This is a genomic window from Bacillus sp. 3255 (assembly GCF_031456485.1).
Classification (GTDB): Bacteria; Bacillota; Bacilli; order Paenibacillales; family NBRC-103111; genus Paenibacillus_E.
In genome coordinates this window covers 1-57671 of sequence record NZ_JAVDUS010000033.1, presented here as the reverse complement: position 1 = coordinate 57671, position 57671 = coordinate 1, and the positions used below count along the sequence as shown (strand labels likewise).

Sequence of the window (57671 nt, the reverse complement as noted above, 5' to 3'; positions counted from 1 at the left end):
CGATAGAATCGATTAAGGAAATGTCCCAAGGGCTGCGGTAAGGAATATGAACCGACCAAATGTCGATTCCGCTTTCCCTTATGGCCTGCACGACTTTGTCGCAATGGGCTTTTGTAGCGGGATCGTGCGGCACATCCATAAATTTCGCCTGCCACGTTACTTCGACGCATGCGATTCCGGATTGTTTGAGCTGATGTAAGTCCGGTGGTGATATCAGGCTGATGGATAAGCCGACGGGCCATATTTTGGGGTCTGATGAGCCGATTTGCATCTGTGAGTCTCCATTCTTTGCTGATTTGATCTACAATTCGCCCTTATAATCCGTAACCGAACATATAATCTTCATTCACATCGACGGGCAGCTTGCCTCTCGCCTTCTTAGCTCCAAACAAGGCATCTACGGCCGCATCAATCGAATAATCACAGTCGTCATATGTACAAATGACGTTGCGCTGCCGCTCTATTTTCCGCAAAATATAGGGGCTGCCCAAGACAAGCAAAACAAAATCGGGATGACCCTCGCGGATACGTTCGATCATCTGGAGCTGACCTGGCGGCAACATGCCGCTTCCTTCCTTATAGCTGATGACGCGTATGAAAGCGGCATAAATCACATGATCGTATGCTGCGGAGCCGATCGCTTCGGTAACGGCTGCAAAATCCCGTTCGTCGGGAAGCTCATCGATCACGAGAAGATCGGTCTCAGCTCCATATCGTAAGCAGCTGCGGTGCAAGTATGCCGCTTTACCGGAGATTCGCGTTCCCATATCTTCAACTTCCTTCCCCTCGTCCTTGCTTCGGGAGGCGATAACCAACACTTTTGAACATGCATCCGGCTGAATAGGAAGATTTGCACTCTCTAATGCAGTGATGGAACGCGACGCGATTTCCTTAGCCAGCTCGATATGTTCATCGGATCCTAGCAGCTGTTCCGCTTCTTCCAGCTGAATCGGCTTATTCTCGAGCAATCCGAAACGTTCCTTCACATCCAAGATCCGCTTTACTGCCGTATCGATCAGCTCCAAACTCAGCTCTCCGGAACGGACAGCATTCATAATCGCATGGAAGGTGATCTCAGGATCTGACTGGTAATCCTGCAGAATGATATCATTCCCCGCTTGAACCGCCATGACGGCGGCCTTCTCAATGCCGTACTGCATCTTGATCGATTTCATCGTCAGACTATCCGAAACGATCAGCCCCGTGAAACCGAACTGCTCTCGAAGCAGCCCGGTCATCACGGATCTGGATAACGTCGCCGGCACAAGCGGCTCTCCCTCTGCCAGCAAAGCGGGATATAGAATATGAGCTGTCATGATACCCATCATCCCACGCTTAATCAATTCACGAAACGGACGCAGCTCTACGTTCATCAAATGATCGAAATCACGCTCCACGATTGGCATAGAGACGTGCGAATCGATCTTCGTATCCCCGTGACCCGGAAAATGTTTGCCGTTCGGAATGACGCCCGCCTCTTGCATTCCCTGCACATAAGCAGCGCCCAGCTCGATGACGACGTCGGTTCGGTCGCTGATCGCCCGCGTGCTAATAATCGGGTTATCCGGATTGGAATTGACGTCAAGCACCGGATTGCTGATCATACCGAAGCCGACGGCTCTCGCTTCCTTGCCGATCGCTAATCCCATCCGATAAGCAAGCTCGCTTGAACCTGAGGCTCCAAGAGCCATCATGCTCGGAAACGAAGTGCCGACCTTCAAGTTATGCCGCAGCCCTCTCTCCGCATCGGAGAACAACAACAGCGGGATTTGTGACTGTCCCAAATAGTCGTTCACCGTATCCACGAGGCCGTTCAACTGTTCAAATTTGTGAAGCAGGAGGACTGAGCCTACCGTTCCGATCCGGCCGGATGAAAGTGAACTGCGAACCGAATCTTCGAACCGTGAAGCCCGGACACATATCATTTGCCCGATTTTTTGCTCCAAATTCATATGCTGAAACCATTGTTCGGATGTTTGCATGACCCAATCTCCCATCATTGACCGCAAAATCGGTTACTTGATCGCGTTATAACGGTTATACGCATCTTGGTATACTTTGACCAATTTGTCCAGATTCATTTCTTTTAGCTTCTTCACATAGCTGTCCCACTCTTCGTCAATGCCTCCCTGCACGAGCCATTTGGCTTGCATTTTCTTGACATAAGCATCGATATCGGTAAAGTAGCGGCTGCGTGCTTCCGTTTCTTCCTCGCTGAAATACAGGTTAGGGAAAATATTTTTATCCAAATAAGGCTGCAATAATTTATCCATATCGCCTTTTTCATACGGCTTGCCGACGACTTTAGGCGAGTCGTTCGTTTTGGCAAACACGGAGGTCGAGCCTGGGGAAACCGTATGTCTGAATTCGTTCGCATTCACGCCGCTTGGCGGATCGATTGTTGTGAGCGTACCGTCTCCGTTATCCTTAATCACGGTGCCAATCGTTCCATTCACCGCTTCCAAACTTACTCGAGGATCATACATATAATCGATCCAGCGCATCGTTATTTCCGGATTCTTGTTGTTGGAAGTAATGGCAAATGCGCCTTTGCTCAAAATTCCCGCTGAGTAGCTGTTCCAAATCTGCTTGCCGTCCGGACCTTTCAACGGCATGACCGGAACGAAGTTAGCGGCCTGATCGGGGTCCATATACGTCGAAGCCGTCCAGGCTACATAGGAACCGACATTGCTATCCTTGCTTCTGAGCTTGGAACCGTATACCTTCTCGTCATGCGTTAGCGATTCCGGATCAACCAAGCCTTCGGCGAACAATTTATGGAAGAATTTCGTTGCTTCCTTGTACTCGGGCTGTACCGCCGTGTAAACGACTTGGTCGCCCTTCATAATGATGTGATCCTGTTTGTCGAGCAAACCGAATGAACCATACAGCGAATAGATGCCTTGAATCGCATGTACCCTGTAGGAGAACGGTACTTCATCCTTTTTGCCGTTGCCGTTCATATCGTTGTCCTTGAATGCTTTGAGCGTTTTGTAAAATTCATCCGGCGTCGTAGGAATCGGCAGCTTGAGCTGATCCAACCACTTCTTATTGACGAATAGCATATCTTTGGATGTAGGATAGGTGCCGTCAATCGTTGGTAACGAATAAATATGACCGTTCGGCGCCGTCATATCTTTTTTGTAGCCTGGATTCGCATCCAGTATTTTCTTCAAATTGGGCGCATATTTGTTAATGAGCTCTTCCAACGGAATGAACAAGCCTTGATAACCGTATTTCACCACTTCATCGTTATCAAGAATGTAATGACCGTAGAAGGCATCGGGCAGGTCGCCGCTGGCGAACATCAGGTTTTTCTTCTCTTTGAAACCGTTCGCATCATTCATTTGCCAGTCTACATGGACGTTTGTTTTCTCTTCCAGGCTCTTAAAGAACGGCAGCTCGCCAAATGGCTTCTGTCCGGCAATACCGTAAAGACCGGCAATCTTGAGAGTGACTTTGTCCTTGACGATCGGTAATCCGGTTGCGCTCATATTCGACGATGCCTTAGGCGGCTGTTTCGTATCCGTCTGGCCGCCGCTGTCGCTGCTGTTGTTGGCGCTTTCGCTGGAGCAGCCGCTAAGCAGCACTCCCAACGCCACAGCCAGCGTCACACTTCCATGTGCCCATTTATTCATCTTCATATTGACCCATCCCTCCAAATAATTGAAAGTTCTTACCCCTTCAGTGAGCCTATCATGACGCCTTTAATGAAATACTTTTGCAGAAAAGGATAAAGGACCAATACCGGCAGACTCGATACGATAATGACACCGTATTTCATCGTTTCAGCCATCCTGACCACATCCGCCTGATTGACCAGTCCGTCCACCATGTTCTCAGAGGCTTCGTTGCTGATCAGAATTTTGCGGAGAATGATTTGAAGGGGCTGAAGCGAGTCCTCCTTCAAGTAAATCAACGCCTGGAAATACGAGTTCCAATGACCTACGGCGCTGAACAGCACCATGACTGCGACGATAGGCAGTGAGACGGGAATCACAATTTGCAGAAAAAACCTGGTATTGGAACAGCCGTCCACTTTGGCCGCTTCCAGCAGCTCCGCCGGCATCGTGCTCTGGAAGAAGGTTCTCGCGATGATAATGTTATAGGCCGAGACCGCATTCGGGAGAATCATGACCCAGATTGTGTTGAGCATTCCCAAGCTTTTGATGAGCAAATACGAAGGAATGAGACCGCCGCTGAAAAACATCGTAAACACGATGACTAACATGAAGATCCCGCGGCCCGCAAGATCCGATCTGGAGAGCGCGTAACCCGCAGTCAAGGTAAGTATGACGTTCAGACAAGTACCGAGAACGGTATATATCAAGGAATTACGGTAACCAAGCCAGATACTTGCATCGCCAAATATTCTGCGGTATCCTTCCAAGGTTATCCCTTTGGGGAACAAGGCAACATCGCCCACATTCACAAGATCCGGGTTGCTGATGGAGGCGATCACTACGAAATACAGCGGGTATAACACAGCCAGCAGAAGAAGAGACAGAATCACGTACATACATGCGTCAAACCATTTGTCGGCTGCCGTGCGGCTGATAACCATCGGAGCTCTCCTCCCTTACCATAGGCTGGCCTGCTTTGTTTTTCTCGCTATTTGATTGACTGAGATCAGCAGAATAAAGTTGACGACAGAATTGAATAAACCAATGGCGGCCGAATAACTGAACTGGGCGTTCAACAAACCCGCTCTGTACACGTACGTTTGAATGATTTCTGATGCGTCAATATTCAGCTGATTTTGCATGAGATATACTTTTTCGAAACCGACACTCATCAGATGCCCGACGTTCAAGATCAGTAGAATCACAATCGTAGGCAGGATGGCAGGCAAATCAATGTGGCGTATCCGCTGCATCTTGTTCGCTCCGTCTACAACGGCAGCCTCGTGGAGATCGGGATTCACGCCGGACAATGCCGCCAAATAGATGATGGCCGACCATCCGAGATTTTGCCAGATGCCGGAGAATACATAAATCGTTTTAAACCATTCCGGCTTAGCCATAAAGAAGGTAGGCTCCATGCCCAGACCCGCTAAGGCATGATTGACTAATCCGTGCTTCGGAGACAGGAACAAATACAACATTCCGACCACGACAACGACGGAAATAAAATGCGGCGCATAAGTTACTGTTTGCACAATTTTCTTGAATCGTTCGTTGGCCACCTGATTAAGCAATAGCGCGAGCAGGATCGGGGCCGGAAAAGCGACCGCCAGCTCAAATAAGTTGATTCCCAGCGTATTCCTCAAAACGGTAATAAATTGATACGATTCAAAAAAACGCTGAAAATGCTCAATACCGACCCAGGGGCTTCCCGTGACTCCCTTAACTGCAATGAAATTTTTGAAAGCGATCTGAACACCATACATCGGCACATAATGAAACAAGATAAAGTAAACCATGGTGGGAAGCAAAAAAAGATACAGCTCATAGTTTTGCAATACTTTGAACAGATTTGATTTCTTCTTTCGAACAACCTGGATGGTCGGTTCTGCATTCGCTGGATTTGAATTTGTAACAAGTCTCACCGACACTCTCTGTATCCCCCCTCACTGTTTATCCGTGCTTGCCTTTTTATTGTAAGTACATCCCAAGTCGAGGTATATAAGCGCTTTCAATTCGGATGTGCAATAGATGACAAATAGGCAAAACCCTTGATTTATCAAGGCATTTCGTGCTATCCCTCGGCGTAAATATGCGATTCATGTGTGAATATGCGAAAAAAGAACCGGTTGTCTCAACCGGTTCCCGATCCGCTTTCCTGCTTCCGCAGCATCTTGCGATATTCACCCGGCGTGACGCCGACCTCTGCTTTGAACTTGCGGATAAAGCTTGACGTATCGAAATAGCCGACCTGCTGCACGATGTCTTTGATTGAGGCATTACTTTCCCTGAGCAGCCGTTTGGCGTTATTGATGCGGATTAAATTCATATAATCGGTAATCGTTTGACCGGTGTGCTCTTTAAACAAACGGCTCACATAAGAGGCTGAAAGTGAAAAATGATCGGCCATCATTTGCACGGAAAAGCCGGAATAGTCGTAACGCTGCTGCATGTAATCTGTCATAGCGTAGATGTGACGCTCCGCAGGATCTCGATGATGCTGCTCCATAGCGTGGCAAACGTCGATACAAGCCTTCGAGACAAGCTCGACCAGCTCTTCGACGGTATGGAATTCCATCAACGTCAACACATCGGGAAGCTTCTCGGTGATGCCGGGAAATTCGCTTTTCATCTCATTCAATGTTTTCATAACCGTATGGATAATATCAAAGCATAAACATCTGACGACAAACAGCGTCGTACCGCCTTGCTTAATCTGATGGACAAAATGCGTAAGCGCATCGACGATTTGCCGGGTTTGTCCCTCCCGCAGCCAATAGCTTAAATTTTCCAAATTGTAATTTGCGTCGTACAGCGTTGAGAAATGATCGGATGTCAGGTCGCGGAACGATATGATTTGGCCCATCCCTTTGATCAGTTTGTAATCGATCGCAGTCGAAGCCTCAATAAATGATCGACCGATCTGCTTCAATTCCTCGTACAGTTGGCCCACACCGCAAGTTAGCTTGATTCCGAGATCTCGGTACACGGCATTGTGCCACTCTTGCAGCCAAACGGAGAGCTGCTGAGGCGTGTGGTCGGTTGATACAAGGAAAGTTATCCGGTTGTTATCAATGGATTCCTTGTAATAAACGGTCATCCCGCTACTTGAGCAGTCCGCGACGGATTCCGCAAGCAGCTGCTTCGTATCGGGATTTGCTCCTGCACCTTCCACGACAAAGACACAGTAAGCCGCATGCCCGAATTCGAAACCGACTTCTTTGCACCGCTCGTCCAGCTGCTCCCTCGTCTCCACTTCCCCTTTCAGCAGGCTGAGCAGCATATGGTCGACAATGGCTGAACGGTTGTTCTCCCACTTTTCCCCAAGCTCCCGATTGGAGCGCATCGTCCTGTCGATTAACGTACGGACCGCTTCCAGCTCGTTCATGATCATAAGCGACTTCCCCAAATGGCTTTCCGCCAGCTGTGCGAGCTTTTTGATCGGATGATAATTGTAGCGCAGTGCGAAGTAAATCGCTACACTGCCAATTATCAAAATGATGAACAGCGTGCGCATCCATTGGGAGACGACGATGTCGATCGGCTTCATGACGTCGGAAACCGGCATGATATTCACATATGTCCACCCAGTCTGTTCAGACTTCATGCGGGAGACGAAATAGTTCACTTTGTCCAGCTTTTCCACGGAAAACATGCCGTTGGCCGACACGAGGAGCGGGTACAAGTCCTCGTCTTTGACATGTGAGTCGCCCTTATAGGAGGTGACGATGCGATTTCTCTCATCCATAATAACCGTATTTCCCGTTCTGGGATATTCATCGGCTTTCAAATAAAGAAGCAGCGAACTCTCTTTAATCAAAAACAACACGGTTCCGTAAGGGTGAAGGCTCCCCAGCGGGATCGGCAGCGCATAGCTAATGAACCGCTCGTTGGAAGCACCCATGAAGTTGACGTCCTCCGCGGGACGGAGCATCGGTTTCGTCAAAGTGTCCATTTCTTCCCGAAACTGCGCCTCCGTCCAAAAACGGTAATGATAAATATCGTTAATGAAGGTTGGAATACGGTAAGTGCTTACGGAGGAATATAGCAACGGTTCTCCCCTTACGTAAAAAAGCACTTCGTGAATAAAATCGTTCGATACGCGATAATCGAGCAGCGTCTTCGCCTGGTATGCGCCGTAGAAATCTTTGGTTACCGCATAAGGGGTCAGATCGGGATTCGTCTCGATCCTTGCCGCGATTTTATTCATTTCGATGATTTTCGTATCAACGCCTTCACCGAGCTGGCTCAGCATCTCTTGGTTCATCTTCTCAACGTAGTGGTTGACCGTTTGCTTCAACTGAAGCGATCCGTAATAGCCTAATAGACCGAGCGGGATTAGCAAAATGACGAAATATGAGAACAGATATCTATAAAAGACTTGTGCTTTGGTAATCATTCCTTTTGTCATATGCTCCCTTTACATCCAAAATAATTATTGTTAATTTTATCAAATTCAAAGGAGAATGTGTATACGCTTTCATATTTTATTTGTAGAATAAGACGACCGCTTTCACTATTTATATAAAACCACATATTGTAACCTTGCTACCCTATAGATTAATAACAAAAAGAGCAGCTGCCGCGGTGGCAAACTGCTCTCTGAATAGTTCTTTTCTTTTACCATTTGATTGCAGAAGGTACTTCTTCCGGATTGATCTTTTCCCATTCTTGTACATAGGCTCCCTTGGCCAATACCTTCAGATAGGTCCCCTTAGGAAGTTCTGTACTGGCTGTAAAATTAACATTTTCCTTGTCACCTTCCGCATTGTACCCGGTAAGTTTATACTCTACTCGCCCATGATTAGGCACGGGGGCTTGATTGATTTGGACATAGACATAGGCTTTTGTCAGAAACGGGTTAAATCGGTCTACCACATCCTTGTACAACACTATAAATACGACGGCCAGCATGACAACGACCAATGTCATTACGGGGACTCTTCTATTTTTCATGAATGAAATTCTCCTTTACAATGACCGGATGCGTGCATTAGGCACTACATGGCATTCTGAACGATTTTTTTGTAATAACCGATAGTTAACAAGATAAATACGATATATATCAATAGGTACACACCCATGGCTATCGCAGACGGCACGGCTATATTTGAGACTACGGCTATGGAGACTGTTTTCACGGCAAATATAGCGTGTGAAATCCCAATAACAAGAGGTATGGCAAAAACAAATAGCTGCTTACGTACAATGCCTTTCATGATGTCCTTTGTCTCAAAGCCGAGCTGTCTCAACGTAATAAAGCTGCTCTTCTCCTGATCCGCTTCCGTCATTTGTTTGAAATACAGGATACTGCCGGTTGAAATCAGAAAGAGGAGTCCCAGAAATCCGGCTATGAAGATAAACATTCCAAAATCTTGGAGTGCATTGCGGTATTGCCTCTCATAATCAGAAACAAAGTCTCCTTTAGCCACATATTTCGCATAAACATCCGAGGCCTTGACACGCTGTTCTTTGTCCGGTACCTGGAACGTATCGAGAGTTATCGTTTCGTATCGGGGATATCGTCTCGTCTTCTCCTCTTCATACTGCGGAGAAGCTATCATCCTCTCTTTGAGTTCCCGTACAGTTGACTCTGATGTTACAAGTTGAAGACCGTATACGTCATAATTCATAGCATATCTCTCTATAAGCCCCAGCACCTGAGGCCCTTTCTCGCTTCCGGACAGATTCAGCTCAACCTCTTTAGGAAAATTCGTATATTTCTGCCCTGCTATCGATGATTCGAGTTTTGCCCTTCCGTTATAAATAACGGCTTCCCCGGGTTGAGGGACCTTCATGTCCGCTCCAGCATTCTGAAGCTGTTCCGCTGGCAGAAAAAGCAATTCGTCATCTTCAACGAAGGCATGATCGGAATGATCACGGATCGTGCCCACCAGCTTCACGGCTTCTACCTGCTTATGAACGAAGCGTATCCCTTCACTATTCATCTCCTCACTGAACATCTTTGCATTCGTCTCGCCATTCTGAATAACGAAATCATACGGAAACGCGATGCGCGTGTCATTTCCAGCGGAAACATAGATCGAATAAGCTACCGCCACCATCGTAAGGGTCATTGCCGAGAGTACGGTGATCAAAGTTAGTGAATTAGCTTGCGCTTTCATCCTGTGCATGAGGGGGGCTAGCGACAAAGCAAACTTCAGCTCGAGATGTCCGTTGACACCTCTTCGATACCGATAGAAGAGCCAACTAATCGTGACGCGGAACAACAGATACGTACCTGCAATTGTTGAAACGAGAATCAGGAACATGTCCAAGAGCAATGTGTCGTCCGACAAATGCCCCGAATGTTGATAACCGTACGCGATGAGCGCTATGGCGAGCAGCGCGAGGATCGCGGCCGCGATGGATGTAGGCTTGGCAGGATGCTCGTTTTGTTTCTCCGCATGAAACAGGTCAATCAACGTATTGCGATATACCTTTCGTAGCATCTGTATGGAAGTGATCACGATCAGCGCGGCAAAAACGGCGACCGTTTGTGTAACACCCGATAGGGAGAACTTCACTGAGACTATTCCTTCGAAACCCAAAAGTTTAATAAGAAGCAGCAGGAAGATCCGGTATACAAGGGCTCCGCAGCCGATCCCGAATAGAAGTGCCCCGAAGCCAAGAAGAGCGTTTTCAATAAGGAGGAATCGTGCGACCCCTCTTTTCGTCAAGCCGATCAACTGATACAACCCGATTTCTTTGCTCCGCCGGCTCAAAAAGAGACTGTTCGCATAGACCGTGAACACAGCCACAATAAGCAGTAGCATCAAGCTGGCCGATTGAAATGAACTTGAAAATCTAGCGTTTTTCTCTATATTCGCGATAATGGATGCGTCATGCTGCAATGTGGCAAACACAAAATAGAGACTCGTGCTGAAAATAAGCGCGAAAAAATAAAGATAATAATGTTTGATATTTTTTCGCATACTACGAATCACTAGCTCAAATAACGTCAACGGTGTCACCCCCAAGGACGGCTTGGACATCCATAATTTCTTTGAAGAAGGACGGCCTCGTTTTATTGCCACGGTAGATTTCCGAGTAAATCAAGCCGTCTTTCAAAAAGATTACACGGCTGCAATAGCTGGAGGCCACAGGATCATGCGTCACCATCACAATTGTACCTAACCGTTCTTTATTGAGTTCCGCAATGGTATCTAATAAAGCAGAGGCGGATTTGGAGTCAAGGGCGCCTGTCGGTTCATCGGCGAATACCATGGCAGGCCGATGGATGAGAGCGCGGCTGGCCGAAGTCCTCTGTTTTTGGCCGCCAGATAGTTCATGCGGATATTTGTGCTCCAGGCCTTCGATACCAAGGGATTGGGTAATAGCCTTGAATTCTTCTTCCGCCGCCGTTCGGTTCCTTCTCCCGAGGGAAATGGGAAGAAGAATATTTTCCTTAACCGTCAACGTATCTAGCAGATTATAGTCTTGGAAGATAAACCCCAATTTGTTGCGGCGAAAAGAAGACAACTCGGCGTCCTTCATTTTGGACACATCGGCATCCTCGATGAAGATCGTCCCATCTGTCGGGCGGTCAATCGTAGCAAGCACATTAAGTAAAGTCGTCTTACCTGATCCCGACGGCCCCATGATCCCCACGAATTCCCCCTCTGTGACACGAAGGTCGATTCCCTTTAAAACCTCCTGAACGCTGCCTTTTTTACCATAGGATTTATGAACGTTCTGCGCATGCAGCATTGTTTTTGGCGATTGAATTGTATTCATATCAGACCTCCATATTGGATTTATCCTTATTGTAAGACGTACATCCGGTTGCGTCGCACGTATTAGATGATATTTGATAGGCGGTATGTTACATTATTGTCATATTGCTGTGATTTCATTGCTGTAATTGGATTTAAAAAAGCAGGCGGGAAAATCCCCGACTGCATAGTAGGTTTACATAGCTCGAACTTTTATTCCCGGAATGCCTCGAAGTCATTCTTAGTTGAGAAAATCATTCTCATAACGGTTCCATTCGTTTGACCGGATTGTGCGTCGAGCGTAATACCGATCATCGTTGCGACGTTCCGTGCCAGATACAGGCCAAGGCCAGTTGCCGCATTGTAAATTCTCCCGTTTCCCCCCGTGAAACCTTTGTCAAAAATACGGGGAAGATCATGCGCCGGAATCCCAGGTCCCTCGTCCTTCATGTACAGGATGACATTGCCTGCGGGCAATATTTCAGTCGATATAAGGAGGGTTCCGCCTTCGGGACTATATTTCACGGCATTCATCAGTAGCTGCCGAATGATAAACCGGCACCATTTGATATCGGTTATCACCTCAGCCTCTTCCCCTTTGAATTCGACTGCAATGTTCTTCTCCATACACCAAGAGGCTAAATCACGGACTTCTTTCGCCACAAGTCGCTGAATGTATGTTTTTTCTAGCACATAATCCGACCGCAGCGTAGGCATTCGCGATATATACAGCTGCCGATCGACGAGTAAATAAATCCGCAACCACTCTGCTTCTATTTTTTGCATGATCCGGACGTGTTGATTTGCATCGATAATTAATTTCATAGCAGTAAGTGGCGCCTTGATTTCATGCACCCAGGATGCGATATAGTCGCTTTCCATCTTATGCGTGGTGTTCATATCCGACAGTTTTTGTTTATGGAACCGGTTCACGGCATACAAAGCTTCACTTACGATCTTATCCCGCGCATGTACGGGAGTGGGTAAGGCTTCAAGCCAATTGTCGCTCATGTCTCTAGTGCGTGCCTCAAGCATGCGAAGATAATGCATTTCTTTCAGGTAGCGCCATAGGAAGAAGATGATAAACGTAATCAGTAATACCGAATCCAAATAAACAATCGAACCGATCTGTAAGGCAATTCCTTTATCTAGTAGAAGGAGTACATTCGTTAATCCAATTAGTATAGCAAACATTAGAATCCAGCTTTTCATACTGCTAACATAACGTAAAAACATCTATGGGTTTCACCTTCCCCTATAAAGTGGCCGCCATGTAGCCTAAGCCTTTTTTCGTAACAATGGCTTCTTCCAATTGAAGGAGCGCCAGCTTCTGGCGTAAACGTGTAATATTCGCAGTGAGTGTATTGTCATTGACGAAGTGCTCGTCCTCCCATAGCTTTCTTATAAGCTCATGCCGCGATATGATTTCATTCTTCGCTTTAATAAGAGTCGAGAGAATAAAAAATTCGTTCTTCGTGAGCTCAACGTCCGTTCCATCCTTACGAATCACGCCGCGATTCATAAGTAATACGGCACCGTTCCATTCAATTACATCAGCCGCCTCTTCCCCATAGGCATAAGTGCGGCGAAGTAAAGCCTGAATTTTCGCAAGCAGGACATCGATATTGAACGGTTTCTGAATATAGTCATCTGCTCCCATGTTCATGGCCATGACCATATCCATCGGATGATCCCTTGACGATAAAAAGAGAATGGGGACCTTCGAAATAGCACGAATCTCCCGGCACCAGTGAAAGCCATCAAACTTTGGAAGTTGGATATCCAGGATGACAAGCTGAGGCTGACTGTTTACAAAATCACATCGTATGTCCTCGAAATTATGGGGTCCTGTGACATGCAGAGACCATTTCTCCAGCCTTTCTTTCAGTAAATTAAATATGGAGGCATCGTCCTCGACGATGAAAATATTCATATTCATTCAAGCTGCACACCTTTCTACCACTTTCTTTATACTCGGATAACAGGATTATTGTACCCGAATGGACACAGGGAAACAAAGGGCGATGCTAAGAATTTGTTCTGAAAAAAAATCCGCCATTTATGCGGATGTTATTCTTTCCTTAACCATAACAGCATCACTTACTTGCCGGCTGCTGGTTTCCATGAATGAATTTCTATATTGTTCTTTGTCAACCGGCTGGATCTTATCACATTTTGATCTTTCAATTCATTGAATAACTGATAATAGTCTTGTTCTAAGCGATCCCAATCCTGATATTGTCCATTAGCAACTAAGTGTCCATGTGAAGATCTTAAGTTCGTAAGGTTATGTATGTATCCTTTGGAAGGCCGCCAAACGGGAACTTCATCAACCCAATCCGCAAATAATAATCCTTTCCACTTTTCCCCTAAAGCGGATTGTAATAATTTTTTATTAGCATCTTGACCAACGCCTCTGAACATTTCAAGCTTAGGAGGATCATAATCGGCAAGAAAGGAGCAGCTGCTGGTAGCAGAGCTACTCCTTATTTTTGTGAATAGCAGTAAAAATATGGTTAGGACGCTCCCATGGGCCGCCTTAAAATGGCTTAACGACCATAAGCACCAAGATGGCAATCATCAGCAGCTGCGCTGCCGTCTCGATGGGTACGATCCTTTTTATCAGGAGACCGAACTCGGCAGGGATTTCATTACTCTGGTCTTGACTTGCCGATATGATCTTTATGATCTTTTTCATGCGCGGCTCGATCCAACCGTCGATCATGACGACCATGAGCAGTGATAAAAGGATGGATACATTCAGCCACATTTGGGATAACCCCATTTTATTTATAATCATCAGCCAAACCCCGGTTACGATAAGTACGACTCCGCCAATTTTAGGTATGATGTTAAGCTTGTTCGTTATACCACAAATAAAGTGCAGCTGGCCGACGGTTCTGGCGAATCTTCGAATGTGGGGCATCACGAAAGAGGGACCAATGATGGCGATCGAAGCCGATATATGCAGGAAGAGCAATAATCCAAACAAGCTTATTATCCCCCTTTCCCTCAGCGCACCGCAATATTGCTATGATGGGCTAGACCGACCCTTTTTCTTTTAAACGCTCCACCGAGCTCAAGATGGTCCAACATACATAAGGTGACATCGTCATAAGCAACATTCAGCTCATGAAATCGGTTGAATAAGTGACCGGCTATATCGGCCTCGGAATATTCCTTGATCGTCTCCGGAATCGGAACAGGCAAGATTTCTGTTGTTACATGTAAAACCGCATCTTGATGCTCTCTCGTATCCATCATTGTTCCCGGACACATTATGGACCAATCCAGTTGAGTCTGCTGCAGCCTTTCGAAGTTCCGGTTGTGATTTCTATATTCAGGCGGGAAACCGGGTAAATTGTTCCCGATAAGGTCCGTATACGGAATGTCCAGCAGGCCTGCTCCTCCCATAATCCATACCCGCCCGGAGAAACTAGGTTGGAGTTCACATTGGCTTATAATGTTATCGACGAGACGAACAAACTCTTCTCCCTGTCCCGCATGGCCAGCTGCAAGAATAGCGGCGTCTTGGTGCGCAAGCGCTTCACCGACGCTCACCGGGTCCATCATATCTTCCACGACCACCTTGACATGCTTGGCATCATGCTCACCTAGTTGATCATATAGCTTATCAGAATTTCGCACAAATGCGGTCATCTCATGCCCCATTTGTATCCCTTGTGCCAACACTCTTCTCCCTGTATTCCCCGTCGCTCCAAAAACAATAATTTTCATTGTTCCTTCCTCCTCTTGAATGGGTCCCAATATTTGGTTGACTCAAGCATAGCACCGCTTCAAAATTATGTTAAGAACCCACTTTAAAGTAGGGTACTTACTTAAAAGTAAGTATAACGGCAAGGAATACCATGTACGCGAAGGTTGGGAGGACAGAGATAAACAAAAGCCGCCCGGAATCCCGTGGCAGCTTTTAATTTGAGTTATTGATTGTTGTACAAGTTCATGTGAACTAGCTCTATGACGCCGACTCTTCATATTTCCGCTTATTATGATTCTCTCCCCAAGCACACATAACTTCTGCTACAGGTATCAATGTTTTGCCGTATTCACTAAGAGAATATTCAACTTTTGGAGGGACAGTAGGGTGAACCTTTCTATCGATGATGCCTTCATGTTCCAAATCTCGGAGATGTTGTGCAAGCATCTTTTGCGAAACATCAGGTATAAGCTTTTCCAGATCGTTGAATCGCTTTGTGGATGCAATCAAATGCCATAAAATCATTGGCTTCCATTTGCCACCTAAAACATGAAGGAGTGTCTCAACTGGACATTCACGTTGATGAATCATTGATAATCATCCCCTTACAAACAAGTAAGTTCATTTCCTCAAATTAACATAACAAAATTTTACAATAGCCATACAACCAAGTCAATCATTGAAAATAACCTCCGCCCTACTATCCGTCAGGTATGGGATCATGTTAATACCCATTAATTCACTGACTATATGGAAACATTTGGGTCATTTATGCGTCTAATTTTTATATAGACTAAAGCTTTAAGGAGGAAATCCATTGCGATTTTACATTTTAGCCATTTTGATATTGGGCTTCATCATGAGGTCTCCGAATGTGCAAGCCGAGGAATTGTCCCCTGGAGAAAAAATAGCTGATCCCGAGTCGATGCCTTACATAACGCTGCTTGACGAATTTACCATGTACGCCAATAATACAACACGTCCTGAGGATTCGATAGGTAGACTTAGTTCCATGCAATCGGTACGTATGGCTCCACTGCCTGAGAGTGAGTTGATGGGTATCTTAAGTATGACTAAGGTACCTATCGTGACATGGCTTGGTACGGCATGGATTGATCTTAATGAGGGAGGTTATAAATATGGAAAGCTCGAGTGGAAGGAACAATCGTTAACCCTGCTCAGCGAAGTGCAGCTCTTTGATCAGCCGAATCTGTCGACGAAGCTTGCGCTTGCCCCTCAACAAGTCCATGCCATTGCTTCTGTAGAAGAATGTAATCCATATAGCCGATGCTATGGCAAAGACCGATGGTACTTAATTCAAACCTCTTGGCTTGGAGCAAAATGGATTCTTCCTTATCATTACGCAGAAAAGTATGTAGGTGAGCCAGTAGAAGGCTTCATCTCAGTTGAGGAGACCACTCCAGTTTACCTTTACCCTTTCGAGAAGCCTCTCGCTAACGAACCCGCGGTGAAGCCCTCGATTTTAAAACCAACAGCAAAGTATCTACTTGTTGGCCGTGCAGGGCCGAGTCTGTGGTATCAAATACAGACGGATGATAACAAACTTCGCTGGATACATGCGGATAGTTCACATGGTCTAGGCTTCGAGAACATACAAAGAATTGAACAATCATTCGAAATGACAGTGCCCTTTCACAGCTACGGCAATCCATTTGCTAGTTATGAAATTGTTCCGGAACATTCCCCCCAAATTCTTCACTTCACTGGACAACTTGGTGACTGGTTTTTTACGGTTATAGGAGATAAAGGTCAGTGGATCAATCCTTCCTTGGAATATGCTAAGCAAATCTCAGAAAATGATTCTCAGCACTCCAAGTTGGGCGTTAAGCATATGCTTGTTGAGGTACAGTTAGATGAAAACTCTGTGGCTTTAGACATTCCTTATGTAGATGATCAGACTATTCATGGGGCACTTAAGTTTTCAAAACAAACGGTGAAAGCCTCTCTTGTCTGGCAGGCACCCAATGGAGTGACTTGGTACTACATTCATACCTGGCAGGGGGCTAAATGGGTTCGGCAATAGTCAAGTCGAATTCTAGGTAATCTATCCTAAATTTCATCAACTAGCAGAATTGGCTGCCGATCTTCATATATCGGCAGCCTTTCTTTTTATCTTCATACTACCAACTGATCGTCATGGCTTGCTGTCGGTCTGTCTTTGAAAGACGACTTCATTGCCTGCCGGATTATCCTTCAGGGGAACTCCAATCTCTCTAAAGATAAAATCTATGCCCGAAATATCGTCAGGTAATGCTGGTGATACGATGTAGTTAAAAGATAAATGACCTGAACTACCGCCTCCACTATCCATGCGACAATGATAATTCTCTCCGAGATGCAATACGAAAGTTTTATTCAACTTTAACGAGTGGTCACTCTTTACATCCCAATCAATATTAAAGGTTATTATGCTTGCATTACTGTATTGCCGCATAGATGTCACCGTATAGATAAACTCTTCGTTTACCTTGGATTTCAGAATGGGCACGTGTTTTCTGAATCCAATAGGTTCGATTGTCGGTTTAAATTGCTCCTCATTTCTCAGAACATGAAATACTGATTTCAAATAATCTTCATAGAGGTCAAAAGCAATTGCCCATTTCTCAATATACTCGAATTGCGGATAACCTGGATTATTGTTCGATATTTCTTTGCGTTGTTTTAGTAACTCGCATATCTGCTCATCAATAGGCAATAATCGCTCATCATAATACTCGGTTGGACGTTCAAATGGCATCCGTTTCATCATTGTCCTCCTCTTGGCGTTCTTTTCAACCATGATCATCTAAATATTAACATATTATGGAACTCATGTATCTTCCCCCAAGCATCCCCTTTTAAAATGAGTCGCTCTCACAGGCAATCAAGTTCCAATCTGATAACACAGGATAAGAACCACGTTCCGTGCCTGGAGGTGTAAGGGTGCAAATTTGCCCTGGCTTGGTATTCTCCCTGGTTTTACATCAATGAACCTAGTTGTCAGATCTTCCTGGCTGCCAGCCCGCTTCTTGCGACCATTTATGTGCTTTTTGCATGATATCCCAAACGATCGGCCCTTTTCCTTCAACATATTTTGGGCGTTCATTTTTATATAGTTCCATTAATCGATGTTTCTCCTCTGCATATCTTAAACAATCCTGAGGGTGCTGACGTAAATAGTCTCTAAAGAGCAAAGTCATTTGCTCAGAGAAACTACCGACTTGTCTAACATGAATATGAGTTCTTCGCGTGCCCGGCAGTTCTCGAAAATATCTCTTCGTTTTATCTGGATTTTCATCACGAAATACAAATCCAACGCTCTCAATCTTCGTCTTATAGCTTGCTATGTCATCGTAATTCAGAACTGATATTTGGATATCAATGATTGGTTTTGCATCCAGACCATCGATCGATGTAGAACCTACATGATCAATACGAATGGCCAAATTCCCTAGTGAATTTCTCAATTTTAAAGCAATGTCATTGAACAGATCCTTCCATCCCCTATCGTGTTTGGATATCCTCCACTGATCTTCCATATGTTCTTAAGCTCCTTCAATTCAGTTGTTTTTACGTTCGCCCAGCAATGAGTACTTCAATAAAAGACCTTGTCACTTTTTTAAACTTAAATGTATACTATGTTTATTAATAAAAAGGGTAAGTCACTCTAAATCATTGGAAAGGAGTGATAAATTCATGATTACTCATTTCGCTCTACTTCAGTTGAACACGGTTTCAATTCAAGGTGTCAAACAATTTTATCATGAACAGCTGCGGCTCCCCATTGTTAATGAATCGGATAATGAAATATGTTTCCAGCCGAATCCATACTTTACACTATCCTTTAAAGAAGCTATGGAGCCATTAGCTCCGGCACATTTTGCTTTCGAAGTCCCCTTTTCAGAATTCAAAGCTGTAGTAAATTGGCTCTGTGAGTCAGGTATTTCGCTTCTAAAGTGGTCGGACGGCAGAATTATTGACAATTTTGAAACAGGCAGGAATGTTTATTTCCGAGACGGGGACGGCAATTTACTAGAAATCATCGCTCATACGTATGTCAGAGAAGGAGTACTACCTCCTAGCGGTGAGATGAAAATACTTTATCTCAGAGAAATTGGATTTCCTGTAGATCGAGTAATAGATTTCAGAGAATTGCTAGTTGACATTTTTAATTTCAAGCTAGATAAAGTTACAGATAACTTTACTTTTGCTATCGGCGGTACAGCACACGCGGTTATTCCGTCAAAAAAACGAAAGTGGATACCTATTGCAATGACTGCTTTACCACCGAAGATGGATGTGGTTTTTGGGGTCAGTAGTTCTGATTTTATTGAGAAAGTAAAAGCAAACATTCGTGCAAAAGGCATACATTACGAAAGTAAGGAAGATGGTCTGCTTCATTTTAGAATAAATGAGTACAGTTTTAATTTAACTCTTACGAATTTTCCTGAAGACGTGCCTGCACGTTTAAATTTACCTTATTCGAGACAATAATCTTAAATTCACTAACGAATCGCCCTTCTCATCAGTAGCACGTTTCAAGCAGAAAGGATTGGATTCTCTCAATAAGAATATCTATAGGTAATACAGTATCCAAAATTAATTCCCCTCCTAAATATTCCGGACCAAAATCCTTATAGTGTGCTTTTAGCTCAGATAAATTAGTTATCAATTGGTTGGGTAACGGATTGATGCTTCGCTTAGCAAGTCTCTCAGACCAGATGGATTCATCACTGCAGATACAATGTATCGTCTTTAATTCCCCACCCCTATCTGCAATCCACTTCTCTAATTTCTTTACATCATCCATATTATTTAGTCCGTAATCGAGTATAATGGCGGCATTTGAATCGATTACATTTTGTAAGAAGCGATAGAGAATTCCGTAGCAGATCTTATTTCTCGAACCGTGATCTGGAATGAAACTAGCAACTGAATCATAGATATCATCCTTATGTAACACAGGTATCTTAACTCTCTTGGCTAGTTCGTTGGATATAGTCGTTTTACCAGTCCCAGCTTTTCCCCTAAATAAAATGATTCTAGTCATGCTATCCCCCATCGTTTGTGTCTCACCGCAAATGGTATTCATTTCCCCTTCGAATGATAGTTGGGTATTTATGTATTTGACGAGTCAAGCTTGAATGAAGCTCACTCATAAATCAAACTTTCCCAACTAAATAAGCGCTCACCCTCCTGTAGAGTGAACGCCTGATCTATATTTGCCAATTAAACCTATTCTTTAACAGAACCGAGCATGATACCGTGAATAAAATACTTTTGCAGAAACGGATACACGATCAGAATCGGCACCATGGATACGACGATTTTAGCGGCGTTTAACGTTTTATTGGACACTTTCATCAATAGCTCAGCCTGTGTGGAATCCAACTCCACAATATTGAGGTTGATGACGAGCTGCTGGATATACGTTTGCAGCGGATAATTTTCCGCACTGCGCATAAAGATCAAGCCGTCAAAAAAGGAGTTCCAATGTCCGACCACACTGAACAAGGTTACGGTAGCCATGGCCGGCAGGGAGAGCGGCAGGAACACTTTGAGCATCATGTACCATGGGCCAGCGCCATCCATATACCCGGCATCGCTTAGCTCTTTCGGCAAGTTCCGGAAAAAGTTCATGAGCAGAATGACATTAAACACCGGCACGGCTCCGGGCAGCACTAACGCCCAAATGGAGTTAAACATCCCTAGCGATTTGACTGTCAAATATAACGGAATGATACCGCCGCTGAATAGCATGGTGAAGAGCATAAACCACATATACATGTTCCGGAGCGGGAATTCCTTGCTGCTTCTTGAGAGCGGATATGCCATCAGTACGGTCAAAACGAAATTGATTGTTCCACCTAGCAATACTCGCTTAATTGAAACAAAAAAGGAATGCAGAAAATGCGGTTCTTCCATAATACGGCGATACGATTCTACATTGAAGCCGACCGGCCAAAACTTGACGAACCCCCCTTGAGCCGCCGCATTGTCACTGAAGGAAACAGAGAAATTATGTAAAACAGGTGCAAGCGAGATTGCTGAAATGATGAGCATTAAAATAACTAAAACAATTTCAGTCGTACGAGCCGCTAAGGTTCTGTTGCGTACCATTCGATTTCACCTGCTTTATTTAAAAAATTCGGTAATTCGCATATTTGTAGGCCACTTTATAGGAGATTATGATCAGAACAAAGCCGATTACGGATTTTAATAATCCGACGGCAGTAGCAAACCCGTACTGCGCCTGTACAAGTCCAACACGGTAAACATACGTATCAATAATATCACCTGTGTCATACACAAGAGGATTGTAGAGATTAAAGATCTGATCGAAGCCTGCGTTCAGGATATTGCCGATACTGAGGGTAGCCAGCAAAACGACCGTAGGAATTAAGCTCGGTATCGTAATATACATCAATTGTTGAATCCGGTTCGCGCCGTCCATCTCAGCCGCTTCGTACAGAGCGGGATTAATTCCTGCGAGTGCAGCTAAGTAAATAATGGCGGCGAAGCCGAACTCTTTCCAAATATCGGTACTGACAACAATGCCGGGAAACAGGTTACTTTTGGCCAAAAACATAATCGGCTCGAATCCTAGCGATGTCAGTGACTTATTAATAATCCCATCCAGGGATAGGATATCCCGGATCACACCTGCCAAGATAACCCAAGAAAGAAAATGAGGCAAGTATACGATCGTTTGCACCCATCTTTTAAGCGCCATGAAGCGGATTTCATTGAGTAGAATCGCGAAAACCAGCGGCACAATCAAATGCGCGATAATTTTACATACGGAGATGAACACGGTGTTGTAAAAAATGACACTGCTGTCTTTAATCTCAAACATATACTTGAAATTTTCGAAGCCAATCCATTCTGAACCCCAAATCCCCAAGCCCAATTTAAAGTCTTGAAAGGCAATAACGATACCAAACATGGGTACCAGATGAAAGATAATTAGCAGCACGATACCCGGCAGCATCATCATGTGATAATGCTTGTAGTACGATTTAATGTTCATGATGTCCACACCTCTGCTATTTAAGATAACAATCCTGGTTAATGAAGAGAGCACCACCGCTTGGCCTGGGGTGCTCTCTTGCCTTTATGAAATACGACTACTTCTTGCTTTTCGCGATTTCATCGGCAACTTCTTTTGTAATTTCATCGCCGCCCTGCGCCTTCCAATCGGCAACAAACTTTTCGAACGTATCGAGCGGCTGCTCACCCATGACGATTTTGAAGAATGTTTCTTTCTCAAGCTTCTGCAAATTCGCCCATTTTCTTTCCATGGTCTTGGTTGTCGCCGAATATTCACTGAAAACTTTATTCTGATTTTGCTTCAACAAGTCTGCCGGAACCGTGTAACCGTAGTAGCCCGACCAGTCCTTCAAATCCGCCTTCGGATTGGCCTTATCCCGCACAGCCTTATTGTACAATTCCTTCATTTCCGAATTCAGCTCTTCCGGCTTGATTTGATTACTAAGCGCCTTCTTGAGTAGATCCGCTTTCCGCTCCACCGCATCGGCATAGTCGTAGGTTGCATTCCCAATCGGCCAATATTCCGCACTGACCGTGAAGTCCAGCTTCAACGCATCAGGATCGACTTTACGCTGTGCGGCGATAAACGTGTTGGCATAGATCATAGCCGCTTCAGGATTCTTCATCCCTTTTTTCACGACGATGAAAGTGTTGCTGACTGGCAGCATCAGGGTATTGACAGTTCCCTTGGCATCGGGGATCAAATAAGGAACGAAATCAACCTTCGGATTATTCTTGATCGCATCGGAAACCAGTCCGCCCGACCACCATGGCCCGAAGAAGATTCCCGCTTTACCCGCGATGATGTTCTCATTGGGATCTTTGCGGAGGGCAAATTCCTTATCGATGGCTCCTGCGGCATACATGTCGCGCAGCTTGCCGAGCGCTTGCTTCGTCTCAGGTAAGATAGAGGCGTAAACGGTTTTGCCCGAGCTGTCCTTAATCCACTGGGAAGGGTACGCCCCTAACGCTTGGAATATGCCCTTGAAATCACCACGCTGCGCCTTGTTAGGCACCATCAACGCATTCTCGTAGCCGGCGATTCCCATGGTATCCGCCTTGCCGTTGCCGTCCGGATCCTTCTCGGCGAAAGCCTTGGCAATCAGGGCAATATCGTCGATCGACTTGGGCGGCTGCAGCCCCAATTTGTCCAGCCAGTCCTTACGCACCCAAGCCATACTGGCCGCATCGGCCTGAACGCTGATATTCGGAATGCCCATTAGCTTGCCTTTGAAGGTCGCTTTCTCAATCGCTTTGTTATTCGTGGAAGCATATAATTCCTTCGTCAGCGGGGAGGCATATTTCTCATATACCTTGCTTAAGTCTTCGATTTGTCCGGCTTCGGCAAGGGACAGGAACATTTGCTCATTGACCATCATCATGTCCGGGAGATCGTTGCTCGCCAGAGCCAGTTTCATCTTTTGATCATAATCCTGACCGGATGCGTACCATAAAATTTTAAAACTGATATTCGTTTTATCCTTGACATACTTCATGTATTGATTGCTCTCTACCGTATCTCCGGCAGGCAGTTTAGCTCCTGCGCTCACACTTTTGAAGGTAGTGACCTCGATTGGATTCGGCATCTTGAATGGATCTACCTTCACGTTCGTATCTGCCGTCGCTTGTTCACCGCTTTTCCCAGTCCCTCCGTCATTGCTTGTGCATGCCGATAGGAGAAGAGACATAGCAACCAGCGATATGATGGCATTCTTTTTTTTCATACTACCCCTCCTGAACGTTCTTTTGGAAAAGAGACTTCCTGTGATCGAAATGTAACCGCTTTACTCTTCCATCATATCGAATTTAGATTCCGTTGGGGGCAGATTTCATCTTGCATTCCGGCACATATCATCTCGTGTTTCAATCCTTTGAAGGCCTTTTGGATAAAATTGCACTTTACTGTGGACGATTTGCGACTTCGCTCTGAGTTTTACGGAATTCACTGGGCAGCATCCCTGTGATTTCCCGAAATACTTTGCCGAAATATTTTTCATTCGGGTATCCCGTCTGCGTCGCAACCCAGCTAATCGATTTCCCAGTCTGGCTAAGCAGCTTTTTGGCATGATCCACCCGCACTTCCCGGATGTAATCGTTGAACGTTTTCCCCACCACATCGCGGAAACAGCGGCTGAAATAACTGCGGCTCATGTTTACCCGCTTAGCAATCTCGGGCAAGTAAAGCTCTTCCTGCAGTTCTTGACGCATAATATCGACCGCCATTAGAATACTCGCTTTCACTTCGGAAGAATAAGGGCTCTCAGCTTCCATAATGAATTCGTGGCCGGCCGGATGCGAAACCTTCAATTCTCCGTTACGGGCATGCAGCTCCTTCATCTTATTCACAATGCGCTGAAGCACCTCGTTCATCTGTTCGTGTTCGAGCTCCACCTTTGTAATGTAGTCCAACGCGCCCAAGCGCAGGGCTTCCTGGATCCATTCAAAGTCCTGATGAAACGTGAGCACGACCATGCAGATGTCCGGATATTGTTCTTTGACGCACCTCATGAGCTCGATGCCAGACATGAGGGGCATCGCTAAATCCGTGATCAGCAGGTCTACCTGCTGGTTTTCTAGAAACTCGAGTGCCTTTTTACCGTTTCCCGCTTCACCGACGACTTCGAGATTATTCTCCTGCCAGGGCATCATCGAGATAAAGCCTTTACGCACCAAATGATCATCGTCCACAACGAGTACTTTTATCATCTCCGGATCATCTCCTAGCAGTTTTTTGTAGAGAGGACTGCCTCATAAGTGCAAGAGGCGTATGAAGGTAGTCTTCTGCCTTATTCAGCGGGTGGTTCGGGATCGGAAGACGCAGTGAGATCGTTGTTCCCGCTCCGATGCTGCTATGAATATGAAAACTCGCATCCGCACCGAATTGGAACTTGACCATTCGGTATACATACTGCAGACCGATTCCCATGCCGACCTTTCTCTCCTCCGTCCCCCCGCTCATTAAACGATCGATCTCCTCCTGCGACATTCCGTCTCCATTGTCCTTAACTTCGATCATGACATGCATGTTCCCGTCTTCCTTCACTCTGACTTCAATAATGCCTTGGTCCTCCAACCCGTGATACAGCGCATTCTCGACTAGAGGCTGCATAATAAACCTTGGAATCGACAGTTCAAGGGCTTCGGCATCGGCCGATATGTTCACATGAAATTGAAAGTTATAACGGATGCCCTGCAGCTCGACATAATTTTTCAAGGCATCGATTTCGTCTTTAATTCGCGCCACTCCGCCTTTCCCAAGGTTATAGTGGAGCACTTTGTTCAGCGAGGATATAAGGCGGTCAATCTCCTTCTGTCCGTTTGCACGGGCTACCCAGCGGATTGTATCGAGCGTATTATGGATGAAATGCGGATTGATCTGCGTCATTAGCTTCTCGACCTCCAGCAGCGCTTTGCTCTTCTCGTTCTGCTCCACCTCTCCGATCAGTTCGACAATGCGGCTCCGCATCTCGGCAAACTCCCTGTAAATAACGGCAAACTCTGTTATCTGTGATTGCCTTGTTGGGAAATTTTCATGATTGTTTTTAACACTCCGGATATCTGTATTCAGCAAATTCAACGGTCGATAAACGGTTCTCCAAATCAACCAGGCAATAAAACAGCTTGTTGTAAGCGTTAACACTGCGAAGAAAGCGAATTGCTCCATCCAACGGTTAACCTCTTGGTTGTACACCCATCTAGGTACGGCCGCAATAATTTTCCATGATTGATTGCTGGTTTCTTCAAACATATAAAACTTATTCTTTAGGCCATCGTTTGTTTTGTTATCTAGATAGACCATCCCTAGCGGAAAATCATCGGGATTCTCGCTGTAAACAATGCGGCCATTTTGGTCAGCGATCAGGTGAACGAGATGCCCGCCGAATTGATCGCCGTCTTTAATGATGCTTTCCGCCAATTTAAAATTCGTTTCAATGTACACGTACACGTCATCACGGTCCGGCAGCTCTACCTTGCGTAGGATGGACAGGACTTGTTTGCCGTCGATCGGATTTAGGGAAAGGTGTGGACCCATATAGGTGATTTTATCGAATTGAATGAGTACCGGCAGCTTGTTAAGATCGTCTACCTCCCGGACATTGAAATTCTCGAACAATTTCTGGTTGTCTTCCGCGAAATAATAGAACATGAGTCCCAGCGTGGGGTTCGTAAAATGAATTAAACTTAGTGCGCTCCGGATCTCGTCGCTAAGCTGTTTTTTCTCGTATAAATCAGCGGACAGATAAGACTCCAAGCTTTTTCCGACCCTGCCGTCAAAGGCGAGCTGTTGGGACGTATGATTCAGCTGACCGAGCGTCTCTTCAAGCGATAGCCGCACCTGGTGCAAATTGCTTTTCACGCCACCCTCTGCTTTATTTTGCAAGATCGCATACATTGAGAAATAAGAGATACTTCCGATAAGGATTAACGGGGTTAGAGAGCTAATAAACAAATAGAGAATCAACCGATATTTCAAGCGGTACGTTTTGGCGGTAGAACCTTGTATTTTGGATGTATTCACAGCTGGATAACCTCACTTTGATGGAGGAATGGTGTGCTATCGCACATAAGCACGAAGTAAAGCGCTTCCACGTAAATTTATGTTTAGGAAACGTCAGTAAGACTATAACTTTAACACCATCAAATCCTCACTGTAATACTGCCCGTTATATTTTAAGGCATTATGTTCTACGCCGTAGACCTCGAATCCTAACGATTTGTATAATCTTTTGGCGATTTCATTATCGGATAGGACTGCTAAATTTATTTGTTCTAGCCCCGTACAACGTTTAGCTTTGGCAACTAATTCAAGCAATAGCGATTTTCCTAAGCGGATGCCTCTTACGTTGGGTGCCACATACATGCCAAATACGTTGCCTTTATGAGCGGTTTTCAGACCAGTTTCTCTTACAAAGGCTACAATTCCGACTAACGTCCCATTAGGATCAAAGGCTCCAAGTACGAACTTATCTTTCGTGGGCTTCATCCGCTCAACAACGGTTTCGAGAGAAAATTTCACTTCTCTTTCATACGTCGACCCAAAAGCTTCCGGGTTACTCTTCAATGCACTCAAGCGTAACACTTGATACAAATTAGCATCAGATTCTTCTAAAATACGGATTATCATTGAAATTTCCCCCTTTGAAGATAAAAGAAAACGCTAAGACTCATAGATAGAGAGCGATAATTTTACTATCATATCCCGCTTGGTAATCATTAACAAGTGTTTTTTGGTATTGATAGCGCAGTAAAAAGAGGCTTCCGCTGATCCGGAGCCTCTTTCGTTGGTCCGCGCTAACCTCCACGCAATTGAAAGCGAAATCAACAAGACGCATCGCATGCGACTATTACCCGCGGCTGGCGGTCTGAGCGAGTTCGGAGAGCCATTTTCCGCGATCACCTTCGGCTTTGGCGGCTATCTTCTTCAGCTTCTCTGTCCCTCCCCAGATCAAATAGATGATTTGTTCCACCTCATCGCGCTGAAGACCGCGAACGTAATCGAACAGCTTCTTGAGATTCCTATCGTCTTCCATATCGGCCTTAATCTTCACCTTCATCGAATCCGTGCTAGACAACATGCACTTCACAAGCGTAGGAATCGTCTCTGCATGAACGCCATGCCGCTCAGCCAGAGCTACTGTGAAGTGGTTCTGAACGGACTGGTGTTCTTCGTCAACCTTCTCCATATATTGCTCTACTAATGGGAAATAAGCCTCATCCGCCAATCCAAGGCCGAAGACCGCATAACTGCCCGGCATGCAGCATGCTTCCCCTTCCGCATCCGAATACCATTCGAATGTTTCCATCGCCGCCCGGGCGTACATCTCCAGCAAAGGATGCAAATTCGGATATTCCAAGGCATTGGCAAAAAAGCGGTGCGTGCTCGACTTCGCCAACCCTTTGATTGGCAGCCATTGCTTGATACTAGATTTCAGCTTGATTTGATAGCTCTTCGGAAATCCCAAGCTTAACAAGCGAGTCAGGAACCGCAGTGCACACGCATAGCTCTCTTCCGTCTCCTGATTAATGGCGATGGTCACCTCGGCCAACACGTCGTTGGCTGTGCATTCTATCCGTTCGTCGCGATAGCTGGCGTCTTCCTTAGCGAACGTTCCGCTGCCTTCCTGCTTCACACGCTGCGCTAGCGCGCTCCCCATCTCGGTCGCGTAATTCAAATAAGCCAAACCCTCACTCCTACTATAGGAGAGAGCGTATTTCAGAATCAATATCGCGGCATAGAGGACGAGTTCAATCGGCCCCTGCTCGGTATTTTCAAGTCGGGCATCGCTTTTTTTCTTATATTCCTTCTGCCACTCTGTCCCTATAGGATCGAAATAACGGGGCAGCCAATGCTTCTCTACCCAATTGCGCAAAGCCGCGCTCAGATTACCCCGATGCTCTGCCAGATGTTTGTTCCCTCTATTCACTTGTTGAATGTGATCGAAAATGGAAATGATCCACCCGGGATCCGCATTTGGAAACAGTCTCTCGTCCAACAGGTGCCTGGAAAGGAAGAACGTCTCCAAGGGTTTGGAGGGATATTTCCCGGCAGTTAGCTTGTCCGCGATGTAAGTGGAGATTTGTTCCAGCAAATATGTCTTCTTCGTCTCGTCGACATATTCGAGAATCCGAACGTTAACTTCGCCTTCCCTCGTTCGAAACTTGCCGTTAAAAGTAAATTGATAATCGATGACCGCTGTCGGCAGCTCATTCAATCTATGCCGCATATAAGAAGCGAGTTCAGGCACAATCCACTCTCGCACTTGTTCCTCAGTCAAGAACTCGCCAATTGGACCGGCATTGCCTTCCGGCAGCGTAGAAGCGGGCTCCTCATCCGTCACATCCACCCTGCCAGCGGCATATTCGAGCAGAGCATAACCGTGAATTCCCACCTGCAGCGAGGTCCGCTTCACGATTTTTTCCGCATTCTTATCATGAATAAAAGCTATCCAATGGTCGATCTCCCGTTTCATTTCGCCCAAAATCGATTCAGATTTGTGATCCATATCCATCTAATGCTCCTTTCGGAAGAATAAAGAGGAAATGAATTCATTGTACCATATATTGGAATGCGTAATGTACCGCCTAACAGAACAAAAAGACTGCCAATTGTACCGGCAGCCTTCATGTGTGGTGCTAAGACACGACGCCAGTCCAACAGCGGCTTTGCCCGTCAATAGCACTCTGCATGTTATGCTTTCAATTCCGAAACATGTTTCAAGCGCTCCAGCTGCGATAGATGGTGCCTGTAATGCATGTCGACAAGCAAGAACCACTCTTGGGCGTTCAGTGCGCCGAATCCGGGATGAACAACCTTTTTGCTCTCGGACACTCGGCTCACAACAGGTTCAGTCCGTTTCATCCGCTCCACGACAGCGCGAAAGCCTTCCGTCAGCTGCTCCTTGCTCTCCGGCTGTCGCGGCGTGTATTGCGGGGAAGCAGGTACCTGAATCCGAATAGGCGGGAAACTTCCTACTTCGTAGGCAGCCTTGCCCCTCTCTGTTTTTTCCTCCGCAGCGTCTACGGTTGCTTCACCTCCAGCCAAACATAGATCCACATTGTGCAAATGCATGAATTGCGCCGATTGAATTAAATGCATGTACATTTGACCAATCGACCATTCCTCCTCGCTCGGTTTGGCTAACAGCTGCTCCATATCGAAGCTTTCCAGTTCGATTAAATAACGTCCTACGACCACCTCAAAGGCTTGTAATGCTTCTGATGTATTTCTCATGTATCAAACAACTCCTCATTGATTCATTTCTTAGCTACAATCCCAATATAACAAAACGCTACTGACAACAGCGTGTCAGTAGCGTTTTAACATCTTTTCAGCCTCTTCCCGAATCCGATGTCGAAGAGTCTCCGGTTCCAGCACCTCAACATCCCCGCCCCAGCCGAGAATATAAGACAGAAGCTCCTCCGGCTGCCGGACGAGGAAGTTGACGATGAGACCGTCCTTCCGCTCCTCCGTCGATTCCATATAGAAATGGCAAGTCTCAGTGATTTTATCCGCAATTTGAGGATTAGCCAGAATCACTACCCGTTCGTTACGATCGTCCAGCGGACGGTAGTTGTTCAGGTTAAATCCATTGGGTATGAGAAAGCGATCCTCCATGACGGTAACCCCCGTCATCCGCGACAACCGGAAATGCCGAATTTCCTGCCGCAAATCGCAATGTGCAATCAACATCCAATTTCCCTGAACAAGCGCCAATCCGTAAGGAGCGACCTCACGCGTACTCTTCCGATTGCCGTCTGTTTCCGGCATTTTTTTCAGATACGTCATTCGTAGTTTGCGGCGTTCCATAATTGCCCGCCTCGCTAGTCCGAGATTGTCCTTTTCCCTCAAGCTGGTTACCGGCTCGCCGGCCTGAAGAAGCCGCATCGTCTCCCGAACGCGCGTCGACTCGCCGCGAACGGGCTCCGGCAGAATAGCTTCAATTTTGCGGCGAGCCGCCTTAGCTACAACTGCGTAATCACCATCCAATCGCTGTTCGATGAAGTCAGTCCCCATAAGCATGGCTACGGCCTCTTCAACGGAAAACCCGACCGGTGGCAGGAAATATCCTTCCATTAGCGAGTAACCCTGCCCGGGAGCACCAAGAATTGGAACTCCCATTTCGCTTAGCGACTGTATATCTCGATAAATTGTCCGAACACTAGTCTCAAATGTAGACGCCAAATCTTCCGCTCTCAACACTTTACTTCGCTGAAGCTCAAGCATGATGGCGAGCTGCCGATCCGTCTTGTTCATTATCTGTTCCCCCGCTGTCCAGCATCAATGTACATTTTACTTATTCTAGCACAGGAATTTGCTCGTACGCGTGTATTCTATAAAATAAAAAAATCCGCGGTAACCGCGGATCATTCCTATATCTTTTAATCGATATCGAGAAGCTCCAGAATGACGCCCAAATCGTCCGTGCTTTCCACATAAGCATATTTATCGCCATGTTGAATAAGCGGGAAGCCGAATTCCTCAAGTTTGGAGGCTGTTTCCAGCATTTTGTTCTTCGCCTTGAATGCGATGTGATGGACGCCGGGTCCCTTAGTTTCAAGAAAATCCTTCCATGTGGTAGGGTCTTCCGTAGGTTCAATAAATTCTATCACCGTATTCTCCATGCGAAAGAAAGACAGTCTTACCCTTCCTTCCGTAGGCTGCCCCATGTAGATGACCGTATCCTTTCCATCTTCATTCGCCATAATGATGGGAGGGGCCGGAACGCCTAAGAGCTCGGCAAAGCGGCTAGTTGCTTTCTCCACATCGCGAACGATCATTGCAATCTGACAAACCAAAGTTGTACCGAGGATAGTGTTATCCATATTTCCCGCTCCTTTTGGGGACTGATTTAATTAGACATTTGCATTTCCATTGGAGATCCCGCTTCGAAATTAATCTTTCTGCTTGTAGCTGACAAATGCCAGTTGTCTGCTGTCGGGCGACCAGGAATTGACATTGATGGTGCCCTGTCCGCCGAACAACTTGACAAGCGTTCGGAATTCGCCACCTGAGCTGGGCATTACGCAAATTTCTACATGCTTATTGGCGGGATGGTCACCAGGAGCGACATCGTCCTTGCGATAAGTAATGAATGCCACCAGCTCTCCATCCGGGGAGACATGCGGAAACCAGCTATTGCTTTCGTTGAACGTCATCTGCGTCTGTTCGCTGCCGTCGGCATTCATGCGCCACACCTGCATAAGCCCAGTTCGTACCGAGTTGAACCAGATGTGTTTGCCATCCGGCGAATATTCGGGACCGTCATTCAGTCCGGGAGTATCTGTTAACCGTGTTTCTATGCCGCCGTTCACCGAAATGGTGTAGATATCATACTCCCCGTTCCGCTCTGCGCAATAAGCAAGCGTGTCCCCATCCGGCGACCAGCCGTGCAAATAACTAGGGGCCATTGGCGTAATAAGGACAGGATGGCCACCCTTGAATGGAAACAAATAGATGCGGGACTGACCGTCCTCGTAGGTATGGTGGCTTACCGCAATTTGCAAGTTATCAGGTGACAGCACATGATCATTATTGCATTGGATCGCATAACCGGAGTCGATAGCGGTACTTATCCCGGTTGCAAGATCGTAAGTATATAGACGGCCCAGACTGTTATAGATGAGCTGCTTGCCGTCAAGGGTCCAATTCGGTGCTTCAATGAGATAGTCAAACTCGGCCAAAACGCGGCGTTCGCCGCTATGGACATCTACGGTTTCGAGCATACTGCTTACTTGTCTTCCTTCCATTTTTCGCGGTTCTTTTAATGTATTCACGGTTTGATTCTCCCTCCTAATCATCAGCAACTCTAATCTTGACGAGTCGCCAGCCTTACGGCTTGTCGTATGGTCAGCAAATCGCGCTCAACTTCCAAGTATTCATCGGCGCCGCCACGGAACTCAAGCGACCAACATCCCCGATATCCAGCTTGACACAGAAGCTGTACTTTGTGAAGCAGCTCGGTTCCCGTAAAATCCACAAAAGCTCGATCAAACTGGGCATGGATGGTGAAAGGGGCTACCATCTCATCACCGATTTCCTGGTCCGTGAGCCAGCGGTTAACATTGAGAACAATGCCAAACCCTGGCGCGGCAATTTCATTCGCAATCCGCACAAGGTTTCGAGGTGACTGGGCTGCCGGCTGATGCGTTTGCGGACCCACCCGAAAGCCATAATCATGGGCATATTGGGCGTATTCCCTGTATCGGTTCACGCAACACTCAATCTGCTCTTCCGTCATGTCTGCCGTCATCCCCCCCATATCGATCCGCAGCGATTGGACTCCCCACCGACGCGCAATAGCCAGATACAGGAGCGCTTTCTGATGGTTATGCTCGCGAACGTCAGGATCGTCATGCCAGACATCGGCAGCGTCCACGGCGAGGTTGGCGACGGTTACTCCTTCTTCATCTAACGTATCCTTGACTTTCTGAATATAGTCATCCTCCGTCGAAAGCATCATACCGTTCCAAATATCCGCCGAACGAAGTCGATAACGGTACTTCATGCTCTCCAAATAGCCGAACAGACTCATTCTCCCCGAATTATACAGCGCATGGAAAGACCAGGATCCAACTGAAAAGTCAGGCATTTGATTTCCCCCTTGAAATGTGAATAGCCATTCCTTGTAGATAGGGCCAAATAAGGATCAAATAGGCATCGGCTCCCCTTTATAGTTAATAAAGAAGCTTTCAGGATCTACGTCTGTCTTCATCTCCAGAATATCGACGATATGATTGGCGTTTTCGGCAGGGTCCCCTGGCGCCTTCTCTCCCCCCATGTCTGTTCGGATCCAACCCGGGTGGATGGCGTAAACACGGATTCCTCTCCCTTTCACATACTGTTTCAACTGCTTGGAGAACATGTTGATCGCGGTTTTGGATATCGCATAAGGATAGTCTCCTCCGTACGCGTTGGTTATACTGCCTGCTTCCGATGAAATGTTAAGGACGACCCGTGTGCCCCCATCAGGCATGAGCGGAAGCAAGTGCTTGATAACCATCATTGGACCGAACAAATTAATCTCGAAGGACCGGACGACGTCTTCCATCGGTAATTGTTCCAGTGCAACGCCTCTGCCGAGCAAAATGCCGGCGTTATTAATGATCGCATCGACCGGCCGCCGCTCTTCCTTCAGCTTCTCCGCTAAGCGGGCTATCGTGTCTTCACGGCCTACATCAAGCTCGACGGCTTCGATTTGACCGGGGTAACGGTCGATCAGCTCTACTAATTTCCCCTCGAGTTCCAGTGAGCGAATTCCGGCTATTACCTTGTGACCTCTCTGTACGGCAGCAAGAGTCAGCTCGCAGCCGAGACCGCGATTCGACCCGGTAATCACAATATTCATTTACATCTCCTCCTTAAAAGGCAACATGGTGATCAGCTAAATAAACGATCGTTAGCATACTCAGTGTTCCACTGATCGGTAGAAGCCCACATATCGGGAAACCCCGGCATCAAATGGTCCTTGATGACTTCATCGTTAATATCGTCGAAGCCAAGCCCAGGCTTATCCGACACACGGATAAATCCGTTCTGAATTACATTTCCGCCATAACCTGTTATGATATCGTTCCACCATGGAACATCAGGTGCATTGAACTCGGTGGCGATAAAATTCTCCGTGGCTACACCCATGTGTGCTGTAGCCAGTGCCGCCACAGGCGTCTCACACATATGCATGGCCATGGCTACATGATATCGTTGAGCCAAATCACCTATTTTCTTCGTTTCGTAAATGCCCGAAGAACAAATGTCAGGATGGATAATAGGCACGGCCCTGTTCATAATCAAATCCTCGAAGCTTTCCAATGTCGATAAATCCTCACCGGTAGCCAGTGGCGTCGAGGTTAACTGGCTAAGCCGCTTATATTCCTCCGTGTAGGTGCAAGGCAGCATATCTTCTGCCCATAGTAGATTATATTTCTCAAGCCGGCGCAACAGCCGTACGGCGTCTTCGAAATTTAAATAGCCCAGGTGATCTATCGCTAATGGCATTTTATATCCAAGGATTTCACGCATATGCGCAACCTCCTCTTCATACCGGTCCAAACCGCGTTCCGTCATTCGGAACATGGTATACGGAGACTGCGTATTGACCGTGTCATAAGCCCGGTTACGCTGTTGAAACTCCGGTCCATAGGGCGTATGCCTGCGGTTTTTAATAAAATCGAAATTATATCGTGAAGCCTTCAGATAATTCTCCACCTCGCTGCCAGGGGCGGATATTAACTCTTCGTGCGGATAAAGATCTTGCAGACTCTCTACGCCGAGCACCGCCTTGACCATGGTGAAGCCTTGTTCGTCAGCGAACTTCTTCAAGCGCTTGCCCATCGAATAGCCGTCACCTGGCAGCCCTGGCGTATTCACCCCTAGATCGCAATAAACACGAACTTCATCTCGGAATTTCCCGCCGAGCATCTGGTAAACGGGCACACCGTAAGCTTTACCGGCGAGATCCCATAAGGCGATTTCGATGCCGGCTACGCCTCCGGCTTGTCTCCCGGTGCCCATGAACTGTTTGAGCCTGCGAAACAATTTATCTACATTGCACGGATTCTCACCTAGCAATCGGCCTTTCAGCATGGCCGCATACGTGCGGCTGCCAAAATCCCTCAGTTCCCCTATGCCCGTTATGCCTTGGTTTGTGTAAATTTTTACGAGTGTGCAATGCATCGGTGCTCCTGCCAAATCTACAAAACGCATGTCTGTAATTCTAAGTTCGGACGGCCTTGAATAAGTATTGACGCGGTCTAAAGTTGACTCATATGGATCCGTCATACAGTCACTCCCTCAATGAAATGGACAGGCCAGCACCTTCAGCTGTTCGGCGGCTAATGGATTACCATTCCAACGTGCTTAGGTACTGAAGGTGCTCCTTCATGTACGCATCGGCCTTGAAAGCAAACCCAAACGTGTTCTTGATTTGCGTAACGTCTATGGGTATGCCCTGAGGTTCAGGCCGTCCCTTGTCAACAAGTTGGATTTGACTTTGGGACCCGAGAAGGTCTACAGCCATTTGCGCGATTTGGGCCCATGTACGGTATTCCGTGCTTACGGCGGTATAATAGCCCCGATCCAGCTCATCGGCATGGAGCAACGCGGCATATACTTTGGCAAGGTCACCCGCCCAGATGAATTGTGTACCGTCATTCTTAATGAAGGACATGGACTCGTTTCGGAGGGCGCTTCTGACCATATTTACGATTTTGCGATCTGGATAGAGGGGCCCGTCCTCTACGCAGGGGTTGCCAAACGTATAACCCGGCCGTATAACATTTGCCTGAATGTTATTTTGCGTGGCGATAGCCATGAGATAAGCTTCCGTCGCGGCCTTGGTGGCACCATAATAACTACTTGGCCTTATATAACCCCTATCATCGTTAGGCGCCGAGCCGAAGCTGGCGATGGAAGAGGTATAAATCATCTTCTTAATTCCCGCTTCCGCCGCCATCTGGAACAGGCGAACCGAAGGCAATGTTTCATGGATTAACATTTCATCGGCGATCCTGCCCTGTTCCGGCCACGCCAGCGCGATATGGATGCACGCATCTTGCCCCGCAAGTCCTGCAGCGATTGCATGGACGTCATCCATGGCTCCTGCCACAAAGCGGATCTGACCATGGTCCAAGAAGCCCGATATTTTGTTCACATTCCTGGCTAAGAGGGTAATCTCATGTCCATACGTTAGCAGTTCCTTAACCACATAGGAGCCAATAAAACCGGTACCTCCGGTTACGAATATCTTCATGCTTCCACCTCTCCCTGCCTCATTCTTTTACGCTGCCCATCACAAGTCCTGTTGTGAAATACTTTTGCAGGTACGGATAAATACACAGAATAGGTATCATCGCTAAGAACATTTGAGCAGCGCCTGTGGTCCGGGCACTCACCATAGATAAATATTTAGATAAATTGCCGCTAAGATCGGTGTTGTTACGGATAAACTCCTCCGGGTTCACAACTACCGTTTGCAAGTATGTCTGTAAAGGGTAATTTTCTATTTGGTTCATATAAATCATGCCGTCAAACCAGCTGTTCCAATGGTCTACGAACGAGAAAAGGGTGACGGTAGCGATCGTAGGCGCTGAGACTGGCAGCACGACTCTTATCAGCGTCTGGATATGACTGGCGCCGTCGATATAGGACGCCTCCAGCAATTCCTTCGGCAGACTTCTCATATAGTTCATCACGACTAACATACTGAATACGGGAAGCGCGCCCGGCAAGACTAACGCCCAGATGGAATTCATCAACCCGGTGCTCTTGACCACCATATAGGTTGGTATTAAACCGGCGTTGAAAAGTATGGTGATTACAAAGAACCATGAGAATAGATTCCGTGCCCTGAAATCCGTTGTCGTTCTGGACAGCGGATATGCCGTCAATACGATTAATAGCAGATTGATCGGCACGCCAATCGCCGTCCGTTTAAGAGAAACGACAAGAGACATGAAGAACTTCGAGTTGTTCGTAATAAACTCATACGAGATCGTTGTAAAGCCGACAGGATAAAAGGTAACCTCTCCTGCAGCGACGGCTGTTTTGTCGGAGAAAGACACCGCCAACAGGTTGATAAATGGCGCTATACATACGAATGCAACCATAAGCAGAAAAACCGTATTGCTCACCAGGAAAATTTTACGAGATAATGAGACCTTAATCTTCATTGTCTGTCCTCCGTTAGAACACTCGATATCCGGTTAATTTGTCAGCCAAATAGTATGACACCACGATAAATATGAGCGATACCCCCGATTTAAACAAGCCTGCAGCAGTGGAAAGTGAATATTGTGCCTGTTCAATCCCAAGCCGGAACACAAAGGTATCCAAAATATCACCGGTCGAGTAGACGACAGGACTATACAAATTATAGATTTGATCGAAGCCGCCATTCAGGATATTGGCGAGCCCCAACACGCTCATCAGAACAACCATTGATGAAATGCCCGGCAGAGTGATGTGCCATGTTTGCCGCCAACGATTGGCTCCATCGATAACTGCCGCTTCATAAAGCGCAGGATCTATACTCGTAAGGGCTGCCAAGTAAATCACCGATCCGAATCCGAAGGTCTTCCAGATATCGCTAACGACCATCGTGGCCGGAAACACGCTCGGATTGCCGAGGAAAAAGACGGGCTCCATCCCCAATTTGGTTAGGAGTATGTTGACAATCCCCTCTCTCGGGGACAGAAGATTAATAAGGATGCCGGATAAGATGACCCACGATAGGAAATGCGGTAAATAGACCATCGTCTGGAAAATGCGCTTAGTCAAAATACCTCTAAGTTCGTTGAGCAATAGAGCGAACACGACCGGAACAATGATGCCTGCAACCATTTTGCACAAAGCAATAACGACCGTATTACGAATAACCGGCCATATATTGGGCATGGAGAACAACGTAACGAAGTTTTGAAAACCTACCCATCTCTGGTCTCCGAACAAACCTCTGGCCGGAATAAATTTCTGAAATGCGATCACAACGCCGGCCATAGAACCGTAGCTGTAGATAGCGACCAGGGCAACCGCGGGGAGCAGCATCAAATACAAGGGAAGCTCTCTGACCAACCTATCTTTCCGTTTCAGACTGCCAAGCATAAGGACACCGCCTCCTGTCAATGAATCGGCTAAATAACTACGGCGGGAATCCCCCGCCGCAGCCCTTGGATGTGCACGAAACTATTTGGCCGGATACATCTTGTCTAGCTCGTCGAGCGTTTTCTGACCGCCCGCCTTCAGCCACTGCTGGACGAAGGTGTCGAAAGAATCGACTGGCTTCGTGCCGGTAATGATATCGGTAAAGGACGTGATCGTAAGCGTATCGAGCGAGGCAACGTTCGTCAGCCAGACTTCCGGTCTCTCGATACCCAGGATACTCTGAACAATCGCCTTCTCAGGCATGTATTTGTTCAATACAATCGGCAGAGATCCGGATTTGGACATCTGGCCCCAAGTACCGAAGGCATTGTCGTCTTTGGCAAGTGAGCCGTCCTCGAAGCCTTTAATATAATCGTATAATGGCTTTGCAGCGGGTGCGAGACCGTCAGACGAGCCTTTGTCAAACGCTTTCAATAAATCGGCTGCGTAAACTTCGCCCGGTTGATCGATATAGATAGGAGATAGCCTATACTGCTCATTCGACCAGTAGTTCAGATAGTCTTCCTTCGTTGAGTAATTGACGGTCTGATCGTACAGATTGAGAATCTTGATGGCGGCTTCCGGATTTTTGTAGTCCGCACTGACCATCGTCATCTGACCGACAGCGTTGCTTTCGATACCAACCTTGTAGTCGATACCGGCCTTTGTGGGAATCGCGTAAGGATGTACGATCACACCGCTCTTTTTGTAAACATTATTATAAGGGTACCAGGTACCCCAGTTGCTGCCGTAAGCCATGCCGATCTTACCGCTCGTAATATCTTCAACCAGCGCGGATTCATTCTTGGCGGTAAACTCCTTGTTAATCAGGCCTTTCTTATACATATCCGCCAACAAAGAGAGCGCTTGCTTCATGTTCGGTTGGATCCAAGCAAACGTCATTTTGCCATTCTCGTCGCGGTAGAACATACTCTCGTCACGTCCGGGAACGCCAAATGCAGAGACTAGCCCCAGAATGCTGCCGTGATTTTGTCGGATAAGATCCTTGTTGAGAGCAAGTCCGTAAGTGTCCCCATTGATGCCGTTCCCATCCGGGTCACCGGTAGCGAACTTCTCGGCAAGAGCGACCATTTCTTCAATGGTCTTCGGAGGCTGCGAATTCGTGTTCTTCAGCCAGTCTTCCCGAATCCAGAGAAATGGCGCTTCGTGGAAGTTGTCGTTCATACGCGGTATGGCGTAGAGCTTGCCGTCAATCGTGGCGCCCTTGAATGAATCGGCGAATCTCTTCTGATATTCCTTCAGTGAATCAGAGGCATATTTGTTGAAGACATCGGTGAGATCGGCAAGCTGTCCGTTCTGTGCCAGCTGCAAGAAAACGTTAGCGTCCTGCGTTTTGAATATATCCGGCAGTTCGCCGGAAGCGATGACGGCATTCAGCTTGTTTTTGTATGCGTCCGTACTGCTGTCCGCAGAGAAGGCAACCTTGAGATCGATGTTGAGCTTGTCTTTAATCAATCGGCTCCAGCGGTTATCCTCCCAAGTCTCCTTGTCTAAAAGCTTGGAGGCGGCCGCGGTTTGGACGGCCCATGACATCGTTATCGGCTTTTCATACTTTCCGGAAGGGTCTGTGTTATTAGGGGTTCCGCTAGCGGCGGCTGTTTGACCTGCATCGGACGCTGTGGGAGCGCTTTCGCATGCTGCAATACCTAGAACCATAAGCAAGGCCAAAGCGGGGGGCAGAACTCGTTTGGTGATCCTCTTTTTCACTTGCAATTCCTCCCTTATCTTTTAAATGCTATTGTGACACAGCCTTTTATCGCTGCTTAACACCAAGGGTTTGTTGAAGCGGTGGACACCTAACCGAATGATTCATGCGCTATTCATACAATCGATCTTGGCATGTACATGTGTGAACGCGCGTTTATGATACGACAAAAAAATTTAGATCCTTCTGCACGAGTCTCTGACAACCAGGCTGCACTCAATGGTGATTTCTTTAATATCCGACGTTTCCCGTTCTATTTTGGCGATCACGTCTGCCGTCAAATGCTTCAGCATATCACCGAAATCGACGCGAATTGTTGTAAGGGCGGGATGATGTTTGGCGCTTAACACGTGATCGTCGAAACCGAGAATAGATATATCCTTGGGTACCTCTAGCCCATTCTCTTTAAGCGCACGGATTGCGCCAAAAGCGACGGAATCATTGGCGGCGATAATGGCAGTCGGCAGGCTGTTCGGTTTACGCAAAAGCGTATGAATGGCTTCATAGCCGCTTCTTTCATGGAAATCGCCCGACAGTACCCAGTCCGGGTTAATCTGCAGATTGCACATGCTCATCGCTTTCTGGAAGCCTTCGTATTTCGTTGGACCGGATAAGCGCTTCATATCCCCATTGATAATACCAATTTGGGTATGGCCAAGTCCGTGCAAATACGCGACAGCCTGCTTCATACCTGAATCATTGTTAAAATTGGCGACAATCCGATTGGGTTGCGGGTTATCCATATGCTTCTGGTCAAAGACGCCGACAATGTATCCTTCCGCGACCAATTCCTCGATGAGCGGTTCTTTGATCGCTGTTCCGATGAAGATGCCTCCATCGATCCTGTTTTGAATGAAAATTTCTTTGACACTTTTCTTCGTATCTGCATTCTCGATATCACGAATAATATGTGCCAGTGTATAATAGCCCTTCTCCGAAGCATTCTCGATCACGCTGACAAGCAGCATGTTCGTTAGGACATCGCCGGAAACATTGCCGGGTTCGTTAAGAAACAGTCCTATCGTGCGGACACGTTTACCCGCCAGCACTTGGGCAGATACGGAAGGAACATAATTATAATCCTGGATCACTTTCATGACGCGGTCCCGTGTTTCGGCCGGTACATTCGAATAATTGTTGATTACCCTGCTAACTGTACTTCTGGACACCCCGGCAATTCGGGCTATCTCCTCACTCTTGATCTTAGAGTTTCTCATGGATGATTGACCTCTTTCGTAAACGCGCGTTTATGATGTTATCATACATAGTCTATTAAAGTACTGTCAATCCTTTATTTCCCAAAACAAATGAATAATTTTCTATCGGTTTTAATAATCTTATTGAATGAACGCGCGTTTATGATATAATTGCAGCACAAACGAATACTTTCCATATATAACCAACGGGACAAAGGATGGGATTTCACATGCGCCTTGGCGGTCAGGTCTTTCTTGAGCAAAAAAATCCGGATACTTGGGCGAACGCGCTCAAAGAAGCGGGATTTCGGGCAACCACATGCCCCATCAGCGGAAATGAAGATATCGCCCAGCTTGACGATTACCTGCTTGCGGCTAAACAGTATGATATTTTGATCTCTGAAGTCGGTGCTTGGAGCAATCCTATCAGTCGTGATGAAGAGACAAGACGCAAAGCTGTATCCTACTGTATCCAGAGACTGGAGCTTGCCGAGCGGATTGGCGCCCAATGCTGCGTCAATATCGCCGGATCGCGAGGCGCCCAATGGGATGGACCCGATCCGGATAACTTTAGCGACGAAACGTTTGAATTGATTGTGGAGACGACGCGGGAAATCATCGATGCCGTGAACCCGGAGCGCACCGTATTTGCCTTAGAAATGATGCCGTGGGTATTCCCGGATTCTGCGGACTCCTACCTTTCGTTGATCAAAGCTATTGACCGCAAAGGCTTCGGCGTTCACTTCGACCCTGTGAATATCGTCAGCAGTCCGCGAATTTATTACCGGAATGGCGACATGATTCGCGATTTTTTCAAAAAGCTGGGTCCCTTTATCCGAAATTGCCATGCGAAAGATATTCTTCTTAGAAGCCATTTGACCGTTCATCTGGATGAGGTTATTCCAGGTCAAGGTAACCTCGATTATCGTGCTTTCCTCACGGAATTACATAAGCTGCATCCGGATACGACACTGATCATCGAGCATTTATCGACTAACGAACAATATCGGCAAGCTTCCGATTACATCCGTAAGATCGCCGCTGAACTTAATATTCCCTTGTGATAGATGGACGTTAACCTACCCTTATTAGGAGGTCTCCTATGTACAAAAGTGACGGTACGTTTACCCCAATCTTCGATGGAGAAACGCTCGCAGGCTGGCACTCCGTCCCTCGACTGCCCGTTCCCCGTACCCCAGGTGGGCCTAACCCGGATATGACAACCGAAACCTACCGGCAAGCCGCACGGACATCTGGATTATGGACGATTGAGGACGGTGCCATTATAGGGCGGCAGGATCCACCCGGATGCGGATACGGCGGTTATCTCCTCAGCGATGAGGTATACGGCGACTTCGAGCTGCTCTTGGAAGCCCGTCCCGACTGGCCGGCGGATACCGGTATTCTATTACGCGCTTCTGCACTTGGTTCGCAGGGATTCCAAATCCTGTTGGATCACCGGCGTTCGGGAAATATAGGCGGTATTTACGGCAATGGCATCGGCGGCTTCCATGGCATCAATTTCACCCTAGATGTCCAGTATGATGAGCAAGGTATACCTATTGGACTAAAGCTGGAGGATGCTGCGACGTCCATCGAGCCCCTGACGCCTGACAAGCCCGCCCTCCTTCCATATGCTGCAACCGGCGAGCAGTTCCTGTCTATTTGGAAGTGGAACCATTGGAATGAATTCAAGATTCGAGTTGAAGGGGCATCACCGCGGATCACCGTCCATATCAACGGTACGAAAGTTTCTGAAATAGATACGGCAACGTTAAATCACCCCTTGTACGATGCTTCAGCCGTTCGAGAGCTGCTAGGCCCCAAAGGGCACATTGCCTTCGAAATCCATGATAACGATCCCGGAATGGGCGAAGCGCGCTGGGGGCCGAATGCGGCTTGCCGATGGCGCAATATAAGGATTCGTGAACTTTGACAAACTAAAAGGCTGCCTTTCAAGGGCAGCCTTTACATATTTTAAAAAGTGACGGGAACCTCGACCAAATCTTGAATGCTGCCATCGCGGGCGCTGCGAGTGTACACCATCAATGTACCGTTATTTGTAGTGGGAGATTGATCAAACTGGAGCGGTACGTCGAATACGCCAAAGGCCGGAGCGCCTTCTGCCGTCGTTGCCGTCCGTTCTGCCGTTATGTAGCGCCCCGTCGCATCGCGAATTTGGTAATTTATCGTCGCTTCGAACGCTCTGGCGCTGCCCATCAAATGCTGTCCGGGAGCAATCCTTGTTCCGGGCAAAGGCTCAGACACGACAATATTCGTCGAGGACGGAAGCGGGATGACCAAACGAAAACCGGGATAAATGACATCCGGTGATAACCCCTGGCGATTGCGGTTGGCTCGGATCAATTCGCTCATCGGCGTCCCGAAACGGCGGGAGATTTCGTACAGAGAGTCCCCCTGCTCTACTTCATAGACGAAGGCGGCAATATATAGCAGCTGTGCAACCCGGAGAATATCCGGATGCTGGATTTGGTTAAGCGCGGCTAACATATCGACGCTTACAGAGAACCGTTCGGCGATCCTGAATAGGGTATCTCCCTGCTGAACCTGATATAGAGCAGAGCTTTGCTCCGCCATACCCGGCAATCTCACGACTAGTACTTGACCGGGAAAGATTCGGTTAGGGTCTGCTACAGACGGATATAACGCATTAATCTGAATCAGCGACTGTATGTTGGTGCCCAGTTGTTCGGCAATCGTATACAACGTATCACCCGGACGAACCGTATACAGCAAGTGGGTCCCTGATGAAATCGGCATAGAAAAGCAACTCCTCTTCAAGTAGGTTAATACCCATCATATGCCGCATCCATACTTCCATGTATATATGCCTTTACGTGGTTCGTGCAATATCGGATATACTTATTGTCATTATACAATTTGCTTAACATAACCCCTCCTTCGATTAGAGCGATGATCACACCGCACGCCTCATCCGCATCCAAGTCGCTGCGGAACTGCTCCCGCTTCATGCCTTCCTGGATGATCGTCCCCAGACCCGACATGAGTTCACTCATAGCAAGCTGAGCCCTTTGTTTAAGCATCGGGTGACCGTCGTCATTCTCAATTGCGGTATTCATAATGGGACAGCCGCCCTCACAAACATTCTCTTCAACTAGCTGAATATAAACTTCGCAGATCGCGAGTATTTTCTCTGTTGGCTCAGACTGCTCAGTCACGGCCTTGGTTAACAGGTCTTTTAATTGTGTGAACAGATAATCAAATGCAGCCAGCGCAATCTCGTCTTTATTTTCGAAATGATTATAGATACCTCCCTTACGAACATTGCTGCGCTCGATAATCTCCGACAGAGACGTACCTGTATACCCCTTCGTATTAAATAAACCAGCGGACTGGCGAATAATATGTTTCTTCGTGTCTTGCCCTTTGCCCATGTGTCTCCCTCATTTCAAAAAGTACCGATTGGTCTTAAAATAACATATTCACCTGTCGCGTTCAACCGGTATGTGAGGCGTGAGAAAATAAAGGCTTGATTCGTATACAAAACTATGCTAATTTAAAAAACAGACCGGTCGGTATTAAAATGTAAGGAGGATCCCGATGACTATCTCCATTCAACACATTCGTAACGCTACATCGGTTTTGACCATGAACGGCCTTAACATACTGATTGACCCTATGTTAAGTGATCCCGGTGAGCTCCCGCCGGTACCTTTCACTCGTACACTTCGCAGAAATCCGTTAACCCCTCTGCCTGTTCCGCTGCATTTTTTCGATGATATGGACGCTATTCTACTGACGCACCGGCATTTTGACCACTTGGATAAGAAGGCTCTCTCCGTTCTGAATAAGAGAATACCTGTCTTTTGTCAACCCGAGGATGAAGCCTTTTTAGCGAAGGCCGGTTTCCTTCATGTATCTGCGATTCACGATTCTTATGCATGGTCCGGCATACAGATGAAGCGGGTAAAAGGTCAGCACGCGCCAGGCGTTACGGCCAAACTGCTCGGCCCCGTATCCGGATTTCTATTAAGCACACCGGCGGATGGTACCATTTACATCGTCGGCGACTGCATCTACACGTCAGCTATTGAAGCGGTGTTCCGAGACGTTCAACCGGATATCGCGGTTTTGAATACGCCACGCGCGCAGATGCTTTTAGGAACCATCATCACAATGACAGCCGAAGATATGGTTCGTATTGCCCGCATATCTCCGTCCACGAGATTGGTTGCCGTACATATGGATGCAATCAGCCACTGTACCTTCAAACGCCATCATCTTCAATCCTTTCTGAAGGTGCGCGGCCTCGAACATGCTGCTTTCGTTCCTTATGATGGAGAGGTTATCTCTTTCTGAGCATGTTAACAAAGTAAGGCTAGGGGGCTCTTCCCCCTAGCCTTACTAAAGCCATGATCAGAGAAATCTCATGACGTCAAATCCACTTTATAAATACAAGGAATTCCCTCCATGTCGGATGTAAATATAATGAACGAACCGTCTGGAGCAAAGGCTGGATGCGGATGGGCATCCTGAGTATTCCCATATGACCTCCAGCTCGTTCCATGGGAGCATAGCCGTTCTTCTTGCCGCTTGGCTACATCCACTAAATAGATGAAATGCTGCTCCGGCAGTTGTCCATCCCCTACGATTTGCGTATGATTGGCATTTGAAATAAAGTGACAATATTTGGAGCAGTTCATCCAAACTTCTTCCTCCAACGTCTCGGGATCCATAAACCGAATACTTTCGTGATAGAGATCATCCTTATGCCGGTAGACATAAGCAAATCTGGATCCATCAGCCAGCCAATATTCATGCGTGATGAGCTCATCGTGCGTCTGCTCCTTCGCGCAGCGGAGCCGGGTCCCGTCCTTCTGGACCAGCCAGAGCCTGGCGTCGATCTTATGCCCTGGACCTTCATGACAGAACAAAATCGTTGCAGGATCGTGCGGACGAATTTGCGGATGCCCCAGCCAGCAGTTCAGCTCTTCATGAGCGATATGGCTTGTTCGCTGTTCGATATCCAGATAGATGATTCGGCAGTGGGGCTTAGCTGCCCATTGCAGGTCGAAGCTGGACCAATCCCCCGTAGGCCGGACGACATCCTTCTCATTCGTCTCCACCAAGACGATAAACTTATCGTCTGAGCTGAGACCGGGGTTCGCATTCGACTTCCACCCGGCAGGGGATGTATATAAGACCTCTTCCCTGAGCGTAGTCATCTCCAAGCGCATGATCCTTTGATCCCTGCAATAGATGAGGTAGCCATCGTCAGTCGTCAGACTGCAGCTGAAATCGTGAATGTCCGGCCCCTCGGTTAATTGTAAAGCGGATCCGTCGTGCAGATCCATTCGGTAAAGCTGTCGCAGTCCCTCACGCTCACTGGTGTAAATCAGGTAGCGGTTATCGTTGGTTATCATTTTATAATAGAAATAGGGATGATGATTCACTTGCTCCGGCGCTGTCAAACGAGTTATAGAACGACCCGTATAGGCATCGTCAAACTGATGAAACTCATTATGAATCGTAGATCCTTTGGCCATATGGGATCACTCCGTTTCTTATCATTTCAACATCAACGATCGGCTTACTTACCCCGAGCACGCAGCATCGACTGTTTCTCAGCAGGCTTCACGGGTAAGGTCAATTGAAGCGCCGAGCGGCCCGGAGCACGGAATTCCGCCTGCACCTCTACCATTTCATCTGCACCGCCTTCGTCTTCCGCAATCATTCTCACTTGTATGACGGAAGCTGCAGCGTCAAGCTCTCCAGGCTGTGTCTGGCCCAAACGCCACGCAAACATAAGCAGCGCTTGCTGCAGGCTAAGAAAGTCAAATCTCTTCTTATCTCCAGCGTAGATGACGTAGTCCAGGAACAGCTTATCCTGCTCCTGCCCGAGCTCCCAGCCCAGCTGTTCCCCGCTAACGGCAGCGAATAGCTTCTTCACATGCAGCGTCTGGTCTGCGATATGAACAACGACAGCTTCGGCATCCCTCAATAAAGTTTCCGCTCTTACGTCATTCAGACTTCCGCCAATTTCGAAGCGAACCCGGAGATCCGATGATTCGATGGTCCCGTCGATGGGATCGAGTCCAATATGCGTATTGCCGCCATTCGTGCAAAATCCGATCCCGAACAACACATCCTTGCCTTTTTGCACGCTCGTAAAAATGCCGGAAGAATAATCGTAGCCCTCATGAAGCAGGCGCAAATGAATATAGGTGGATGCCTCGCCATTACGCACATAAGCTAATAAATTGCGGCGTTGATTCCACATCACATCCTTGCTGAAAGTTCCCACACTAACTGAGCCATCCATATACGTGGTTGCTTGGTTAGCTGGATTTCCCATCTCGTCTTTGCTAATTATCTGTACATGCTCATCTGTTTCTGTGTGTCTGAACGCCGGTATGTATTTCAGAGGGCACCGAATTTCATTCCCATACCAATCCAGGTTGTACTTCAGCTGGTCATCTGGCATAAAGTGCAATGAACCTTGGCTGGCGATCTGAATGAAAGACAAAATTTCAGGTGTCATTAACGTAGAATAGGCACGGCTGTGCGGTCCAGACCACTGCTTGCTGGGGGTATGGAAGTGGTTGGCTACCAGCCCCCAAGCGACATCCAGCATCTCCGTGCTGAGCTGCTTCGCTTCAACGAGCTGGGTCGCCGTATAAATGCTGGACAATTCCTGAATCGCTACGATGGTATATGTCGGGCTATTGTACTCTTGAAACGTGCCAAGCTGCTTGGTATACTCACTGAAAAGTCGCAATCGGTTCAGTCCGTAATTCAAATATTTCTCTTCCCCATAAACCTCGCCCGTGAGCAAAGTGACGAAGGCGCCCATAATGGCAATGTTCGTATAGCCGGGACCGACATTACGCTTGATTATGGCGTCACACGAGCAGTAAAGCGCATGCCGAATGACCTCTCGCAGTTCCGCGCTCAATAGGTCGGAATGCCTTTGCTCGGCCAGCACCAGCCGCTTCCCGCAGAAATCGGCCCAGTTCCAGTCCGGAGGAGCCATCCTCTCGAGCGGCTCCTCATAGAACCAAGACCAGATCCCGAAGGTCGCGCTCTCGGGGTCTTGATCCTGCAAGCTGATCACTTGCTCAAGTATTCCGTGCGCTCTTTCCACATGAGGAGGCTGTCGGCTGTCTAACAGCCCCAATGCATAAACACAAGCCGCTAAAGTAGGATGCGTAAAAGCTACATGTTTCAATGTGCTGTGGTAACCCGGGGTATGGAAAGGCTTGCGAACCATTCTCAGCTCTGGCGTATATTCCGCATGCCATCTGTTAAGTTGTTCGAGCAGCATCTTGTTCGGGTCAATGGTCATAGTCGAAGACACTCCTTCATTCGTATGAAATAGCCCCCCGACCCCTGTTCGAATCGGGAGGCTGCCTAGCCGTCTATGAAGCTTATTTGCCCTTCACATTGTTCTGGTACCATTCTTGCGCTAATTTATCGACGTTATCGCCGCCAAGACGTTTCCATTCCTTGCGAAGCTGCTCCATTCCCCATTGCGGCGAATATTGGGCACCGCCTGTTATGACTTTGGTTTCAATATCATCAGCCAACGGGCCAAATGACGTAGAAGTTTCACTTAACTCTGGGAATGTCGGGTTAAACGGAATATCGCGTCTGTATTTATTCTTCATGGCCACCTTGAGCGATTCCCCCTGCACCTTGGCATATTCCTGAGAAATCGCATCCGTCGCTGCCATCACGGCAAAATCCTCCGGCTTTGGACTCCATTGATCCAGCACGGCATACTCAGAAGCATAGATCGTTTCCTTCTTATTCTTCTCGGCATCGATGGCTTGTGGAACACCATTAACCAGCTTGTAATGAACGCCTTCCGTGCCGAACTTGACATCGAACCAATTTTTGTCAATCCACCAGTCCAACAGTTTGATAGCAGCCTCCGGGTTCTTCATGTTTTTATTGAACACAATCAAACGGTTCGCCGGCGGTTCTTGATACAAGCCAAACTTGCCATACTTGGTTGAGACCGGCTCCAGAGGGACTAGCTTCGAGGCAGGAACATTTTGCTTCAATTCACGGTATTCAGGACCAATATTCCAGCTGGCGAAATAGATGCCCGCTTTTCCTGTCACGAACAATTGTCTTTCCTTCTGGAAGTTTTTGTCCGTAATGTATTCCTTGTCAATCAGGCCTTCATCGAAGAACAGTTTGAGCTGAGCAAGCACATCCGTATACCGGTCCGTCAAGCCGCCATACACGATTTTATTATTGTCAAGATACCAATTCCCTTTGTTAGAGGCATACATCGCTTGAATAATGCCTGCGTAGTTATAATTGAAAGCAGCTCCCAAGGTATCATTCTTACCGTTGCCATCCGGATCCTTATCCCTAAAAGCCCGCATGACATCGACCATCTCATCCATCGTCGTCGGTGCCTTCAAACCCAGCTTATCCAGCCAATCTTGGCGGATCCACATGCCGTGATTCGCAATTGAATCGATGCCCCGCGCGCTTGTAGCCATATAGGTTTTACCGTCGAACATCGTGTACGGCTTCAACTCTGGATGCGCTTTCAGATAAGCTTTGTATGAGGTGCTGTATTTCTCTATGTATTCATCGATCGGCTGAATAGCTCCCTGCTCCTTCAAGGTCGCCATATAATCCCGTCCGAATTCCCACATCATATCCGGTGCTTCGCCGGCAGCGATGAGTGTATTCAACTTCTTCGTGGATTCGGTCCGCAGGATGGGAACCCACTTGACTTGAATGCCCGATTTCTCATTAATGTATTTCGTAGTCCGGTTGCTCTCATAAGTCCCTTCGTCACTAGCCACTTGACCGCGGTCAAGGATGGAGACACTGACCTCCAGCTTCTTGTTCTCTCCGGAAACCTTGCCTGGTTGATCTGAACTGCTTGGCGAGGTACAAGCTGCTATTGCGAATAAAGAAGCGACTAGCGTTAATGCTACGTGCTTTTGTTTAATCATCGAAACTTCGCCTCCAGCAAGAAGAATGGACTTTCTGATTAGCCTTTAATCGAACCAATTAAGACACCTTTCACAAAATATTTCTGCAAGAACGGATATACACATAGAATCGGCAGCACCGAGATAATGATCGCAGCGGCCCTCAATCCCTCCGGCGTTACCATGGTTTGCATGGAGGCCCCTTCGCTCCCGCTGGTTGCATTCGTATTAAGCAGATTCTGGCTTGTGGTATCGATCATCTGCAGCAGCTTGACCATCAGAGACAGCTTACCCGAATTCGTAATATACATGAGAACGTTCATATACGAGTTCCACCAGGTTACCGAATAAAATAGGGTTAGCGCCGCAATAATCGGCATCGAGAGCGGGAGAATAATTTTCCAAATAATAAACAGATCATTAGCTCCGTCGATCGCCGCGGATTCCTCCAGTTCCGAAGGCAGGCCTTCGAAGAACGATTTCATAACGAAGAAGTTGTAGGTGCTGAGCAGACCGGGCAGCCATAGAGCCCAGTAGGTGTTCATGATGCCTAATGATTTGATGAGGATATAGTTAGGGATGAGCCCACCGCCGAATAACATGGTGAAAGTGATGATCATCAGAAGTATGTTCCTGCCCTTGAGCCGCTTCCGGCTTAACGGATAGGCCGCCATGATTGTCGCTACAAGGTTGATGGAAGTGCCAACTACCGTAATGATGAGGGTATTCTTCATTGCTTTAAACAGCTGGCCGTCCTCAATCAAATTCGTAAAAGAGGTGAACGTGATCTCCTTCGGCCATAAGAAGACTTCACCTGACATAATGGCACGAGAACTGCTTATAGAGGTAGCTAGCACATGGATGAAAGGGAACAAAGTGATCATGGCAAGTGCCGCCAGCAGCACATAGACTACGCCATAAACCAGCTTACCTGCCGAGCTCCGACTGTTTGACACCGCATTCCCCTCCTCACCATAGCCCGTTCTCGCCCAAGGCTTTAATTAATCGATTCACACTCACGACCAGGATCAAGCCAATGACGGATTGAAACAAACCGAGCGCTGTCGTATAACTGTACTGCGAACCTTCCAGACCGACATGATAGACATAGGTGCTGATTACGTTCGCAACCTCGGAGACCGCTTTATTTTGCAAGACGAATATATGTTCGAATCCGACATCCATCATCTGACCTACGCGCAGGATCAGCAGAATAGCAATCGTGGAGCGGATCCCCGGCAGCGTAACGTGCCAGATGCGCCGCAGCTTGCTCGCGCCGTCAATCTTAGCTGCTTCATACAGCTGAGGATCAATTCCTGCCATGGCGGCCAGATATAGAATCGTTCCCCAACCGGCATTCTGCCAGATCCCCGACAGGATGAACGCAATCGGCCACCAGAAGGTGCTTGCCATGAAATAAATCGGCTCAATGCCAAACAGCTTCATTAAAGCAATGTTGACAATTCCCGTGGATGGAGACAAAAGTGCGATAACAATCCCTCCAAGCACCACCCAGGAGATGAAATGCGGAACGTAGAGCAGATTCTGAATCGTTCGCTTATACCATTCCAAGCGTACTTCATTTAAAATAATGGCCAGCACAATGGGTACTGGGAAAGCGAACACGATACTGTACACATTCAGTAGAAGCGTGTTCTTCAATACATTGAAGAAATCCGGACTCGTGAACAGTCTGTTGAAATGCTTCAGTCCAACCCATTGACTCCCCCATATGCCGTCGGCGAAACGGTAATTCTTGAAGGCAATGATCTCTCCAAACATCGGTGTGTACTTAAAGATGAAATAGTAAGCAAAGATAGGCAGCAGCAGCAGGTACAAATATTTATCCCGTTTTACATATTTCCAGGCAAGTTTCAGCTTGGATGTTTGTTCCTTCTTTCCGGCATTCGCTTGTGTGCTGGTGGCACCGACGGTTTGTGATTTCATGTTTCTACCTCCTCTCTGGTCAATAACTTGCCCTTTCATGGTAGCGCTTTCGGTTTGCATAGGGAAATATTCACTTTTTATAGAACGCACCTTTTTTAACCGGTTTCGTATTCGCCATTTTTATCCTCTTCGCCTTTTTTAAGATTTTCCCTGAATTCGCCTGGCGTTTGGCCTGTATATTTCTTGAAAATGCGAATGAAACTCTGGACGTTGTTGTAGCCTACGCTCTCCGCGATGAGGTTGATTTTCTGTTTCGAATGCAGCAGCAGCTCCTTGGATTTCTCCATGCGGATCTGAATCAGACAATCCATGAAATTCGTTTCTGTCGTTTCCTTGAAGAGCTTGCTCAAATAAGGAACGCTTAACTCAAATTGCGCAGCCAAGAGGTTGAGTGAGAGGTCGCTATCCATATAATGCTCTTCTACGTACGCCAGTACCTGTTGAATGGTATCGTGATGCCCTTTGGCGAGCCGTTTCTCTTCGGTGCGCACAATGAGCTGATGCAGGAAGTCGGACATATAGCTCTTCAGTTCCGCCACTTTGACGCAGCACTCAATCCGGTCATATATATTTTCCTTAGGATCCAGGAATTCTTTGATCTCAAGCCCCTTATCCGAAATGACCTTGATGGACTTCATGATCATCTGAATGCACATCTGCTTAATCAACTCCGGCGGAACATTATTAGTCACGACTTCGCCGAAAACTTTATCCAGCTGCGAACGAAGCTTTATTTTATCCGTATCCCGAATCAGGTTGACCACAGAATCAATTAGCGAGGTAATCCGGTAAAACTTCTCATTATAATTACTGCCTGCGATATCGTCGATGGAGACAATTGTGTTATCGCCCATGATCAGCTTGTATCTGAGTGCGTTCAACGCTTCTTCATAGGAGGACTGGATGCCTTCCAGATGCGAATGCAAGCTGCCTACACCGATAGTAACGGTTTGTTTGAAATGAAGGGCTACATAATTCTTCACCAAATCAGCAACTTGCAGAGCTTGAATGAGATTGCCTTGCGAATCCTCCGTTTCAAAGCTCATAATGACAGTAACGCGCCCGTCGGTTAACTCCACGGATGTGCCCTTACAGACCCCGGCGATGAATTCATCCGCTACATTGCTTATGGCATAGGTAAACAAATAGATATCTCGCGGCGTGTGGGTCTCTTGGACGGGATCCAACTCAATCACCATCACGATGAATTGATTGTGGTATAAGTCAATACCGAGCGTATGGAAATAAGGCCGCATCCGATCGTAATTCGTTCTATCCCCCATCAGCAGGCTCATAATCAGACGCCACTTCAGGGCAGGCAAGCTATCCGTCATTTGCTTTTGCAGCGATTCATTATCAGATATCATCTGTTTGAAAAACTGCTCCATGTACGTCAGATCGCCGGAACGAACCGATTTCTTACCTGCTACCGACCGAAAGAACAGCTCAAGTGGCCGGAACGTGTAATTGCTTACCGCAAATACAATGACAATCGCCAGCAGGAACATCCCCGCAGTCACGGCCAGAAGTAAGTTGCGGACGAGCTGAAGCGGACGATTCATGACGGGGTCAGGGACGATACTGATGTATTTCCAGCCATTATAATTGGAAGTCAAATAAAAAGTAGTATAGCTTCCACTTTGCGCATGCGTAGTTAGATAACCGCTATTTTTAAATTCACTCAATTTCGGGGCGCCGGGTATCGTGCTTAACGAATGGAAGAGGTGCTCCTTGTTTTGTGAGGAAATAATCGTCCCTTTGTCATTAATGACCAAGGTTTGCCCTGCCCTTTGCTGATCCACATCTTGAATCAAATTGGAAAGCGTGCTTTCCGCAACATTGACAATAATGGCGCCTTTACGGAACTGCGGCAGACTGATCAGCGGATATGTACGGATCAAAGTAATCATATTTTTCTCAATTTGCAGCCCGGAGCTGACCTCGGTTACCTTCCTGGTGTCGAGCCATTCACCGTAGCCCTTCATGCTTACATAAGCATCATGCCATGCCATATCGTAGAAGCTGGACTCGTCCGAATACGTCACATCCGTCAACAAGCTCTTGTTCGCCAGAGAATACAAATAGAACGAAGAAATGTTGCTGTTGGCAAACATCAGCGTCTTAAATCGGGTATTCAGAATGCGGAAATAATTGAGGCGCAGCTCATCACTCGCGTAACGTCCATTCAAGAAAAACTCGACATCCGGTTCTTGTATGAAATTAATCGTACTCGTATCGATTTCACGCAGCATCATTTCAATCTTCTGCTGGCTCAAATGGAGCAGCGCTGTATTCGTGCGCCGCAGCTGATCCTCCATTCCTCCCTTCGAGCTTAAATAGGACAGCCACACCGTTGATGAGATGATGACTAGGAAAAATACACCATAAATCACCTTGAACCTGGCCGAGATGTTACCTTGTAGAAATTTCATGGCTATCTCCTCTGCTAAGCTTAAATGTCAGTTTCATTGTGCAGAAACCTGTTACTCTCCACATGGATTAGGCGCAGCAGCTCAACCAAATCCTGCAGCCGCTTCAATTGCGAATCATATTCTCTTGCCTCCGCTAAACGCTTGATTGCGATCGCTTCGCGGATGAGACCATGCCAACGTCCCGGCAGCAGCGCAAGGCCGTACTCCCCGGTTCGATATCCGCGTGAGCGTCGCGAATCAATTCAATGTCAGACGGGGTTAACGTTCGATTCACAAAGACGAGAAAGTCGATATCGCTCGAGCCTTCGATATAAGCATTGAGTGCAGTAGAGCCATACACATAGATTGCTTCTACGGTATCCGGTATTCGCGTTCGCAGCGATTCGCCTAACCTGTGAATAGCGATACTCACGACTTTCGGTAATCGTTCCGTCATTTCGGTATCCCACCTCGTTATCAGATGATTATATGCGCAACCTAAAGCCAATGACTTCCACTTCTTCTTATTATAAGGATGAAATCCTTCTCCAAGAAGCGAAACTTTCCATATCGATATAGAACGCAATCTGTCAAAGCCAAAAAGGCCGTCTCCCCTCACTAGAGAGAGACGGCCTCAGGCTCTTTCTTTTATTTATCCAGCCATGTTGTTGACGGAATGCTTGGTATCAAAAACAGAAATGTGATCTACTTTGCCGCTTGATTTGGGAATAATAAATTTCAGCTGAAATGCATCGGTTGCTTGATAAATATAAATCATATCATCCCCGTTGACCTTCGTATCCGCTGGTTTTCCTAAAGCTTGTTCAATTTGATTCAATGTTAGTGTTTGCAGCTTGGGTGCGCTGGAGCGAATATCAACGATTTGTTCGCCCTTATTGAAGCCAATAACTGCATTTTTCTTGGTATATGTCGCATAAATCGTACTTCCTACCACATCTTTATGGTCAACTTTCCCCCATGCCTTCTCCACATCATCCGTGAAGCTTGTTTCTGCAGCAAACTCAATGCCAGCCACTTTACCTAACTTTGCCAATTCCAACATCTCTTTAATTTGCTTAGTAACGGACGTTGTTTCTGAGTTAACCGGGTTTACATGGATGTTACCGCTCGGCGTTGATGCCGGCTTCGTTGAAGCAGTTGGAGCTGCACTAGGTGCAGTTGAAGGTTCAACTGCTGCACTAGGTGTGGTGCTGGCTATTGGAGCAGCTTCGCTCGCTGCTGGTTGTTCAGTAGATGTACACGCTGTGAACATGAGCATACTCGCAATTAACATTGGATATGCCACTGCTTGTTTACTATACCTTTTCATCATATGATTTCTCTCCTATATGATTGAGTACTTACAATATACAAACGTTTAAAAGATAGGTAATGTTGCAAAATCATCTAGGTATAGAATAAACGCCGCGAATATCGCGGCGCTTCATAAATGAACGTATATCACCTCATAGGTTGAAAAGCCCTGCGCAGTTCATCCCCGAAGAGCTTGGGCTGTTCCCATGCCGCGAAGTGGCCGCCTTTTACTGGTTAATTGTAGTAAATAAGGTTCGGATACGCCTTCTCCGCCCAGCTCTTCGGCGCTTGATATAGCTCGTCAGGAAAGGCGCTTACGGCGACCGGCAGCGTGACCCCTTTGACACTGAAAAAGGGATGTTTATTCTCCCAATAGAGACGCGCAGATGAGATCGACGTGTTCGTCAGCCAGTAGAGCGTAATATTATCAAGGATATCGTCTCGGGAGAGACCCCCGGGCTTTCCGTCATGAGTTCCAGGCTCTTGCATCATGGTCAAGCATGAAGGCCGCCAAGCCGACTGGCGAATCTGGTAGTCGGGTCAACGTCTGAGGGCGTGAACCCATCATCTGGGAATAGGCAAGCTGCATGTTGAAGAACTTCAGCTGCTCGCACGCGTGCCTCTCATCCCCTGAGAGACCTGACGGACAGCCGCTGCCTGACTGAAGCGCCTTATCAATTACGACTGGGGCACCAGGCATATTGGTGTGAAGGCCAATCAGTCCTTGTGGCTTCTGTACCCCCATCAAATCAGCGATAATGGCCCCCCAATCGATTCATCAATTCTCCGTAGGCTCTTGCGATCCGATCGGGTCCCATCCGGTTGTAGTCGGCTTACTTGAAAAGTAACGCTCCTTTTTGGGAAGCCGTGTATCGAACTAACATTAAGTTCCATTCGAAATAGATTTCTTATGCGGAGATTGCTGAACTAGTCAAATTTCAAAGATACTTTTTCAACAAACTCGTCGCCTCCCTTTGTTATCTTCCAAGTACAGCTGTTGGAAATTGTATTGGTAAATACCTGAATAAATTAAAGAATATTGAAGATTATAGTTATGTATTTCAAAAACAAGGAGGTTCATCCCCTATGTATCAGAACCAAAACATTGCTAGCCAAATTAATCAATGCGAACAAATGCTGAGTCAACTTATGAATCAAACGCAGCAAGCTTCTCAGCTGTATCAACAAATGCTGCAACAAGAGCAACAAAATGCCTTCGTTTTAGAGCAACTTGCTCAAAAAGAACGCCAAGCAGCTCAAATCATTCAATCGGCTCTGCAAGGACACCAAACGGCAATTCAAAAAATGGAGCAAATTTCTCAAATGTGCAGATCGCTTGAACAAAATTTGCAAAATAGCGTTATCGCGAATCAACAACAAAGAATCGACACTTATCCAAATTATAGCTATAGAAATTAAATCTCATATATGCCCTCCTTTAAAGTGGAGGGCTTTTATATTTAACGGCGTGTCATAGGAGAAAGCCCGAGGAATCACCCCCGGGCTTTCTATTTGCCTATTAGCCGCCAGAATTAATATTTGCATCATCAATGCCATTATTGCTGCTTGTCTTTTTGCTATTGCTGCTACTGCTGCTGTTGTTTTGATTATTGCTTTTTTTGCTGGATTGACGCTTGTGTTGATTTGACATGTGATTAGCCCACCCTTAAGCGTAATTTTTAAAGCACATCTATTTTCTGTTGCTAAGGGTGATTATAACCAGCCAATTAATGTGTATGACTGGTCATTCAAATAACGTAAAAAAACCTTACTTAGATTTCTCCTTGTAAGGTTTATAGTCTGCTTGGCAACGTTCTACTCTCCCAGAACCCTGCGGTTCAAGTACCATCGACGCTGGAGGGCTTAACGGTCGTGTTCGAGATGGGAACGC

The 57671-nt window shown here is 46.9% G+C and carries 56 protein-coding genes and 1 rRNA gene (1 of these 57 running past the window's edge); 6 read left to right on the top strand and 51 right to left on the bottom strand.

Features of this window, described 5'->3' with window-relative positions; all coding sequences use genetic code 11:
• The 15 genes from J2X61_RS34690 to J2X61_RS34620 form a co-directional block, all read right to left on the bottom strand.
• Nucleotides 1-271: the beginning of a sugar phosphate isomerase/epimerase family protein gene (locus tag J2X61_RS34690; RefSeq protein ID WP_310194922.1), read on the bottom strand. Its footprint begins 362 nt before the window's first position; the window shows 271 of its 633 coding nt (coding positions 1-271); its start codon is at nt 269-271; its stop codon lies off the left edge, out of view.
• Between the two features lie 43 nt (nt 272-314).
• Nucleotides 315-1982, bottom strand: a complete 1668-nt coding sequence (locus tag J2X61_RS34685; RefSeq protein ID WP_274473049.1) for a glycoside hydrolase family 3 protein — start codon at nt 1980-1982, stop codon at nt 315-317.
• 33 nt (nt 1983-2015) lie between these two features.
• Nucleotides 2016-3644: a type 2 periplasmic-binding domain-containing protein gene (locus tag J2X61_RS34680; protein ID WP_310194919.1), complete on the bottom strand. Its 1629-nt coding sequence runs from the start codon at nt 3642-3644 to the stop codon at nt 2016-2018.
• Nucleotides 3645-3676: 32 nt separating this feature from the next.
• Nucleotides 3677-4564, bottom strand: coding sequence for a carbohydrate ABC transporter permease (locus tag J2X61_RS34675; protein WP_274473047.1), 888 nt, complete (start codon nt 4562-4564; stop codon nt 3677-3679).
• A gap of 15 nt (nt 4565-4579) precedes the next feature.
• Entirely contained in the window at nt 4580-5563 is a 984-nt protein-coding gene (locus J2X61_RS34670) for an ABC transporter permease (protein WP_379241229.1), read from the bottom strand.
• Between the two features lie 194 nt (nt 5564-5757).
• Nucleotides 5758-8034 (bottom strand): helix-turn-helix domain-containing protein, encoded by a 2277-nt coding sequence (locus J2X61_RS34665; RefSeq protein WP_310194916.1) that lies wholly within the window; start codon nt 8032-8034, stop codon nt 5758-5760.
• A 209-nt stretch (nt 8035-8243) separates the two neighbouring features.
• Entirely contained in the window at nt 8244-8579 is a 336-nt protein-coding gene (locus J2X61_RS34660) for a YxeA family protein (protein WP_274473044.1), read from the bottom strand.
• Nucleotides 8580-8623: 44 nt separating this feature from the next.
• Nucleotides 8624-10489 carry an ABC transporter permease gene (locus J2X61_RS34655; RefSeq protein ID WP_310194913.1) on the bottom strand — a complete coding sequence of 622 codons (1866 nt, stop codon included), beginning with the start codon at nt 10487-10489 and terminating at the stop codon, nt 8624-8626.
• An 85-nt stretch (nt 10490-10574) separates the two neighbouring features.
• Nucleotides 10575-11360 (bottom strand): ABC transporter ATP-binding protein, encoded by a 786-nt coding sequence (locus J2X61_RS34650; protein ID WP_274473042.1) that lies wholly within the window; start codon nt 11358-11360, stop codon nt 10575-10577.
• 191 nt (nt 11361-11551) lie between these two features.
• Nucleotides 11552-12574: a sensor histidine kinase gene (locus J2X61_RS34645; protein ID WP_310194910.1), complete on the bottom strand. Its 1023-nt coding sequence runs from the start codon at nt 12572-12574 to the stop codon at nt 11552-11554.
• A gap of 19 nt (nt 12575-12593) precedes the next feature.
• Nucleotides 12594-13277 (bottom strand): response regulator, encoded by a 684-nt coding sequence (locus J2X61_RS34640; RefSeq protein ID WP_310194907.1) that lies wholly within the window; start codon nt 13275-13277, stop codon nt 12594-12596.
• A 161-nt stretch (nt 13278-13438) separates the two neighbouring features.
• On the bottom strand, nt 13439-13762 hold the full coding sequence (locus tag J2X61_RS34635) for a hypothetical protein (protein WP_310194904.1): 324 nt from the start codon (nt 13760-13762) through the stop codon (nt 13439-13441).
• Between the two features lie 115 nt (nt 13763-13877).
• Nucleotides 13878-14336 carry a DUF2269 family protein gene (locus J2X61_RS34630; RefSeq protein WP_310194939.1) on the bottom strand — a complete coding sequence of 153 codons (459 nt, stop codon included), beginning with the start codon at nt 14334-14336 and terminating at the stop codon, nt 13878-13880.
• 14 nt (nt 14337-14350) lie between these two features.
• On the bottom strand, nt 14351-15076 hold the full coding sequence (locus J2X61_RS34625) for an NAD(P)-dependent oxidoreductase (RefSeq protein WP_310194901.1): 726 nt from the start codon (nt 15074-15076) through the stop codon (nt 14351-14353).
• Between the two features lie 238 nt (nt 15077-15314).
• The gene (locus tag J2X61_RS34620; RefSeq protein WP_274473038.1) at nt 15315-15647 is read right to left on the bottom strand and encodes a winged helix-turn-helix transcriptional regulator; all 333 of its coding nucleotides are present in this window, start codon (nt 15645-15647) and stop codon (nt 15315-15317) included.
• 226 nt (nt 15648-15873) lie between these two features.
• On the opposite strand from J2X61_RS34620, the gene J2X61_RS34615 reads away from it, so the two are divergent.
• The gene (locus J2X61_RS34615) at nt 15874-17100 is read left to right on the top strand and encodes a hypothetical protein (protein WP_310194898.1); all 1227 of its coding nucleotides are present in this window, start codon (nt 15874-15876) and stop codon (nt 17098-17100) included.
• A 111-nt stretch (nt 17101-17211) separates the two neighbouring features.
• Here J2X61_RS34615 and J2X61_RS34610 read toward each other — a convergent pair whose 3' ends face one another.
• Entirely contained in the window at nt 17212-17823 is a 612-nt protein-coding gene (locus J2X61_RS34610; RefSeq protein WP_274473069.1) for a hypothetical protein, read from the bottom strand.
• A gap of 226 nt (nt 17824-18049) precedes the next feature.
• On the bottom strand, nt 18050-18595 hold the full coding sequence (locus J2X61_RS34605) for a GrpB family protein (RefSeq protein WP_310194895.1): 546 nt from the start codon (nt 18593-18595) through the stop codon (nt 18050-18052).
• Nucleotides 18596-18752: 157 nt separating this feature from the next.
• On the opposite strand from J2X61_RS34605, the gene J2X61_RS34600 reads away from it, so the two are divergent.
• Nucleotides 18753-19550: a VOC family protein gene (locus tag J2X61_RS34600; protein WP_310194892.1), complete on the top strand. Its 798-nt coding sequence runs from the start codon at nt 18753-18755 to the stop codon at nt 19548-19550.
• A gap of 31 nt (nt 19551-19581) precedes the next feature.
• Here J2X61_RS34600 and J2X61_RS34595 read toward each other — a convergent pair whose 3' ends face one another.
• From J2X61_RS34595 to J2X61_RS34500, 20 genes are all read right to left on the bottom strand, one after another.
• Nucleotides 19582-20106: a P-loop nucleotide/nucleoside kinase family protein gene (locus tag J2X61_RS34595; RefSeq protein WP_310194889.1), complete on the bottom strand. Its 525-nt coding sequence runs from the start codon at nt 20104-20106 to the stop codon at nt 19582-19584.
• A gap of 185 nt (nt 20107-20291) precedes the next feature.
• Nucleotides 20292-21176 (bottom strand): carbohydrate ABC transporter permease, encoded by an 885-nt coding sequence (locus J2X61_RS34590; RefSeq protein ID WP_310194886.1) that lies wholly within the window; start codon nt 21174-21176, stop codon nt 20292-20294.
• A gap of 19 nt (nt 21177-21195) precedes the next feature.
• Nucleotides 21196-22086 carry an ABC transporter permease gene (locus tag J2X61_RS34585; RefSeq protein ID WP_274473032.1) on the bottom strand — a complete coding sequence of 297 codons (891 nt, stop codon included), beginning with the start codon at nt 22084-22086 and terminating at the stop codon, nt 21196-21198.
• Nucleotides 22087-22183: 97 nt separating this feature from the next.
• Complete coding sequence (locus J2X61_RS34580; protein ID WP_310194883.1) at nt 22184-23830, bottom strand: extracellular solute-binding protein; 1647 nt, start codon at nt 23828-23830, stop codon at nt 22184-22186.
• Between the two features lie 175 nt (nt 23831-24005).
• The gene (locus J2X61_RS34575; protein WP_310194881.1) at nt 24006-24812 is read right to left on the bottom strand and encodes a response regulator transcription factor; all 807 of its coding nucleotides are present in this window, start codon (nt 24810-24812) and stop codon (nt 24006-24008) included.
• 7 nt (nt 24813-24819) lie between these two features.
• A complete protein-coding gene (locus J2X61_RS34570; RefSeq protein ID WP_274473029.1) occupies nt 24820-26625 on the bottom strand; it encodes a sensor histidine kinase in 1806 nt (601 codons plus the stop codon).
• A gap of 102 nt (nt 26626-26727) precedes the next feature.
• Nucleotides 26728-27231 carry a GNAT family N-acetyltransferase gene (locus J2X61_RS34565; RefSeq protein ID WP_310194877.1) on the bottom strand — a complete coding sequence of 168 codons (504 nt, stop codon included), beginning with the start codon at nt 27229-27231 and terminating at the stop codon, nt 26728-26730.
• Between the two features lie 220 nt (nt 27232-27451).
• Nucleotides 27452-29110 (bottom strand): DUF6138 family protein, encoded by a 1659-nt coding sequence (locus J2X61_RS34560; RefSeq protein ID WP_310194874.1) that lies wholly within the window; start codon nt 29108-29110, stop codon nt 27452-27454.
• Nucleotides 29111-29295: 185 nt separating this feature from the next.
• A complete protein-coding gene (locus tag J2X61_RS34555) occupies nt 29296-29838 on the bottom strand; it encodes a DinB family protein (protein WP_274473026.1) in 543 nt (180 codons plus the stop codon).
• A 75-nt stretch (nt 29839-29913) separates the two neighbouring features.
• Nucleotides 29914-30861, bottom strand: a complete 948-nt coding sequence (locus tag J2X61_RS34550) for a helix-turn-helix transcriptional regulator (RefSeq protein ID WP_274473025.1) — start codon at nt 30859-30861, stop codon at nt 29914-29916.
• A 125-nt stretch (nt 30862-30986) separates the two neighbouring features.
• The gene (locus J2X61_RS34545; RefSeq protein WP_274473024.1) at nt 30987-31430 is read right to left on the bottom strand and encodes a VOC family protein; all 444 of its coding nucleotides are present in this window, start codon (nt 31428-31430) and stop codon (nt 30987-30989) included.
• Nucleotides 31431-31499: 69 nt separating this feature from the next.
• Entirely contained in the window at nt 31500-32381 is an 882-nt protein-coding gene (locus J2X61_RS34540) for a TolB family protein (RefSeq protein ID WP_310194870.1), read from the bottom strand.
• A 32-nt stretch (nt 32382-32413) separates the two neighbouring features.
• On the bottom strand, nt 32414-33196 hold the full coding sequence (locus J2X61_RS34535) for a sugar phosphate isomerase/epimerase family protein (protein ID WP_274473022.1): 783 nt from the start codon (nt 33194-33196) through the stop codon (nt 32414-32416).
• A gap of 57 nt (nt 33197-33253) precedes the next feature.
• Nucleotides 33254-33952 carry an SDR family oxidoreductase gene (locus tag J2X61_RS34530; protein ID WP_310194867.1) on the bottom strand — a complete coding sequence of 233 codons (699 nt, stop codon included), beginning with the start codon at nt 33950-33952 and terminating at the stop codon, nt 33254-33256.
• A gap of 32 nt (nt 33953-33984) precedes the next feature.
• The gene (locus J2X61_RS34525; protein ID WP_274473020.1) at nt 33985-35385 is read right to left on the bottom strand and encodes a mandelate racemase/muconate lactonizing enzyme family protein; all 1401 of its coding nucleotides are present in this window, start codon (nt 35383-35385) and stop codon (nt 33985-33987) included.
• A gap of 61 nt (nt 35386-35446) precedes the next feature.
• The gene (locus J2X61_RS34520; protein ID WP_310194863.1) at nt 35447-36355 is read right to left on the bottom strand and encodes an NAD-dependent epimerase/dehydratase family protein; all 909 of its coding nucleotides are present in this window, start codon (nt 36353-36355) and stop codon (nt 35447-35449) included.
• Between the two features lie 19 nt (nt 36356-36374).
• Complete coding sequence (locus J2X61_RS34515) at nt 36375-37274, bottom strand: carbohydrate ABC transporter permease (RefSeq protein ID WP_310194858.1); 900 nt, start codon at nt 37272-37274, stop codon at nt 36375-36377.
• A 13-nt stretch (nt 37275-37287) separates the two neighbouring features.
• Complete coding sequence (locus J2X61_RS34510; protein WP_310194855.1) at nt 37288-38205, bottom strand: ABC transporter permease; 918 nt, start codon at nt 38203-38205, stop codon at nt 37288-37290.
• An 81-nt stretch (nt 38206-38286) separates the two neighbouring features.
• Complete coding sequence (locus tag J2X61_RS34505; protein WP_274473015.1) at nt 38287-39972, bottom strand: extracellular solute-binding protein; 1686 nt, start codon at nt 39970-39972, stop codon at nt 38287-38289.
• Between the two features lie 174 nt (nt 39973-40146).
• A complete protein-coding gene (locus J2X61_RS34500) occupies nt 40147-41187 on the bottom strand; it encodes a LacI family DNA-binding transcriptional regulator (protein ID WP_274473014.1) in 1041 nt (346 codons plus the stop codon).
• A gap of 209 nt (nt 41188-41396) precedes the next feature.
• Between J2X61_RS34500 and J2X61_RS34495 the strand changes: the two genes are divergently transcribed.
• Both J2X61_RS34495 and J2X61_RS34490 read left to right on the top strand, forming a co-directional pair.
• Entirely contained in the window at nt 41397-42230 is an 834-nt protein-coding gene (locus J2X61_RS34495; RefSeq protein WP_310194850.1) for a sugar phosphate isomerase/epimerase family protein, read from the top strand.
• A gap of 38 nt (nt 42231-42268) precedes the next feature.
• The gene (locus tag J2X61_RS34490) at nt 42269-43102 is read left to right on the top strand and encodes a 3-keto-disaccharide hydrolase (RefSeq protein ID WP_310194846.1); all 834 of its coding nucleotides are present in this window, start codon (nt 42269-42271) and stop codon (nt 43100-43102) included.
• A gap of 41 nt (nt 43103-43143) precedes the next feature.
• On the opposite strand, the gene J2X61_RS34485 is transcribed toward J2X61_RS34490, so the two are convergent.
• The gene (locus tag J2X61_RS34485; RefSeq protein ID WP_310194844.1) at nt 43144-43947 is read right to left on the bottom strand and encodes a LysM peptidoglycan-binding domain-containing protein; all 804 of its coding nucleotides are present in this window, start codon (nt 43945-43947) and stop codon (nt 43144-43146) included.
• A gap of 26 nt (nt 43948-43973) precedes the next feature.
• On the bottom strand, nt 43974-44582 hold the full coding sequence (locus tag J2X61_RS34480) for a TetR/AcrR family transcriptional regulator (RefSeq protein ID WP_310194842.1): 609 nt from the start codon (nt 44580-44582) through the stop codon (nt 43974-43976).
• A gap of 166 nt (nt 44583-44748) precedes the next feature.
• Between J2X61_RS34480 and J2X61_RS34475 the strand changes: the two genes are divergently transcribed.
• Nucleotides 44749-45507, top strand: a complete 759-nt coding sequence (locus J2X61_RS34475) for an MBL fold metallo-hydrolase (RefSeq protein WP_310194839.1) — start codon at nt 44749-44751, stop codon at nt 45505-45507.
• Between the two features lie 68 nt (nt 45508-45575).
• Here the strand turns inward: J2X61_RS34475 and J2X61_RS34470 are convergent, their stop codons facing one another.
• The 10 genes from J2X61_RS34470 to J2X61_RS34425 all read right to left on the bottom strand — a co-directional run bounded on the left by J2X61_RS34470 (nt 45576) and on the right by J2X61_RS34425 (nt 56480).
• Nucleotides 45576-46694, bottom strand: coding sequence for an oligogalacturonate lyase family protein (locus tag J2X61_RS34470; RefSeq protein WP_310194838.1), 1119 nt, complete (start codon nt 46692-46694; stop codon nt 45576-45578).
• A 44-nt stretch (nt 46695-46738) separates the two neighbouring features.
• Nucleotides 46739-48493 carry a hypothetical protein gene (locus J2X61_RS34465; RefSeq protein WP_310194835.1) on the bottom strand — a complete coding sequence of 585 codons (1755 nt, stop codon included), beginning with the start codon at nt 48491-48493 and terminating at the stop codon, nt 46739-46741.
• A gap of 82 nt (nt 48494-48575) precedes the next feature.
• Nucleotides 48576-50129 (bottom strand): extracellular solute-binding protein, encoded by a 1554-nt coding sequence (locus J2X61_RS34460; protein WP_310194832.1) that lies wholly within the window; start codon nt 50127-50129, stop codon nt 48576-48578.
• Nucleotides 50130-50167: 38 nt separating this feature from the next.
• The gene (locus J2X61_RS34455; RefSeq protein ID WP_274473005.1) at nt 50168-51064 is read right to left on the bottom strand and encodes a carbohydrate ABC transporter permease; all 897 of its coding nucleotides are present in this window, start codon (nt 51062-51064) and stop codon (nt 50168-50170) included.
• Nucleotides 51065-51077: 13 nt separating this feature from the next.
• Complete coding sequence (locus J2X61_RS34450) at nt 51078-52055, bottom strand: ABC transporter permease (RefSeq protein ID WP_310194829.1); 978 nt, start codon at nt 52053-52055, stop codon at nt 51078-51080.
• A 95-nt stretch (nt 52056-52150) separates the two neighbouring features.
• Complete coding sequence (locus J2X61_RS34445) at nt 52151-54487, bottom strand: helix-turn-helix domain-containing protein (RefSeq protein WP_310194827.1); 2337 nt, start codon at nt 54485-54487, stop codon at nt 52151-52153.
• A gap of 133 nt (nt 54488-54620) precedes the next feature.
• Nucleotides 54621-54923, bottom strand: coding sequence for a nucleotidyltransferase domain-containing protein (locus J2X61_RS34440; RefSeq protein WP_310194825.1), 303 nt, complete (start codon nt 54921-54923; stop codon nt 54621-54623).
• Between the two features lie 195 nt (nt 54924-55118).
• The gene (locus J2X61_RS34435; protein ID WP_310194822.1) at nt 55119-55799 is read right to left on the bottom strand and encodes a YjgB family protein; all 681 of its coding nucleotides are present in this window, start codon (nt 55797-55799) and stop codon (nt 55119-55121) included.
• Between the two features lie 215 nt (nt 55800-56014).
• Nucleotides 56015-56278 carry a hypothetical protein gene (locus tag J2X61_RS34430; RefSeq protein ID WP_274473000.1) on the bottom strand — a complete coding sequence of 88 codons (264 nt, stop codon included), beginning with the start codon at nt 56276-56278 and terminating at the stop codon, nt 56015-56017.
• Nucleotides 56247-56480 carry a hypothetical protein gene (locus J2X61_RS34425; protein ID WP_310194819.1) on the bottom strand — a complete coding sequence of 78 codons (234 nt, stop codon included), beginning with the start codon at nt 56478-56480 and terminating at the stop codon, nt 56247-56249. The genes J2X61_RS34430 and J2X61_RS34425 overlap by 32 nt, the downstream gene beginning before the upstream one ends.
• Nucleotides 56481-56866: 386 nt before the next feature.
• Here J2X61_RS34425 and J2X61_RS34420 point away from each other — a divergent pair, with 386 nt between their 5' ends.
• On the top strand, nt 56867-57199 hold the full coding sequence (locus J2X61_RS34420; protein WP_274472999.1) for a hypothetical protein: 333 nt from the start codon (nt 56867-56869) through the stop codon (nt 57197-57199).
• Nucleotides 57200-57299: 100 nt separating this feature from the next.
• On the opposite strand, the gene J2X61_RS34415 is transcribed toward J2X61_RS34420, so the two are convergent.
• Nucleotides 57300-57431, bottom strand: a complete 132-nt coding sequence (locus tag J2X61_RS34415) for a hypothetical protein (protein WP_274472998.1) — start codon at nt 57429-57431, stop codon at nt 57300-57302.
• A gap of 151 nt (nt 57432-57582) precedes the next feature.
• A 5S ribosomal RNA gene (gene rrf, locus J2X61_RS34410) occupies nt 57583-57671 on the bottom strand; the annotation flags it as partial.

Coding starts and splice junctions, on each gene's coding strand:
- J2X61_RS34685 (WP_274473049.1), bottom strand. CDS start 1,982: ATGCAAACATCCGAACAATGGTTTCAGCATATGAATTTGGAGCAAAAA.
- J2X61_RS34680 (WP_310194919.1), bottom strand. CDS start 3,644: ATGAAGATGAATAAATGGGCACATGGAAGTGTGACGCTGGCTGTGGCG.
- J2X61_RS34675 (WP_274473047.1), bottom strand. CDS start 4,564: ATGGTTATCAGCCGCACGGCAGCCGACAAATGGTTTGACGCATGTATG.
- J2X61_RS34665 (WP_310194916.1), bottom strand. CDS start 8,034: ATGACAAAAGGAATGATTACCAAAGCACAAGTCTTTTATAGATATCTG.
- J2X61_RS34660 (WP_274473044.1), bottom strand. CDS start 8,579: ATGAAAAATAGAAGAGTCCCCGTAATGACATTGGTCGTTGTCATGCTG.
- J2X61_RS34650 (WP_274473042.1), bottom strand. CDS start 11,360: ATGAATACAATTCAATCGCCAAAAACAATGCTGCATGCGCAGAACGTT.
- J2X61_RS34645 (WP_310194910.1), bottom strand. CDS start 12,574: ATGTTTTTACGTTATGTTAGCAGTATGAAAAGCTGGATTCTAATGTTT.
- J2X61_RS34640 (WP_310194907.1), bottom strand. CDS start 13,277: ATGAATATGAATATTTTCATCGTCGAGGACGATGCCTCCATATTTAAT.
- J2X61_RS34635 (WP_310194904.1), bottom strand. CDS start 13,762: ATGTTCAGAGGCGTTGGTCAAGATGCTAATAAAAAATTATTACAATCC.
- J2X61_RS34625 (WP_310194901.1), bottom strand. CDS start 15,076: ATGAAAATTATTGTTTTTGGAGCGACGGGGAATACAGGGAGAAGAGTG.
- J2X61_RS34620 (WP_274473038.1), bottom strand. CDS start 15,647: ATGATTCATCAACGTGAATGTCCAGTTGAGACACTCCTTCATGTTTTA.
- J2X61_RS34610 (WP_274473069.1), bottom strand. CDS start 17,823: ATGAAACGGATGCCATTTGAACGTCCAACCGAGTATTATGATGAGCGA.
- J2X61_RS34605 (WP_310194895.1), bottom strand. CDS start 18,595: ATGGAAGATCAGTGGAGGATATCCAAACACGATAGGGGATGGAAGGAT.
- J2X61_RS34600 (WP_310194892.1), top strand. CDS start 18,753: ATGATTACTCATTTCGCTCTACTTCAGTTGAACACGGTTTCAATTCAA.
- J2X61_RS34595 (WP_310194889.1), bottom strand. CDS start 20,106: ATGACTAGAATCATTTTATTTAGGGGAAAAGCTGGGACTGGTAAAACG.
- J2X61_RS34590 (WP_310194886.1), bottom strand. CDS start 21,176: ATGGTACGCAACAGAACCTTAGCGGCTCGTACGACTGAAATTGTTTTA.
- J2X61_RS34585 (WP_274473032.1), bottom strand. CDS start 22,086: ATGAACATTAAATCGTACTACAAGCATTATCACATGATGATGCTGCCG.
- J2X61_RS34580 (WP_310194883.1), bottom strand. CDS start 23,830: ATGAAAAAAAAGAATGCCATCATATCGCTGGTTGCTATGTCTCTTCTC.
- J2X61_RS34575 (WP_310194881.1), bottom strand. CDS start 24,812: ATGATAAAAGTACTCGTTGTGGACGATGATCATTTGGTGCGTAAAGGC.
- J2X61_RS34565 (WP_310194877.1), bottom strand. CDS start 27,231: ATGATAATCCGTATTTTAGAAGAATCTGATGCTAATTTGTATCAAGTG.
- J2X61_RS34560 (WP_310194874.1), bottom strand. CDS start 29,110: ATGGATCACAAATCTGAATCGATTTTGGGCGAAATGAAACGGGAGATC.
- J2X61_RS34555 (WP_274473026.1), bottom strand. CDS start 29,838: ATGAGAAATACATCAGAAGCATTACAAGCCTTTGAGGTGGTCGTAGGA.
- J2X61_RS34550 (WP_274473025.1), bottom strand. CDS start 30,861: ATGAACAAGACGGATCGGCAGCTCGCCATCATGCTTGAGCTTCAGCGA.
- J2X61_RS34545 (WP_274473024.1), bottom strand. CDS start 31,430: ATGGATAACACTATCCTCGGTACAACTTTGGTTTGTCAGATTGCAATG.
- J2X61_RS34535 (WP_274473022.1), bottom strand. CDS start 33,196: ATGCCTGACTTTTCAGTTGGATCCTGGTCTTTCCATGCGCTGTATAAT.
- J2X61_RS34530 (WP_310194867.1), bottom strand. CDS start 33,952: ATGAATATTGTGATTACCGGGTCGAATCGCGGTCTCGGCTGCGAGCTG.
- J2X61_RS34525 (WP_274473020.1), bottom strand. CDS start 35,385: ATGACGGATCCATATGAGTCAACTTTAGACCGCGTCAATACTTATTCA.
- J2X61_RS34520 (WP_310194863.1), bottom strand. CDS start 36,355: ATGAAGATATTCGTAACCGGAGGTACCGGTTTTATTGGCTCCTATGTG.
- J2X61_RS34515 (WP_310194858.1), bottom strand. CDS start 37,274: ATGAAGATTAAGGTCTCATTATCTCGTAAAATTTTCCTGGTGAGCAAT.
- J2X61_RS34510 (WP_310194855.1), bottom strand. CDS start 38,205: ATGCTTGGCAGTCTGAAACGGAAAGATAGGTTGGTCAGAGAGCTTCCC.
- J2X61_RS34500 (WP_274473014.1), bottom strand. CDS start 41,187: ATGAGAAACTCTAAGATCAAGAGTGAGGAGATAGCCCGAATTGCCGGG.
- J2X61_RS34495 (WP_310194850.1), top strand. CDS start 41,397: ATGCGCCTTGGCGGTCAGGTCTTTCTTGAGCAAAAAAATCCGGATACT.
- J2X61_RS34490 (WP_310194846.1), top strand. CDS start 42,269: ATGTACAAAAGTGACGGTACGTTTACCCCAATCTTCGATGGAGAAACG.
- J2X61_RS34485 (WP_310194844.1), bottom strand. CDS start 43,947: ATGCCGATTTCATCAGGGACCCACTTGCTGTATACGGTTCGTCCGGGT.
- J2X61_RS34480 (WP_310194842.1), bottom strand. CDS start 44,582: ATGGGCAAAGGGCAAGACACGAAGAAACATATTATTCGCCAGTCCGCT.
- J2X61_RS34475 (WP_310194839.1), top strand. CDS start 44,749: ATGACTATCTCCATTCAACACATTCGTAACGCTACATCGGTTTTGACC.
- J2X61_RS34470 (WP_310194838.1), bottom strand. CDS start 46,694: ATGGCCAAAGGATCTACGATTCATAATGAGTTTCATCAGTTTGACGAT.
- J2X61_RS34465 (WP_310194835.1), bottom strand. CDS start 48,493: ATGACCATTGACCCGAACAAGATGCTGCTCGAACAACTTAACAGATGG.
- J2X61_RS34460 (WP_310194832.1), bottom strand. CDS start 50,129: ATGATTAAACAAAAGCACGTAGCATTAACGCTAGTCGCTTCTTTATTC.
- J2X61_RS34450 (WP_310194829.1), bottom strand. CDS start 52,055: ATGAAATCACAAACCGTCGGTGCCACCAGCACACAAGCGAATGCCGGA.
- J2X61_RS34445 (WP_310194827.1), bottom strand. CDS start 54,487: ATGAAATTTCTACAAGGTAACATCTCGGCCAGGTTCAAGGTGATTTAT.
- J2X61_RS34440 (WP_310194825.1), bottom strand. CDS start 54,923: ATGACGGAACGATTACCGAAAGTCGTGAGTATCGCTATTCACAGGTTA.
- J2X61_RS34435 (WP_310194822.1), bottom strand. CDS start 55,799: ATGATGAAAAGGTATAGTAAACAAGCAGTGGCATATCCAATGTTAATT.
- J2X61_RS34425 (WP_310194819.1), bottom strand. CDS start 56,480: ATGCCTGGTGCCCCAGTCGTAATTGATAAGGCGCTTCAGTCAGGCAGC.
- J2X61_RS34420 (WP_274472999.1), top strand. CDS start 56,867: ATGTATCAGAACCAAAACATTGCTAGCCAAATTAATCAATGCGAACAA.
- J2X61_RS34415 (WP_274472998.1), bottom strand. CDS start 57,431: ATGTCAAATCAACACAAGCGTCAATCCAGCAAAAAAAGCAATAATCAA.